At 44.7% G+C, this 57671-nt stretch carries 59 protein-coding genes and 1 pseudogene (1 of these 60 running past the window's edge); 16 read left to right on the forward strand and 44 right to left on the reverse strand.

The window, feature by feature from the left end:
* The first annotated feature begins 204 nt into the window (after positions 1-204).
* Both B5F08_RS08295 and trpS read left to right on the forward strand, forming a co-directional pair.
* Positions 205-1392 (forward strand): aminotransferase-like domain-containing protein, encoded by a 1188-nt coding sequence (locus B5F08_RS08295; protein ID WP_087378238.1) that lies wholly within the window; start codon positions 205-207, stop codon positions 1390-1392.
* Positions 1393-1651: 259 nt separating this feature from the next.
* Complete coding sequence (gene trpS, locus B5F08_RS08300) at positions 1652-2650, forward strand: tryptophan--tRNA ligase (protein WP_087378240.1); 999 nt, start codon at positions 1652-1654, stop codon at positions 2648-2650.
* Between the two features lie 248 nt (positions 2651-2898).
* Here trpS and B5F08_RS08305 read toward each other — a convergent pair whose 3' ends face one another.
* From B5F08_RS08305 to spoVAE, 6 genes are all read right to left on the reverse strand, one after another.
* Positions 2899-3735 (reverse strand): metal ABC transporter permease, encoded by an 837-nt coding sequence (locus B5F08_RS08305; RefSeq protein WP_087378241.1) that lies wholly within the window; start codon positions 3733-3735, stop codon positions 2899-2901.
* Positions 3728-4441, reverse strand: coding sequence for a metal ABC transporter ATP-binding protein (locus tag B5F08_RS08310; RefSeq protein WP_087378243.1), 714 nt, complete (start codon positions 4439-4441; stop codon positions 3728-3730). The genes B5F08_RS08305 and B5F08_RS08310 overlap by 8 nt, the downstream gene beginning before the upstream one ends.
* Positions 4441-5397, reverse strand: a complete 957-nt coding sequence (locus B5F08_RS08315; RefSeq protein WP_087378245.1) for a metal ABC transporter substrate-binding protein — start codon at positions 5395-5397, stop codon at positions 4441-4443. The genes B5F08_RS08310 and B5F08_RS08315 overlap by 1 nt, the downstream gene beginning before the upstream one ends.
* Positions 5398-5407: 10 nt before the next feature.
* On the reverse strand, positions 5408-5845 hold the full coding sequence (locus tag B5F08_RS08320) for a Fur family transcriptional regulator (protein ID WP_275532169.1): 438 nt from the start codon (positions 5843-5845) through the stop codon (positions 5408-5410).
* Between the two features lie 165 nt (positions 5846-6010).
* Positions 6011-7735, reverse strand: coding sequence for an ammonium transporter (locus B5F08_RS08325; RefSeq protein WP_087378248.1), 1725 nt, complete (start codon positions 7733-7735; stop codon positions 6011-6013).
* Between the two features lie 276 nt (positions 7736-8011).
* Positions 8012-8374, reverse strand: coding sequence for a stage V sporulation protein AE (gene spoVAE / locus B5F08_RS08330; RefSeq protein WP_087378250.1), 363 nt, complete (start codon positions 8372-8374; stop codon positions 8012-8014).
* A 249-nt stretch (positions 8375-8623) separates the two neighbouring features.
* On the opposite strand from spoVAE, the gene B5F08_RS08335 reads away from it, so the two are divergent.
* From B5F08_RS08335 to B5F08_RS08345, 3 genes are all read left to right on the forward strand, one after another.
* Complete coding sequence (locus tag B5F08_RS08335) at positions 8624-9316, forward strand: iron-sulfur cluster assembly scaffold protein (RefSeq protein ID WP_087378252.1); 693 nt, start codon at positions 8624-8626, stop codon at positions 9314-9316.
* Positions 9317-9337: 21 nt separating this feature from the next.
* Entirely contained in the window at positions 9338-10348 is a 1011-nt protein-coding gene (locus B5F08_RS08340; RefSeq protein ID WP_087378254.1) for a GGGtGRT protein, read from the forward strand.
* Between the two features lie 235 nt (positions 10349-10583).
* The gene (locus tag B5F08_RS08345; RefSeq protein WP_087378256.1) at positions 10584-10961 is read left to right on the forward strand and encodes a LytTR family DNA-binding domain-containing protein; all 378 of its coding nucleotides are present in this window, start codon (positions 10584-10586) and stop codon (positions 10959-10961) included.
* 288 nt (positions 10962-11249) lie between these two features.
* On the opposite strand, the gene B5F08_RS08350 is transcribed toward B5F08_RS08345, so the two are convergent.
* The 20 genes from B5F08_RS08350 to mobQ form a co-directional block, all read right to left on the reverse strand.
* Positions 11250-12821 carry a transglutaminase domain-containing protein gene (locus B5F08_RS08350; RefSeq protein ID WP_158096265.1) on the reverse strand — a complete coding sequence of 524 codons (1572 nt, stop codon included), beginning with the start codon at positions 12819-12821 and terminating at the stop codon, positions 11250-11252.
* Between the two features lie 220 nt (positions 12822-13041).
* Complete coding sequence (locus B5F08_RS08355) at positions 13042-14640, reverse strand: recombinase family protein (protein ID WP_330395812.1); 1599 nt, start codon at positions 14638-14640, stop codon at positions 13042-13044.
* 429 nt (positions 14641-15069) lie between these two features.
* Positions 15070-15273: a hypothetical protein gene (locus B5F08_RS13280; RefSeq protein WP_087378262.1), complete on the reverse strand. Its 204-nt coding sequence runs from the start codon at positions 15271-15273 to the stop codon at positions 15070-15072.
* A gap of 299 nt (positions 15274-15572) precedes the next feature.
* Entirely contained in the window at positions 15573-16061 is a 489-nt protein-coding gene (locus B5F08_RS08370) for an arsenate reductase/protein-tyrosine-phosphatase family protein (RefSeq protein ID WP_087378264.1), read from the reverse strand.
* Positions 16058-16750: a hypothetical protein gene (locus B5F08_RS08375; RefSeq protein ID WP_087378266.1), complete on the reverse strand. Its 693-nt coding sequence runs from the start codon at positions 16748-16750 to the stop codon at positions 16058-16060. Before B5F08_RS08375 ends, B5F08_RS08370 begins: the two co-directional genes overlap by 4 nt.
* Before the next feature lie 4 nt (positions 16751-16754).
* Complete coding sequence (locus B5F08_RS08380; RefSeq protein ID WP_087378268.1) at positions 16755-17186, reverse strand: DUF1810 domain-containing protein; 432 nt, start codon at positions 17184-17186, stop codon at positions 16755-16757.
* Between the two features lies 1 nt (position 17187).
* Complete coding sequence (locus B5F08_RS08385) at positions 17188-17496, reverse strand: hypothetical protein (protein ID WP_087378270.1); 309 nt, start codon at positions 17494-17496, stop codon at positions 17188-17190.
* Between the two features lie 20 nt (positions 17497-17516).
* Positions 17517-18335 (reverse strand): tetratricopeptide repeat protein, encoded by an 819-nt coding sequence (locus B5F08_RS08390; protein WP_087378272.1) that lies wholly within the window; start codon positions 18333-18335, stop codon positions 17517-17519.
* 15 nt (positions 18336-18350) lie between these two features.
* Positions 18351-18902: an HD domain-containing protein gene (locus B5F08_RS08395; protein WP_158096267.1), complete on the reverse strand. Its 552-nt coding sequence runs from the start codon at positions 18900-18902 to the stop codon at positions 18351-18353.
* A gap of 95 nt (positions 18903-18997) precedes the next feature.
* On the reverse strand, positions 18998-19774 hold the full coding sequence (locus tag B5F08_RS08400; protein ID WP_087378276.1) for an EcsC family protein: 777 nt from the start codon (positions 19772-19774) through the stop codon (positions 18998-19000).
* Positions 19775-19848: 74 nt separating this feature from the next.
* A complete protein-coding gene (locus tag B5F08_RS08405; RefSeq protein WP_087378278.1) occupies positions 19849-20247 on the reverse strand; it encodes a hypothetical protein in 399 nt (132 codons plus the stop codon).
* Position 20248: 1 nt separating this feature from the next.
* Positions 20249-20938, reverse strand: a complete 690-nt coding sequence (locus B5F08_RS08410; protein ID WP_087378279.1) for a hypothetical protein — start codon at positions 20936-20938, stop codon at positions 20249-20251.
* Entirely contained in the window at positions 20925-22889 is a 1965-nt protein-coding gene (locus B5F08_RS08415) for an AAA family ATPase (RefSeq protein WP_087378282.1), read from the reverse strand. The genes B5F08_RS08410 and B5F08_RS08415 overlap by 14 nt, the downstream gene beginning before the upstream one ends.
* Before the next feature lie 4 nt (positions 22890-22893).
* Positions 22894-23655: a hypothetical protein gene (locus B5F08_RS08420; RefSeq protein WP_087378283.1), complete on the reverse strand. Its 762-nt coding sequence runs from the start codon at positions 23653-23655 to the stop codon at positions 22894-22896.
* Positions 23656-23682: 27 nt separating this feature from the next.
* Positions 23683-24504 (reverse strand): hypothetical protein, encoded by an 822-nt coding sequence (locus tag B5F08_RS08425; RefSeq protein WP_087378285.1) that lies wholly within the window; start codon positions 24502-24504, stop codon positions 23683-23685.
* A complete protein-coding gene (locus B5F08_RS08430) occupies positions 24501-24890 on the reverse strand; it encodes a helix-turn-helix domain-containing protein (protein ID WP_087378287.1) in 390 nt (129 codons plus the stop codon). Before B5F08_RS08430 ends, B5F08_RS08425 begins: the two co-directional genes overlap by 4 nt.
* A 121-nt stretch (positions 24891-25011) precedes the next feature.
* A complete protein-coding gene (locus B5F08_RS08435) occupies positions 25012-27084 on the reverse strand; it encodes an Hsp70 family protein (RefSeq protein ID WP_158096268.1) in 2073 nt (690 codons plus the stop codon).
* Between the two features lie 23 nt (positions 27085-27107).
* A complete protein-coding gene (locus tag B5F08_RS08440; protein WP_087378291.1) occupies positions 27108-28217 on the reverse strand; it encodes a hypothetical protein in 1110 nt (369 codons plus the stop codon).
* A 125-nt stretch (positions 28218-28342) separates the two neighbouring features.
* Positions 28343-28576 (reverse strand): helix-turn-helix domain-containing protein, encoded by a 234-nt coding sequence (locus tag B5F08_RS08445; protein ID WP_087378293.1) that lies wholly within the window; start codon positions 28574-28576, stop codon positions 28343-28345.
* A gap of 146 nt (positions 28577-28722) precedes the next feature.
* A complete protein-coding gene (gene mobQ / locus B5F08_RS08450; protein WP_087378294.1) occupies positions 28723-30432 on the reverse strand; it encodes a MobQ family relaxase in 1710 nt (569 codons plus the stop codon).
* Positions 30433-30635: 203 nt separating this feature from the next.
* Here mobQ and B5F08_RS08455 point away from each other — a divergent pair, with 203 nt between their 5' ends.
* On the forward strand, positions 30636-30890 hold the full coding sequence (locus tag B5F08_RS08455) for a hypothetical protein (protein ID WP_087378296.1): 255 nt from the start codon (positions 30636-30638) through the stop codon (positions 30888-30890).
* Between the two features lie 62 nt (positions 30891-30952).
* On the opposite strand, the gene B5F08_RS08460 is transcribed toward B5F08_RS08455, so the two are convergent.
* The 5 genes and pseudogenes from B5F08_RS08460 to B5F08_RS08485 form a co-directional block, all read right to left on the reverse strand.
* Entirely contained in the window at positions 30953-31159 is a 207-nt protein-coding gene (locus tag B5F08_RS08460) for a DUF3847 domain-containing protein (RefSeq protein ID WP_087378298.1), read from the reverse strand.
* 4 nt (positions 31160-31163) lie between these two features.
* Positions 31164-31373 (reverse strand): LLM class flavin-dependent oxidoreductase, encoded by a 210-nt coding sequence (locus B5F08_RS08465; RefSeq protein WP_442856068.1) that lies wholly within the window; start codon positions 31371-31373, stop codon positions 31164-31166.
* 392 nt (positions 31374-31765) lie between these two features.
* A pseudogene (locus tag B5F08_RS08475) lies at positions 31766-32956 on the reverse strand (DNA primase family protein); the annotation flags it as partial.
* Positions 32957-33082: 126 nt separating this feature from the next.
* Positions 33083-35002, reverse strand: coding sequence for a recombinase family protein (locus B5F08_RS08480; protein WP_087378302.1), 1920 nt, complete (start codon positions 35000-35002; stop codon positions 33083-33085).
* A gap of 1 nt (position 35003) precedes the next feature.
* Entirely contained in the window at positions 35004-35207 is a 204-nt protein-coding gene (locus tag B5F08_RS08485) for a transposon-encoded TnpW family protein (protein WP_007885061.1), read from the reverse strand.
* Between the two features lie 202 nt (positions 35208-35409).
* Between B5F08_RS08485 and B5F08_RS08490 the strand changes: the two genes are divergently transcribed.
* From B5F08_RS08490 to B5F08_RS08500, 3 genes are read left to right on the forward strand one after another with little or no spacing between them, the layout of a single operon-like run.
* Complete coding sequence (locus B5F08_RS08490; protein ID WP_442856065.1) at positions 35410-36312, forward strand: sigma-70 family RNA polymerase sigma factor; 903 nt, start codon at positions 35410-35412, stop codon at positions 36310-36312.
* 31 nt (positions 36313-36343) lie between these two features.
* The gene (locus B5F08_RS08495) at positions 36344-37264 is read left to right on the forward strand and encodes a hypothetical protein (protein ID WP_087378304.1); all 921 of its coding nucleotides are present in this window, start codon (positions 36344-36346) and stop codon (positions 37262-37264) included.
* On the forward strand, positions 37261-38298 hold the full coding sequence (locus B5F08_RS08500) for a virulence RhuM family protein (protein ID WP_087378306.1): 1038 nt from the start codon (positions 37261-37263) through the stop codon (positions 38296-38298). Before B5F08_RS08495 ends, B5F08_RS08500 begins: the two co-directional genes overlap by 4 nt.
* A 66-nt stretch (positions 38299-38364) precedes the next feature.
* Here B5F08_RS08500 and B5F08_RS08505 read toward each other — a convergent pair whose 3' ends face one another.
* The 7 genes from B5F08_RS08505 to B5F08_RS08530 all read right to left on the reverse strand — a co-directional run bounded on the left by B5F08_RS08505 (position 38365) and on the right by B5F08_RS08530 (position 41587).
* On the reverse strand, positions 38365-38682 hold the full coding sequence (locus tag B5F08_RS08505) for a DUF6809 family protein (RefSeq protein ID WP_442856066.1): 318 nt from the start codon (positions 38680-38682) through the stop codon (positions 38365-38367).
* Positions 38654-39004 (reverse strand): TnpV protein, encoded by a 351-nt coding sequence (locus B5F08_RS08510; protein ID WP_087378310.1) that lies wholly within the window; start codon positions 39002-39004, stop codon positions 38654-38656. The genes B5F08_RS08505 and B5F08_RS08510 overlap by 29 nt, the downstream gene beginning before the upstream one ends.
* A 103-nt stretch (positions 39005-39107) precedes the next feature.
* Complete coding sequence (locus B5F08_RS13385) at positions 39108-39269, reverse strand: hypothetical protein (RefSeq protein WP_204245177.1); 162 nt, start codon at positions 39267-39269, stop codon at positions 39108-39110.
* Between the two features lie 87 nt (positions 39270-39356).
* A complete protein-coding gene (locus tag B5F08_RS08515; protein WP_087378312.1) occupies positions 39357-39539 on the reverse strand; it encodes a hypothetical protein in 183 nt (60 codons plus the stop codon).
* Complete coding sequence (locus B5F08_RS08520; RefSeq protein WP_087378314.1) at positions 39540-40400, reverse strand: ParB/RepB/Spo0J family partition protein; 861 nt, start codon at positions 40398-40400, stop codon at positions 39540-39542.
* A gap of 108 nt (positions 40401-40508) precedes the next feature.
* Positions 40509-40847 (reverse strand): replication initiator protein A, encoded by a 339-nt coding sequence (locus B5F08_RS08525; RefSeq protein WP_087378316.1) that lies wholly within the window; start codon positions 40845-40847, stop codon positions 40509-40511.
* Positions 40848-41092: 245 nt separating this feature from the next.
* Positions 41093-41587 (reverse strand): cysteine-rich VLP domain-containing protein, encoded by a 495-nt coding sequence (locus tag B5F08_RS08530; protein ID WP_330395811.1) that lies wholly within the window; start codon positions 41585-41587, stop codon positions 41093-41095.
* A gap of 742 nt (positions 41588-42329) precedes the next feature.
* Between B5F08_RS08530 and B5F08_RS08540 the strand changes: the two genes are divergently transcribed.
* The 5 genes from B5F08_RS08540 (at position 42330) to B5F08_RS08560 (ending at position 46800) form a co-directional block, all read left to right on the forward strand.
* Entirely contained in the window at positions 42330-42557 is a 228-nt protein-coding gene (locus tag B5F08_RS08540; protein WP_015517850.1) for a helix-turn-helix domain-containing protein, read from the forward strand.
* A gap of 2 nt (positions 42558-42559) precedes the next feature.
* Positions 42560-44131, forward strand: coding sequence for a type I restriction-modification system subunit M (locus tag B5F08_RS08545; protein WP_087378322.1), 1572 nt, complete (start codon positions 42560-42562; stop codon positions 44129-44131).
* Positions 44115-45167 carry a restriction endonuclease subunit S gene (locus B5F08_RS08550; protein ID WP_087378324.1) on the forward strand — a complete coding sequence of 351 codons (1053 nt, stop codon included), beginning with the start codon at positions 44115-44117 and terminating at the stop codon, positions 45165-45167. Before B5F08_RS08545 ends, B5F08_RS08550 begins: the two co-directional genes overlap by 17 nt.
* Positions 45168-45281: 114 nt before the next feature.
* Positions 45282-46265, forward strand: coding sequence for a site-specific tyrosine recombinase/integron integrase (gene xerA / locus B5F08_RS08555; protein WP_021658166.1), 984 nt, complete (start codon positions 45282-45284; stop codon positions 46263-46265).
* A gap of 7 nt (positions 46266-46272) precedes the next feature.
* Positions 46273-46800 (forward strand): restriction endonuclease subunit S, encoded by a 528-nt coding sequence (locus tag B5F08_RS08560; RefSeq protein WP_442856067.1) that lies wholly within the window; start codon positions 46273-46275, stop codon positions 46798-46800.
* On the opposite strand, the gene B5F08_RS08565 is transcribed toward B5F08_RS08560, so the two are convergent.
* A complete protein-coding gene (locus B5F08_RS08565; protein WP_087378328.1) occupies positions 46789-47370 on the reverse strand; it encodes a restriction endonuclease subunit S in 582 nt (193 codons plus the stop codon). The genes B5F08_RS08560 and B5F08_RS08565 overlap by 12 nt on opposite strands.
* Before the next feature lie 56 nt (positions 47371-47426).
* On the opposite strand from B5F08_RS08565, the gene B5F08_RS08570 reads away from it, so the two are divergent.
* Positions 47427-48530: a DUF3644 domain-containing protein gene (locus B5F08_RS08570; RefSeq protein ID WP_087378330.1), complete on the forward strand. Its 1104-nt coding sequence runs from the start codon at positions 47427-47429 to the stop codon at positions 48528-48530.
* 5 nt (positions 48531-48535) lie between these two features.
* Positions 48536-51682 carry a type I restriction endonuclease subunit R gene (locus tag B5F08_RS08575; RefSeq protein WP_087378332.1) on the forward strand — a complete coding sequence of 1049 codons (3147 nt, stop codon included), beginning with the start codon at positions 48536-48538 and terminating at the stop codon, positions 51680-51682.
* Between the two features lie 87 nt (positions 51683-51769).
* Here the strand turns inward: B5F08_RS08575 and B5F08_RS08580 are convergent, their stop codons facing one another.
* The 5 genes from B5F08_RS08580 to B5F08_RS08600 form a co-directional block, all read right to left on the reverse strand.
* Complete coding sequence (locus tag B5F08_RS08580; RefSeq protein WP_087378334.1) at positions 51770-51994, reverse strand: hypothetical protein; 225 nt, start codon at positions 51992-51994, stop codon at positions 51770-51772.
* Positions 51991-52362: a TnpV protein gene (locus B5F08_RS08585; RefSeq protein ID WP_087378336.1), complete on the reverse strand. Its 372-nt coding sequence runs from the start codon at positions 52360-52362 to the stop codon at positions 51991-51993. Before B5F08_RS08585 ends, B5F08_RS08580 begins: the two co-directional genes overlap by 4 nt.
* Before the next feature lie 236 nt (positions 52363-52598).
* Positions 52599-54596, reverse strand: a complete 1998-nt coding sequence (locus tag B5F08_RS08590) for a prolyl oligopeptidase family serine peptidase (RefSeq protein WP_087378338.1) — start codon at positions 54594-54596, stop codon at positions 52599-52601.
* Positions 54589-57099 carry a discoidin domain-containing protein gene (locus B5F08_RS08595; RefSeq protein ID WP_087378340.1) on the reverse strand — a complete coding sequence of 837 codons (2511 nt, stop codon included), beginning with the start codon at positions 57097-57099 and terminating at the stop codon, positions 54589-54591. The genes B5F08_RS08590 and B5F08_RS08595 overlap by 8 nt, the downstream gene beginning before the upstream one ends.
* A 264-nt stretch (positions 57100-57363) precedes the next feature.
* Positions 57364-57671, reverse strand: partial view of a hypothetical protein gene (locus tag B5F08_RS08600; RefSeq protein WP_087378342.1) — the 3' portion only. The gene runs 19 nt beyond the window's last position; only the last 308 of its 327 coding nucleotides appear in the window; its start codon lies off the right edge, out of view; its stop codon occupies positions 57364-57366.

Genomic DNA, 57671 nt, shown 5'->3' on the forward strand with positions numbered 1-57671 from the left:
GAAATAAAAATAAGGTCTCGCCCGACCTTGTAACGATATTCATTTCTAAATGAAACCTTTGCAAGACGGAGATAAAAAACAGACCTTACTACAGGCGAGCCATTCCAAAGAATGAAGAAAAAGTCTCGCCCGACCTGTGCAGGCGTGTATTTCCAAAAATAACCCTTGCAGGTCGGAGTTAAAAAAAGAAAGGATAGATATAGTATGAATTATGAATTTTCACAGAGAGTTCAGGCTCTCAAGCCCAGCGCAATAAGAGAAATTTTTAAATATGCCGCAGACCCAACAGTGGTTTCCCTTTCTGCCGGAAACCCGGCTCCGGAAGCTTTTCCATGTAAGGAGCTTGCAGAAATTTCTGAAAAGCTTTTAAGAGAAAACCCTGTTGCCGCTTTCCAGTACAGCTTTACAGAGGGTTATCCTGTTTTAAGAGAACAGCTTAAAAAATATATGGCTGAAAAACACAACTCCTTTAAGGATTTTGACGACCTCATCATCACCTCCGGCGCACAGCAGGTTATGGACTTGACCACAAAGGTGCTTGTAAACGAGGGCGATAAGGTTATCTGCGAAGCTCCAAGCTTTATCGGCTCCCTCAACAGCTTCAGAAGCTATTTAGGACAGCTTGTAGGCGTTCCCGTTGAATCCGACGGTATGAACATGGAAGCTCTTGAGGAAGCTCTTAAAAACAACGAAAACGTGAAGTTTATCTACACAATTCCAAACTTCCAGAATCCATCAGGGGTTACAATGAGCTATGAAAAGAGAAAGAAAATGTATGAGCTTGCCTGCAAGTACAATGTAATTATTCTTGAGGACAACCCATACGGCGACTTGAGATACAGCGGCGAGCATATCCCAACTATCAAGAGCCTCGATACAGAGGGCAGAGTAATCTATGCCGGCACATTCAGCAAGGTTATTTCACCGGGTATGAGAGTTGGCTGGTGCATTGCTCCAAAGGAGATTATTTCAAAAATCGTTGTGTGCAAACAGGGCGAGGACGTTCACACAAATATCTGGTCACAGATGGTTTGCAGTGAGTTTATGGCTAATTACGACTATGAAGCTCACCTTGAAAATCTGAGAAACATCTACAGAAAGAAAGCTCAGTTTGCCATGGACCTTCTTGATAAACACCTTGCTCCTAAGATTACATACGATAAAATCGACGGCGGACTTTTCATCTGGTGCAAGCTTCCCGAAAACGTTGATATGCCTGAGTTCTGCAAAACAGCGGTTCTCAACAAGGTTTGTGTAGTTCCGGGAAATGCTTTTCTCACAGACGAAAACGAAAAGACAAACGCTTTCAGAATAAACTTCTCAACACCTACAGACGAACAGCTTGAAAAGGGAATTAAAATTCTCGGTGAAGTTGCCAACATGCTTTTTTAATTCCGCTTTTTTTATTTCCGACCTGCAAGGGTTATTTTTGGAAATATACACCTGCACAGGTCGGGCGAGACCTTTTCCGCAGTTATTGGAATGGTTCGCCCTTTTGTGACTTTGCAGAAATATATTTTCAGAAAATTTATTTTTCATTTATGCATTGCGGGACTTCAATTTTAAAATTAACGCCATTTCCGCAGTCATCGGAAAATGGTTCGCTTACATATGAGTTTTTATCAACATACATTTTCGGAGGAAAATTATAATGGAAACAGAAAAGAAAAAGATAGTTTTCAGCGCCATTCAGCCCAGCGGTACAATCACTCTGGGAAACTATCTGGGCGCTGTAAGAAACTGGGTAAACATGCAGGATGAGTTCAACTGCATTTATGCTCTTGCTGACCTGCACACAATAACCGTAAGACAGGAGCCTGCGGTTATGAGAAAGAATATTCTTGACGCTTACGCTTCCATAATGGCTTGCGGTATTGACCCTGAAAAAAGTCTTTTCTTTATTCAGAGCCATGTTCACACACACGCAGAGCTTGCATGGATTTTAAACTGCTACACACAGTTCGGCGAGCTTTCAAGAATGACACAGTTTAAGGACAAGTCCGCAAAGCACGCAGACAACATAAACGCAGGACTTTTCACCTATCCATGCCTTATGGCTGCGGATATTCTCCTTTATCAGGCTGATATGGTTCCGGTTGGCGCTGACCAGAAGCAGCACCTTGAGCTTTCCCGTGACATCGCCGTAAGATTTAACGGACTTTACGGCAACGTGTTTAAAGTTCCGGAGGGATTTATTCCAAAGAACGGCGCAAGAGTTATGAGCCTTCAGGACCCAACAAGAAAGATGAGCAAGTCAGACGAGAACGTAAACGGCTGTGTACATCTTCTCGATACACCTGAGGTTATAATGAAGAAATTCAAGCGTGCCGTTACCGACAGCGAAGCTGTTGTAAGATACGGCGAGGGCAAAGAGGGAATTAACAACCTTATGTCCATTTACTCAGCTGTTACCGGCAAAACCCTTGAGGAAATCGAAAAGGAATTTGAGGGCAAGGGCTACGGCGACTTTAAGACAACAGTAGGCGAAGCTGTTGTTGAGGCTTTAAGACCTATCAAAACCCGTTACGAACAGCTTATCAGGGACAAGGCATACCTTGAAGAGTGCTACAGAAAAGCCGACGAAACCGCACTCCGCTTCAGCCGGAGAACCCTTTCCAAAGCAATGAAGAAGATAGGATTTATTCTTTAATTTTTTTATATCCGACCTGTAAGGGGAGGATATAAAAATCAACATCATTACAGGTCGGGCGAGACGTTTTTCTTAGTCTTTAGAGTGGCTCGCTCTTGGTTAAGTTTGATTTTTAATATTATAATTTGACAACCGTGGTTAAAAAATAACCACGGTTGTTTTTATTTTTCTTTTATGCAATTATCAATCAAATAACAACAGCCACAATTTTTTAACCGTGGCTGTTATCTTTAAAAATTTATTTATTTTTACGTCTTATCCTTTAAAAAGCGACATCGGAAAACTGCGATGAGTTTGAATATTATAAGAGCTATAATATTTACCACAACAACTGTTGCGCCCGTTGGAGTGTTTAATCCGTATGAGGCGGTTATTCCGATAAGGAAGCACACAAGGGACAAGATTACGGAACAAATTGTCACGCTTCTGAATGACTTGCAAAGGCTCATTGAGGTGAGGGCAGGGAAAATTATAAGTGCTGAAATAAGCAGTGCGCCCATCATTCTCATGCCCAGCACAACTGTCACCGCTGTCAGAAGTGCAATAAGGGAATTATAAAGTCCGGTTCTTGTTCCTGTTGCCTTGGCAAAGGATTCGTCAAATGTTACGGCGAATATTTTAGTATAGAAAAATACAAACATAAACAAAACGCAGATACACAGTATCACGCTTAAAACCACATCGTCATCGGTCATTGAAAGTATGCTTCCGAACATGTAGCTGGAAACGTCCGTGTTCATGCCGGTGGTAAGGGACACTGTTATTACACCAACCGCCAAAGCTCCTGTGGAGATTATGGCAATAGCTGAGTCGCCCTTTATTTTACTGCTTTCGCTTATTCTCAGGAGGAGAAAGGCGGCGGCTATTACCACAGGAATGGAAAAAACAAGGGGCGCAAAGTTAAAGGCGGTGGCAACTGCCATTGCGCCGAAGCCCACATGTGAAAGACCATCACCAATCATTGAATATCTTTTAAGCACAAGGCTTACGCCCAGCAATGCGGCACAAAGGGACACAAGAACGCCAACCACTACGGCTCTCACCATAAAGGGGTAGGACATCATCTCTCCAATCATCTCAATCATGGTCACAGCAACCTCCTAAAAATCTTTTTGCCTGACTGCTTTTCTTATACTCGGCAACAGTTCCGAAGAATGTTCCCTCGTCCTGAAGGTGCAGTACATGGGTGGAATGTCCTATAGAACACTTTATATCGTGGGAAACCATAATAACGGTTATCTTTTCCTTTTTGTTCAAGTCCTCTATAACATGGTAAAGCTCGTCGGTTGCCACAGGGTCAAGGGCGGCAACAGGCTCGTCCAAAAGCAAAATGGTCTTTGTGGCGCACAGGGCACGGGCAAGCAAAACCCTCTGCTGCTGTCCTCCGGAAAGCTCGTGATAACAGCGGTTTTTAAGATTTTCAATGCCAAGCTTTTTTATATTTTCCAGTGCGGCGGTCTTTTCCTTTTTGCCGTAAAAGGGCTTTAATCCCCTTGAGGCAAGACAGCCGGAAAGTACGATTTCAAAAACCGAAGCGGGGAAATCCTTCTGCGCCATTGTCTGCTGGGGCATGTAGCCTATTTCTTTTTGTCTTAATCCGTCGCCCATAACAATTTTTCCCTTAACAGGGGAGATAAGTCCCAAAAGTCCCTTTATAAGGGTGGTTTTTCCGGAACCGTTTTCGCCGACTATGCACAGCATATCCCCACGGTTTACCTGAAAGGAAAGGTCTGAAATAACCTCTTTGTCGTCATAGGCAAGGCAGATATTTTCACAGGAAATAAGTGCCATCAGTTTAAAGCCTCCTTAATATTTGCAAGGTTGTTTTCCATAAGCCGGAGATATGTTACGCCGTTTTCAAAGTCCTCTTTGGAAACATTGTGGCAGGAGTGAAGCAAAAGCTTTTTAGCTCCTGTAGCTTCGCAGATTGTGTCGGCGGTTTTGCCGCTGCTCAGCTCTATATAGAACACAACCGGAATATCGTTTTCATTTACATAGTCTATAATTTCTGCGATATCTGCGGCGGAAGCCTCGGTATCTGTTGAGCATCCGGGAAATGCTGAAATATAGTCAAGTCCATAGGCGTGAACAAGATATCCGAACGGAAATCTGTCGCCGAAAACAAGTGTCTTTCTCTTTGAATTTTCAATAGTTTGTGAATATTCTTTATCAAGAGCTTTAAGCTTTTCAATATATGCGTCTGCGTTTTCATTATAATAATCTGCGTTTTCCGGGTCGGCGTCGCTGAGAGTTTCAGCAAGCTTCTCCACAATCAAAACAGCGTTGCCCGGGTCTGTCCACACGTGCTCGTCCTTTGGCTCTTCGCCCTCATGTTCGTGGTCGTGACCCTCTTCCTCAGGCTCGTCCAAAAGCTCCACACAGTCCATCATCTTTACAACTTCCATGTCCTGGTTGTCGCCTGAGCTTATAAGGCTTCCAACCCACCGGTCGGAGTTTCCTCCCACGTATACAAACACGTCACAGCTGTTTACGTTTGCAATGTCCTGAGGTGTAGGCTCGTAGGAATGGCTCTCGGCACCGGGAGATATAAGCATTTTAAGGTTGATTTTGTCGCCGCCTATTTCCCTCAAAAAGTCATATGGGGGAAAGTTTGAGGTTATAACATTTAATTTTCCGTTGTCCTCTGTTTCCTGTTTCTGAGAATTTGAACAGCCTGCAAAAACCGAAGCGGCAAGGGCAATCACCAGAACCGCCGAAATAAATTTTAAAAATCCTGATTTCTTCATTTTTTTCTCCTTATGATTTTTCTCTGCATTCCTTACAAAGTCCGTAAAGAACTGTTTTAGAAAGGTCCAAAACAAAGTCGTGCTTTTCCTTTATATGCTTAGCAAGGTTTTCAGCGTCCGCACACTCCAGGTGGACAAGTCGTCCGCAGGCGGTGCATTTAAGATGAAAATGGTTGCAGCAGTCGCCGCCGTGCTCCATATACTGGTAGACAACGGTTTTTCCCTCTTTTCGGAAACGCCTTAAAAGCCCAGAACGGCAAAGCTCCTTTACCTGACGGTAGATTGTGCTTTTTCCTATTTTTCCGCCGCTTATTTCTCCCAGCTCAAGGGCGAGGGCGTCTATGGAAAATTCACGGTCGCTGTTTTCTTTAAGATAATTAAGCAGCATTTTCCTTTGCTCCGTATTGTATTCCTTTCTACAGACTTTTTTATCAGTCAAATAGCACATCTCCTTTACAGCGTCAACAAAGGTCAACGAATATGAGAATTACTCTCATATTATAGTATGGTGATTTTAAGTTGTCAAGCTTGGGATAAATTACAGCAAAAGAAAACCGCAGACAAGGGATTTCCCTTAATCTGCGGTTTTGTATATCAATAACCGATAGCTATATTATAACGGTGTATCCTGCAAGGCGTCGAAGCCCTCCTCGCCGGTTCTCACCTTTACCACGTTTTCAATATCGTAAACGAACATCTTGCCGTCGCCGATTTTTCCTGTGTAGAGTGCCTTTCTGGCTGTATCCAGCACAAGCTGTACCGGAACCTTGCTTACAACAATCTCCACCTTGATTTTCGGAAGCAGGCTCATATCCATTTCAACACCTCGGTAGAAGTGTGATGCACCCTTCTGCGTTCCGCATCCCAGCACGTTTGTCACTGTTATACCGGTAATTCCTATAGAGTTTAAAGCGTGCATAAGCTCGTTTAACTTATTCTGACGTGTGATTATGCTTATCTTTGTAAGCTTATAATCCGCTCCCGGGTCGGCGGAATCCACCAATTCAGCGGGAGCCTGTTCTGCGCCCATAGAGGAAACAGTAACCTTAGGAAGAGTCTGAGGAACATCACCTGTGTTGTCAAAGGTGATAAAGTCTGCGTAACTGCTTTCAATGCCGTGTTCTCTTATATCAAGTCCGGCAATCTCTTCATCCTCGGAAACTCTAAGTCCCATTGTGTGCTTGATAACCCGGAAAACAACTGTCATTGTAACGGCAACCCAAGCGATAACCGCAGCCATTCCAAGAAGCTGAACTCCCAAAAGGTGGAAGCCGCCCCCTGTGAAAAGTCCAAGACCCTCTGTTCCTGTTCCGTCTGAGAAAAGACCTACGCAAATTGTACCCAATGCGCCGTTAAGTCCGTGAACACCTACAGCACCTACAGGGTCATCTATTTTCAAAACCTTGTCGATAAATTCAATGCCGAAAACAACCACAAAGCCTGCGATAATTCCGATTATTGCAGCGGACACAGGTGAAACTGTGTCACAGCTTGCTGTGATAGCCACAAGACCTGCCAAAGTTCCGTTGAGTGTCATGGAAATATCAGGCTTTTTGTAGCGTATCCATGTGATGAGAAGCACGGCGCAGGAAGAAACAGCCGCCGCAAGGTTTGTGTTTACAAAGATTTTTCCGGCTGTAACAACGGCTTCGCCCTCCATTGAAACGGTGGAAGCTCCGTTGAAGCCGAACCAGCAGAACCAAAGAATAAACACGCCCAATGCACCCAATGTAAGGCTGTGTCCCGGAATAGCCTTTGCCTTTCCGTTTTTGTCGTACTTTCCGATACGTGGGCCGAGAATAAGTGCGCCCACAAATGCTGCAACTCCGCCAACCATATGTACAGCTGTTGAGCCGGCGAAATCATGAAATCCCAGCTGTGAAAGCCAGCCGCCGCCCCATATCCAGTGGCCGGAAATAGGATAGATTAAAAGGCTAATAACAAAGCTGTAAACGCAGTATGCGGAAAACTTTGTTCTCTCTGCCATTGCTCCGGAAACGATAGTTGCGGCAGTTGCGCAGAAAACCGTCTGGAATATGAGAAAAGCGTAAAAGGGAACGCCGTCGGGAAGCATTGAGGTTCCGTAGTTAGCCTCTTCGGCAATTCCTCCGATACTTCCGATAAAAGCTCCTGTTCCTCCGAACATAAGCCCAAAACCAACAATCCAAAAAGCGGGAGTACCTATACAGAAATCCATAAGGTTTTTCATGATTATGTTTCCCGCATTCTTGGCTCGGGTAAAACCGGTTTCAACCATAGCAAAACCCGCCTGCATGAAGAACACCAAAGCCGCTCCCACAAGCACCCATATGGTGTTCAATGCTGAAAATTCACCCATAATAATTCCTCCTCTTTATCCGCCGAAACTAAGCGGACTTTTTATAACAAAAAGTATCTTTAATACTCTTTATTTCTAAAATAAAAAAGGTGCGGATTGCCCATGGACAAAAACCGCACCTTTGCGAAAAAAGGGAAATAAGCCGAGCCACGCTGCTCGGATGTAAGGAAGTAAAAATAAAAAAGACGCTTCGGAAACATTTCCAAAGCGCCTTTGCTTTACACACACGATTATACTCAGAATTTTTATTTTGTCAAGTTTTTATTTTAAAAAAATTTATTTGGGACGGGAACGGAAAAATATTGACGCCAAAAGAGAAAAGAAAACTGCGGCGGTAATTCCCGCTGAACCTGCGGTCAAGGCTCCCGTGAAAATCCCGAAAAATCCCTGTTCCTCCACGGCTTTTTTTACCCCTTGAGCTATTACATTTCCAAAGCCCGAAAGGGGAACAGTGGCTCCCGCCCCGGCAAAGTCCACAATATAAGGGTAAATGCCCACGGCGGACAGAATCATTCCGGCTATCAAAAATCCCACCAGTATGCGGGCTGGGGTGAGATTTGTTTTATCTATCAAAATCTGACCCACAACACAGATAAGACCGCCAACCCAAAAGGCGTTTAAAAGATTAAGTATATTCATGAAATCACCTTTCCTTGATTATGTCTTTACTATGTTTTGCATAAAACGGTCAAATATCCGGTGATATTTACTAAAATAATCATCGTTTTGGAAAATAAAGACATCATATTCAAAAATGGCATTTATAAAAGTGATATTTTGTAAAAATACATTAAAAAACTATTGATAAAAAGGAAAAAAAGCTTTATAATTAGATTGTATGAGTGGGTAATTTCAGCTCAAACAATTAAATTGAAAGGAGTAGTACCTATGAATTATTCCCATGAAGTGGAAAAAATGTGTACTGTAACAAAAGGACCTCATCATGGTCCCGCCCCAATTCCTGAAGAGGGCAAATGGGTTAAGTCCTATGAAATCAAAGATATCTCCGGTCTTTCTCACGGTGTGGGCTGGTGCGCACCTCAGCAGGGCGCATGTAAGCTTACCCTTAACGTAAAAGACGGTATTGTTGAGGAAGCTCTTGTTGAAACACTCGGTTGCTCAGGTATGACACACTCCGCAGCTATGGCTGCTGAAATTCTCCCTGGCAAGACATTGCTCGAGTGCCTTAACACAGACCTCGTTTGCGACGCTATCAACACTGCTATGAAGAACATCTTCGAGCAGCTCGCATACGGCAGAAGCCAGACAGCTTTCTCCGAGGGCGGACTTCCTATCGGCGCAGGCCTTGAGGACTTGGGTAAGGGACTTCGTTCACAGGTTGGTACCATGTTCAGCACCAAGGAAAAAGGCGTTCGTTACATGGAAATGGCTGAGGGCTATGTTCTTAAGACAGCTCTCGACGAGAACAACGAGGTTATCGGTTATCAGTTCGTTAAGCTCGGCAAGATGATGGAGGATATCCGTCACGGTGTAGATCCAAAAGAAGCATATGAAAAGAATATCGGTCAGTATGGTCGCTTCGACGGTGCGGCTAAATACATCGACCCACGTGAAGAATAATTGGTAAGGGAGGACTTAATTATGGCTAACAATGTTACTTTTGAAAGTAAGGAAAGAAGAATGCCTAAAATTGAGAAGTGCCTTGCCGAATATGGTATTGCAAGTCTTGAAGAGGCAAGAGAGCTTTGCTTGAACTGCGGCTTTGATCCAGACGCAATCGTAAAGGGCGTTCAGCCTATCGCATTTGAAAACGCATCCTGGGCTTACACACTTGGCTGCGCTGTTGCAATCAAGAAGGGTGTTAAGACTGCTGCTGAGGCTGCTGAGGCTATCGGTATCGGTCTTGAGGCTTTCTGTATCCCTGGTTCTGTTGCAGAGCAGAGAGCTGTTGGTCTTGGCCACGGTAACTTGGGCGCAATGCTCCTTAAGGATGAGACAAAGTGCTTCGCATTCCTCGCAGGTCACGAGAGCTTCGCAGCTGCTGAGGGTGCTATCGGTATCGCAAGAAATGCTAACAAGGCAAGAAAAGAACCTCTCAGAGTTATTCTTAACGGTCTTGGCAAGGATGCCGCTTACATCATCGCCAGAATTAACGGCTTTACATATGTAAAGACAGAATTTGACTACTTCACCAGCGAACTCAAAATCGTAAGCGAGACAGCTTTCTCCAACGGTGAAAGAGCTGCTGTTCGCTGCTACGGCGCAGACGACGTTCGTGAAGGCGTTGCTATCATGCAGCACGAGAACGTTGGCGTTTCCATCACAGGTAACTCAACTAACCCAACAAGATTCCAGCACCTTGTTGCAGGCACATACAAGAAGTGGGCTATCGAAAACGGTAAAGCATACTTCTCAGTTGCCAGCGGCGGCGGCACAGGACGTACACTCCACCCGGATAACATGGGCGCAGGTCCTGCTTCCTATGGTCTTACAGACTCTATGGGCCGTATGCACGGTGACGCTCAGTTTGCAGGTTCTTCTTCTGTTCCTGCTCACGTTGAGATGATGGGTCTTATCGGTATGGGCAACAACCCAATGGTTGGCGCAACAGTTGCATGCGCAGTTGCTGTTTACGAGGGACTTAATAAATAAGCCAAAAATTCGTTTTTTAGCTTTTCAATTTAATTAAACATTCAGGCACATTATTTTGGACTTTTCCTCTATAGTGTGCCTGATTTTTTATTTTTTAATTTTTTTTAAATCCGTCCTCCAAACCGCTCATTAACTGCACTATTTTTAAATATTGAAACAGCGACAGGTTCTTTTAATTTTTTTAAATAGATTATGGTATTATCTCCCTTATAACATTACAAAAAGGTGATTAAAAATGAAATCTATTGAGGAAAACAACGCACCTTACATCTCCATTATGCACCAGCGGTGTCCTCTGCGTGTTTATCTAAGCACAATTCTTTACGCCGAAACCTTTAAAAATGCCGTTTACATACACACGGACGCCGGAGTTTTTAAAACCTACATAACCTTTGAAAAGTTTTGTGAAAGTCTTTGTGACCTGCGTTTTATAGGCTGCTACAAGGGCTGCGTGGTGAACATGGACAGAGTTTCAAAAATCCACGGGGACGACTTTCTTATGGACAACGGGGAAAGGGTTCAGATAAGAAAAAGGGGAGGGACTAAGGTTAAAAAATCCTTTCTTCAATATGTACTGCTTAAACAGGTGTATTTGGAAAATAAAATATCATAGTTTTAAACTTAAAACGACTAAGACTTTTTATAAAAAATTTATCCTAAAAACACAGTAAGACCGCCACGCTTGCGCATGGCGGTCTTACCTTGTTACAAAAATGAGGGGTACAAAGTAGATTGCATTATCTACAATGAGGAGGGGTAGAACATGTAATCAGGATGCTTGCGGCTCATCCTTCTTACAGTTGTTATTATAACACAGAGCAAACAGCTTTGTGTGATTGTTTTGAAAAAAGTACTTGAAATCTTTTTAAAAACAATATTTCCCAGCTTATTTATAATTCAATTATAATGTTATATTTCCGTCCTCATCAACAGACATCATATTTGCAACAACCATCTGGCAAATAGTTGCGTCTGTTATTGTTATCTCGCTGCTTCCGTCTACATCAGCTAAAAGGCTGTCAAAATTTTCAATATTCTGACCGGAAACATGCTGCTGTATAGCGGTTACGTCATCTATAGAAATTGCTCCGCTGTGGTCAATATCTCCCATATTGTATTTAAGGTTTTCATAGGCTGACTCCAAAGCCGCAAAAGCCTCATCCACTGTTTTCTGGTCTGCTTTGTCATCCTTTAAAACGTCTGCGGCATTTCCCAGAGCTGCGGCAAATTCACGGTAGGAATTTACTGTGTAAACATTCTTAACCTGATTCATTTCATCAACAAGAGCGGTAAGCTGATCTTTATTCACAGGCTCCTGTGTTTCTCCGCCTTCAAATTCAGATGTGGGCTTGCAGGCAATTCCGTTTTGCTTTGCAAACTCATAACCGTATGTTCCCTCGTCAGCGTAAATTGTAATTTTTGAATTATCATTAAAAGGTGCTTTGCCTATAGATGTTACAGAAGCAGGAATAAGCACATCTGTGAGATTTGTATTTCTTTCAAACACGCTTTCTCCCAGCTGCTTAATTGTATTAGGAATTGCAAAGCTTGTTTCCTCTTTTCCTGTTGGATATATCAAAAGATTGGAAACAGACTTGTCAAAAAGAACGCCGTCTACAGATGCAAAAGATGTATTGTTTTCTGCAACCTCAATCTTTTTAAGCTTTGAGCAGTAGTTAAGACCTGTGGTTTCAAGATTTTTCACTGTTTCAGGAATATACAGTGTTTCAACTGTTGAATAGGCGTCGAACAGGTAGAAGGAAACTCCGGTAACAGGCATATTTACAGCGCTTGAAGGGATAACCCAGTCTCCGCTCTGGCCTACATACTTGCATGGGGCAACGCCGTTAAAATATGTAAAGATAAAGTCGCCCTCCTGAACCTTAATATCGTCGCAGTAATATGGTCTGTGGTCGTTGGAGAACTTTTCAACATCTTTATCAAACCAATCCATTGCCCATGTGTTATCAATAAATATCCATCTGTTGTCGGCATAAGCCATACTCCATGCATGACCGCCGGCAGAGGAATCGCCGTTTACCATTACGCAGGGAATTCCCACCGCAGCGCACATGGCTTTTGTCACGTTGGAATATCCCTGACAAATTCCAAGTCTTTTTGAGAATACGTTGTAAGCGTCCTGAGAACCGCTTACCAGGTCGTAATCATACTTGATATTGTCGCATACCCACTGGCAAATAGCTTTAAGCTTGTCGTAATCTGTAACAGCTCCGCTGCTCTCAGTAGTTTTCAGGGTTTCCGCTTCAATCTCTGCAAACTGCTCCTTTGTCATTCCAAGCTTTTCATAATCGCTTACAAACTGCTGAGGTTCAAGATTGTTGAGCATGTCCAAAAGCTCCTGATTGCTTCCTTTAACGTTGGGATTTTTCATCTCCGCCGAAACAGCAGGCAAAGCAAAAAAAGCAGAAGCCAGCATGAGCACAGCCAAAACCAAAGAAATAGTCTTTTTCATTATAATCGTCCTTTCTAAAAAATACATTTTCCTGTAATTCAATTATATCAAAATATCTTTCCTTAATTCAATATGCAATAGGTAAAATTAAAGACGGAATTTTTATCAAAAAAGCACTATATAAAACAAAAGACACAGACAAAAAGCCCCGTGCTAATAAGGCAGTAAAAAGTAGCGAAGATGGTGTAACCCGATTTTTGCGGGTTACACCGTTTTCTTTTTATGCGGTGAGCTGTTTTGGGATCTGTGATGTACTTCGTATCTGTTCCATTATCCTCCGGATTTCCTGCTCGTCCGGCAAGCTTACTAAGCCTACCGCCGTGAAATAGATATCCACCTTTACTGACTTATGAGCGTGCTTCTTCTCAGGATTGTGCACCTCAATGCGACGGATCAGCTTGTTGACGATCGTCGGCGTCAGTTCTTTCATGTCGGTAAACTCCCGCAGCCCCTGTAAAAGCAGGTGCATATCCACCGATTTCTGCTCCATTTCGGATAGCTGATTTTCTTCCTCCCTGACCTTTTCCAGCAGCTCTTTCTGCTCGAATTCATATTCCGCCGCCATCCTTGCATAGCGTTCGTCCGACAGCTTTCCGATTACATTGTCCTCGTAAATCCGGCTGAACAGCTTGTCCAGATCGGCGATCCGCTTTCTGCTGCTTTCCATGGAAAGCTTCAATTCCTGTTGCCGTTTTTTCTGGAATTCCCCACATTTCTGCTTCTGCATATAGAGGAATACCGACTCGTAACAGCGCACAAAATCCGCCAAACCCGCAACCGCTTCCTTCACAATCATTTCCAAGACTACATCCCGGATGAAATGGATGGTACAGCTTCCTCTGCCGTCCTTGTAGTTGGCGCAGCGGAAGAATTCCTGGTTGCGTTTGAGCGATTTTGCTGCGCAGAAGTGCAGCTTTGATTTGCAGTCGGCACAGAATACCAACCCAGAAAACAGACTTTTCCGATTTGTCTTTGTCGGTCTGCGTTTGTTCTTCCTGAGTTCCTGCACCCTCAGCCATACATTCTCGTCAATGATTGCCTCCTGCGTGTTGGGAATGATCTGATATTCCTCTTTTGGATTCTCAATCACCTTATGCACCTTGTAGCTGACCGTTGTGGATTTTCCGTTCACCGTGCAGCCCGTGTACTGCTGGTTTTCCAAAATACGCTCCACGGTGCTTTCGTGCCAGCCGTAGATATTTGCCGGAACGGGGTTGCTTGTCTTTCTTCCTACAGAATGAAAGTAGGCGGTAGGGACGAGAATTTTCTCCCGTTCCAACTGCTTTGCAATCTGCGTCGGACCTTTCCCTGCAAGGCAAAGAGTGAATATCTTTCGGACGATTTTCGCCGCAGGCTCGTCGATATACCATTGCTCTTTGTCGCCTTCGATCTTCTTGTATCCGTAGGCGACCGTAGAAGCAACCCGCCTGCCCTGAGAGGCTTTCAGCTCATTGACCGCACGGATTTTCTTGGAAGTCTGCGCCGCATACCACTCGTTGAAGATGCTGTAAAAGGGCAGCATTTCCATTCCTTCTCCGGTTGTGGAATTGATGTTTTCCTGTATGGCGATAAAGGTAATGCCGAGAGACGGATAAACCACCTGCGTCAGCCTGCCCATCTCGACCTGCTCACGGCCGAAGCGGGAAACATCCTTTACGATGATCGTCCCGACCTCTCCGTTCTCCGCCATTCTCTGCATCCGCTGAAAATCCGGCCTTTGAAAAGTCGTCCCGGAAATACCGTCGTCTACAAAGAAAACCGGGTGCAGATAGCCATGTTTTTTAGCGTAGTCCAGTAAAATCTGTTTTTGGAAGGCAATTTGTCAAGGGTATTTTCACTATAAAACACGCATGACATATAAATTTTCAAATTAGCCACTGCTAATTCTTTCCTGCATCCTGATAGAGTATACTGAAAGAAATTCGGCATCCTCGCCCACAAGTGCTTTGGGTGCCGCTTCATATCTTTGGAGCAGCATATATCGGACGAGATAATCTTCAACCGCATTCATGTGTGCCCATACAGAACTTTATTTATTGATATTGGTCTGCACATCTTGATATAGGCTGTTAGTAGACAATTCTCCTCCCATAGCAAACGCTTTCCCGGCTTCTGTGTCACTTTGTAAATAGTATATAAACCATGCTGTCATATAGCCGTCAAACTGTTTGTATGAATCGCCATGGTCAACATTTTTCTTTCTTGCGATCACTTTATCTACTGTTCCAGGGAGCAGACTGTAATTCTCCTACAAGGACCACAGCGGGCAAATTCCCTGTGCTACACCGTTTTTATCGTTGGTAACTTGCTCTTTGCTTGTGGCATTACCCGCATCCCAACTGCCCGTTCCTGCTGCTAAGAATGTTGGAATATTGACTCTTGAAATATCATATTCCCACCCATCCGCCATAACCATTGTGAGGCGCAATTTGTCAAGGGGGGGATTTTTCAAAAATTTGTAAACTCTATGCAAACATACTGATGGAATTCATTCTAAAGTATGTGAAATATATTGCCGCAATCATCACTTTATTAAGCTTAACAATCAGCAGATATATTTAGTAAAAAATTATTCTGGTAAACATTTCTATTTTACATAGTGTAGGAATTTCTTCAGTTCCTTCCTACTATTCGCCATTCAACCCAACAGCAATATTAAAGCCAGAGCCTCCAGCACAAATGTAAGCAACATATGCTGTGCCGGCAATTACTCGGATACCATTCGTAATTAGTTCATATTCTAAAACAGGTTCATTCATTACTCTCGAAGATTCTCTCTTTCAGTTTTGCACAACCTTCGCATATCTCAGAAAATGTCTGTTCATAGTTATTGCTATGATATGGATCGGTAACATTTGTATAAAGCATTGCATCATCGTCTGACATTCCTTTGGTTGTCCTTGAAAACTCCAAGAGTTTGAATATTTTATGCAAGGGGTCATCCATGCATCGGATTTTAAGATTAATTTTATTCCACTCATCCATAAATACAATCAAATCATACTTCAAATAATCTTCAACGCAAAAGACGACAGCCTGCCTATTCTCAAACAGAATGTTGTAAGCAGAACGGCATTTTGGGGCTTCAACCGTCATGTCCTCCCCCTCTTTTTCGCCCGACATCCCTACCGATGCAATTTCCACATTATTATATTGGGACATCATATTCTTGAGAATAAATTCCGCCATAGGACTGCGGCAAATGTTACATTGGCAAACAAACAATTTTTTCGTATTCATAATATAAGCGAATAACTGTCCATGCTACTAAAAGTAGCATAATTCAGTTTATTTAAGTCAAGTCGAAATTTTCGTGGTTCTTTTCTAACAGCATCAAATGAATTTCTAAGCGTCCATAGTGTATTTTCATCATAATTTCCAGGTTTGTAATACGCAATAGTCGTGTGAAGCGTAAGGGGGTAGGAGAGTGGTACAATACTCTGAAATTCCTCGTATAAATTCATTAGAATATTACAATCTTCTTGCGTTGCCGGGTCAAAGCCCATTACAATACTTGTGCCTACCATGCTAAAAACACACCGACTGTTTAGGTTTATTCCATTCCGATAATTTTTCTTGATATATTCGATGAGTTCAACCGCACGATGCTCGTTGCCCTTTACATCGTTGGGCATCGAATAGGGGTTGCTTTTCAAATCGTGCAATGTGATGTGGAAAGTGGCGGGATTAAGTTTGTCCGAAAGAATGTTTCCGCATAGTCGATATGTTTCATTCTGAATTTGGCTCAACCATGTGATAGCATCTTTATCAAGTGAAAAAATAACAGTATCACCATAAAAAGGTTTAAATTTTCCGTCATCAGTTACTTTGTTTCTAAGATTATCATTTGTAAAAAAGCATCCGCTTTGCGGCAAACTATCCCACATAAAAACAGTTCGTTGTTTATAAGCATCTAAGGTTTCAACCATGGTGTTATTCCCTCCCGGCAGTTAAGAAATCGACAGTCATTTTGTCTCGCATACCTCCATAGAACTTATCCAACACCATCCCAAACTCCGGCACATCCGATGCGGCAATTTCAAAAAGTGTCATACATGAACGGAGCTTCAGATCGTCGGGGTATCCTATTACCAAGCTCGGATTATTTTCATCAAGTGCGAGCAGAGCTTTGGTAATGTTGATAAGGTTCTCACGTAAATATGGTTCTGCCATATATGCTTTGGCTTCGTCAATACCAGCGATTCCATAATGCAATGCCGTGCTGCTTCGTCCGAGAACCTTTAACTGTGGGAAGATATACCACATCCAATGAGTCCTCTTTCGTCCGGCTTGGATTTCCGCAAGAGCGTGATTATAAGAAAACTTCTGTGCTTCTATAAAGCGATTCAAATCATAGTCTGGCATTCTATTCCCCTCTATTCAATTTCTTCAATTCATCAATACAGCTTTGCAACTTATCTGTCGAAACCGCTAACTCATAAGGAAGATATTTCCGACGCCTTTTTCTGTCCTTGCCCTTAATCATGCAATACCTACGAGGGTTTAATATTCCTACCTCTAAAAAGAGGTCAATATATCGAGCGACCCGTGCATATCCCATTTCGCAGGATTCTTGAATCGCCCCAATGCCAATGTTGGCATTGGCTTTTGCATATTCTAAAACCCTTATAATATCCGTATTCACATTGGACTGTAATTTTTCAAAATCGATCATTGTCTATGCCTCTGTATTTGCTAAAGAGCAGCGATCATATTCTTCCAATAGACCGCCTTTACCTCATCAATCGGCACAGCTTCTTCCGTGCCGTTTGTACACCAACCAGCCAACAATCGTAGCTGTTCTGCGGTTTCCAGTTTTCCTAAATTATTGATATACGCATTAAGCATACCGTCACGATCAGTTTTGGCTGCATCAACACCTTGTTCAGAGGCTTTATCAAACCAGTACAAAGATGCCAGATCGTTTTTCTCAACGCCTGCACCAGCGTTATACAATACGGCAAGATAATTTTGACACCAACCATCATTTTCATATTCGGCTCCTGCTCGGAACAGCTTTGCTGCCATAGCATAGTCCTTTTTGGTGTTAAAATAATATGTACCAAGCTCCAAAAGATTTTTACGAACGATGACACTGCAATTCTCGGTATTGTAAACACGCTTTGAAAATGCAGATAGACTTTCGTACACTTCCTTTGGGGTCTTGGTTCTCAAAACAACATTCGCATAATCAAGCAAGCATTTTGTTGTCAGCTTGTCAGCGCCTTCTTCACCGTTTTTGTAGGCTCTGTTAAACCAATATGCTGCCTCAATAAACTCTTGTTCTGTACCAAGCCCCTGGGCATACAGACTACCGAGATTGTACTGTGCTTTGGAGTTGTCGGTATTTTCGGCTACCAGCTTAAAGAGATCAAAGGCAGCTCCATAATTCTTTTCCTCATAAAAGCTAAGAGCCATGTTCATATGTACCTCGAAGATTGCAGTTACTCCACTAACGGGATTACTTTGTTGGCTCTGCTTTTTTGCATCTTTGTTTCTTTTGAAAAGTCCCATATCTTTACCCCTTTTCTATGTTTCGATTGCCTGGAGCGTAGCGATAATGGAGTCGACAACGCTCGTAATATGATATTTCAAAATGAATAGTGCATCTGAATCGGCAGGATATTTTTCCTTCGCTTTGCGAAGAATTGGTAGCACATATTCTCTTGTTTCTGAGATATACGATTTCAACTTCTCAATGGAGAAAGTACCGGCCATACTTGAAACATTGTGGCAACGGTCGATCAGCTTACACAAGGTTGCTTCACGGTCTTCAAGCAGCATATTGTAATAGCGATTTTTGGCGATTTCCTGAGTTTCGCCATCCATTATTCGCAAGGTCACCAAGTCCACAGAATGCTTGACTGCATCCGTGACAGGTAACTCATCCGGTGTTACATCACAATCTTCGCATACATCATGCAGCAGGATGGTAGCAATAGCATCATCGTCCCGTATGCCCATACCAAGAGCGTTGCAAGCCATTGTAAGAGGATGAACGAAGTATGGCTCACCGCTTTTTCGGAGTTGACCCGAATACTTCTGTTTTGCAAAGGTGAGTGCCTGCAAAGTCTGTGTCATGTGAAGTCCACTTGCGTAGCCACGAATGTAGGTGTACATTTTGTCTGCATGAAATTTTCCTTTTTTCTATAAGCACCCTCCTAAACGAATTGCCTTTAGTTTTCTATATATTCCATCAAGAAACGATATTGATAGTTTAATTTAGCAAAACGCTGGATACGGTGAAGAAATACGGTGTCGGAAATACCGCCGACAACACCGACAATCGGGATTCCTTGCACAAACTTCAAAAACAGCATTTCATCCGCAAGAGCAGATGCTGACAACTTGATTTGCTCTTTGATGGTTTCCTCTGTCGGAATCACTACCGCTTGTGTATAAGAATCGAGCTGTTCAACACAGCTTTGTAAATCCTCACCGTAAGACATCGCTCCTTGAATAATAAGAAGCTGATAAAGCTGTTCCTCCGGCTTCGAATAATCGTAGCCGTAGTTTGTAGATGTCTCATAAAGACTACGAAGAATAACTGCTGTCAATAAAGGAATGTCTGGAATGCCACATCCGACAAGTCCAAGCCCGATACCTTCAACACCGGAGATTAACAGATTGACAGCATTTGATGTATTAGATTGCTTGGAAAATGCACGAATTGATTTTTTGTTCTGCCTCAGTTCATACGCAAAGCGGTTAATCTGATGTTGTTCTTTGGCATTCTGCTTATTAAAGGTTATATCAATTAGCGGAGTTCCGTTTTTATAAATCAACTCAAAAGCTTTTACGAATGCCGTATTCAAGGTTGAACAAAGCTTATCGGGAACCTTTGCGACAAGCTCAGAAGCAAACGCTTTTTTTGTCGCATATTGTTTACTATATGCGTTTCGCTTTCTTTTTAGCAGATTCAACTCCTTCGTTAAAGCTTTCTGTTCTGTCATATCTGTCCTCCTCGTATTTTACACTTCGGCACTACCAATGCTTGACATTCAATGAAGACAGTTGCATCAGAAAACTACTCATCTTCACTTGGTTCCGGTAAAGCCTCTGGAATATCTTTTACCACATCATGATGCATGAGAAATGAAGCTGCTCCTACAGGATCACGACGATACCATTGGATAAATAACGCAGCAGTAATCGGTGTGAAGCGTTCTGTTTGAAGCAAATCGGTGATGCTTACACATTCACATTGAATTAAGCTTGTCATGTCTTTGGAATGCAAAAAACGCAGAACATATTCTTTCAAATCGCTATCCAATGCTAATACATCCTGTACTGTTGCTTCAAGAGCATGTTCTTCGTAAGCCACTGGCGATTCATTTTCCAAATATCTTCTAACCATTTTTTCATCGTTGCTCATTTTTGTCTTATCGTTTTGCTTGCGCAAAATCTTAAATACAAAGTGACGCATGTTAATCCTCCTTATAGAAACGCTTAATAATTGCCGATTCAAATACATATGCAGACATCTCAACAGGCTGGTACAAGTATCTTTCTGGGTTTTGCTCCGGCGAAATATAATTGGCGAAATTGATTTTCCATATTTTTGCGTCCGCCTTACTTATGCCATATCTGCTTGGATGGACGATAGCTCTGTGTTGAAAAGCATGGTAAGTTTCGTGACAGATCGTACCTAACAGTTCTTTTGCTTCTATCAAAGACATCGGTTGTTTTTGAATATGCAATGCGTTTATCGCTATAGTATCAGCAGAGAAAGAATATAGTCCAGCGCAACCATTCATCATTTCGGAGGATACGAGGCATGGTTCAATTCCCAAAGCAATAGCTATTTCCGTATGTAACTCGGTTAAAGCGAGTTCCCGATCCTGTGGAAACATTGCAAGCAATGCCCCCGCAGGATCTTCGCCCAAACAACTCTTGATTGCATCTACAGTTTGTCTGCGATGAATTTCAGCACTTTCGTTTGGATTTGCAGAGTCAGGTTCGAAAAAGAAAATAATATCTTCAAGGGTTTCACCCGCAAGCTTTACGACCTTTTGCCGAATAGTTTTCCAGGCTTGAGAAATTTTCTCGGATAAAGTAGATAGCTTATTGCGTAGCTTGGTTCCAAATGATTTCCGTTTCGAGTCACTTTGTGTCATAATGTATGCCTCCTGCTCGTTGCACTTGTCTGAAAATCTCTCGCATTAGAGTGAATTGAAGTGCTTTATCGTAATTTCTTTCTGTGGCGAACTTTTCCGCAAGTGTCTTCGTTTGATTTTCGTAATCCTTCGGGGAATTAGTTGACAAGCCCTCAATCCCTGTAAACATTCCTGTTTGCCGATTAAAATTATTGTTAGGGAGAATCAGTTTATCGCCTGCATCACGAAAATCCAATACATTCATTTCAATCCAGTAGCGGGCAACACCTTCAAGATTACTGTCAAAGTACGACCTTGTTGAAATCAGTTCGTTCTTCAATGCCGTTTTAACATCATCCGAGGAGTATAGTTTAGCTCGTGCATTATCAGCTTCTGCCGCCGATATATCTGAATCTTTTAATTCGGCAAACAGAGTACAGAAAGCTGCGTTGATGATTGTTTCTATATCTGCACCATTCATAAAACGGCGATGATGTGCTGCAACAGATAGAAGTTCTTCAGCAATACCATCAATGTCAACACTTCCCACCATAACACTCATTTTTTTCTTCAAATGAATGCGCAATATTGCTTTGCAATCACTTGCAGTAGGTATTCCGGTAAAAAAGGTTTCATCAAATCTACCTTTTCTCTTTAGCTCAGGTGGTAATCTCTCTGTTTTGTTTGCTGTTGCAATTACGAGAATTGGTTTTTCTCGTTCTTTTTGCATCCAATCGAGAAAAGATGAGAAAATATGCATCATTGCATCGCTGGAGCCACCCTCAGTTACGCCACCAAATACTTTTTCTATTTCATCAATTAGCAGCACACAAGGGGCTACACCTTCAACCGCACGCAATGCCATTTCGCAATTTGCTTCAGCTTCTCCCAACCACTTGCCTAACATCGAACTTAGGTCAAGCTGCAAGAGAGGTACAGATGATTCAGAACTGCTTAACAAACGAGAAGTATACTTTGCTAAATGGGTTTTTCCACATCCTGGAAGACCAGCGAGCAAAACGCCTTTGGGGGCAACCGCTTTTTGAAGAAGGGCAGCATGAGGATATAAGAAAGTTTTACTTTTTGTTCGTATCCACCGCTGTAATGATTCTAAACCGCCAACTTCTCCTGCAGAATCGGTATCAATCCATTTTAAGCCTCGAACTCCAGCAATGCGTTGCTTTTTTGCTTTTTTTGCAGCATCGAAAAGACTCTTTGCATGATGTTCTAATGGATTTTCGCTCTGTGCATATGCCAAATGAATTATACTTACAATTTCGTCTTTGTGCATACCTCTCAGAGCTTCCGCCAATTCATTGGCAATAGATGGTTCAAGACCGCTTGCCATGCCGGCGCATTCTCGACAAGTCTGCCGAATTATCTGCAGCAACTCTTCTTTGTCGGGATAGTCAATATCCAAAACATATGTATACTCTCTCAACTCAGAGCATAAAATGCCGTCCATGCATCCTATAACAATTAAAGCATTGCTCAATCCTAATTTTTTTTGGACGCCGATCTCCCGAAGTAAATATAGATATTGTAACTGTATAGCTGTTCTATCCGATCTTTCGGGATTACCAATGATATCATAGAGATATGGTATATACAAAAGACGGTGCTCCATGCGTGAAATGGGATCTACGCATTTAAGCAGATAGTTCATGAGTGCAGGTTCAGCACCATAGTCCAATGCTCCATCATCGCCAGATGATGGAGCGTGTTCCGTCCACACAAAAGGTTTTGAAATTGTCTTAACAGTTCCCATTCCGGTAACTTCTTTTATGTTGGTTGGATGATTGCTCTGCGTGGAAGTTTTTGTTGTAAACTTAGGTTCGTAAGTTTTGGCATGAACATAACCCTCAACAGAGCGACGGATATCAGCTTCGTTATCACAACGAAGAGTTATAATAGCCCACCCCGCAGCATCCAACTCAGTCATGTTATGTATTGTTTTTTCAATAACGCCCATTTTTTTACCTCAAATCTACGCCTGGCAGTCGCCCTTCGTTTCCACACAGAATCATTCCCTGGAGTTGCAGGATAACATCTTGAAAGAACAGGTCATGCAATTCCATATCCAATTTCTGTCCTCGATTTTGACTTCCAAATCGAATTACAGGTTTCCCGCAACCAACGATACGCAAATTCCAATATCTGTTAGGATTGCTTAATTGAAAATGACTTCCGGTATTGCACAAATAAATGGTATACTGTTTAGTGTTATTCTTCTCAGAAAAACGGCACCTATCTGCAAGCATATTAAAACCAGTCATATCTGTGATTACAAACTCTCGATCTACATCATTGAGCAGTTCCTGCATTTGCTTTGATTCTTTATACCAGTGCTGCCTTTTAATTAAGTCAAAGATTTCGTAATCCAAGTCTTCAGTTTCATCCAATACACTATCCAATATTTTTTCCATATCAGAGAGTTCAATCATACAAAGCTCAGCAAGAATTGGAAGGACATCTTGGGTGCCTTTAAGCGGAGTGTCCAGAAGCTCGTGAATGCGAGAAGGCTGAATTCCGCTTGTTTTGTTCTTTGCTTTCAACAATTGCGATGATGGTTGAGCTTCAGCTTGCCGAGCGATCCAGCCGGCAAGAGCTCCTGCTTTATATTTTTTTAATAATTCAGAACAAGCGGATGCCCGATCTGTTTTGTCGCAGTTTTTCAAATAACTGCGCAATAGCGGAATACTGTCTATACGAGTGCCATTAAGCCATAAATAAGTCATATCGGACTCCTTTCGAGAAGCTAAATGTTACGATATTTCGCCTCTTGCCAGAAGCCTACGGCGAGAGTACACTACAGCTCTATTGACTTTGGTATATCCAGTACCAGTTCGAGCATCTTCGTAGTAGTCGCTATCAGGGAGAATCAGCACCCCATGTTCATCAGTTAAGAGTTCATCATAAACAGTAATACCCATTGTACTCAGCTTGGAAATGATTTCTCCTTTCAGAGCGTACAAGGTGTTATTATTTTCATTACGATTAGCATAATTGACAAATTTTTGAATCCATTCGCCAAAAGCCTTATCTTTAGTCACATCAAACCCGATATTTGCATCTTCATCACACGAAGATAAATAGTCAACCAGACTCTGCAACATCTTTTGAGAATCTTCAAGAACCGCCTGAATGCTCGCATCATCAATTTCCAAATGTACGGTTTCTTTTCTTACAGAAGTTGGCGTATTCTTGTGCATATACATTTTGTAAGAAACACCAGTTGATATGGCAGCAACAGCCAGTGTAGATGTACCTACAATCCATGACGGTAAGGAAAAATGAGAACCGATTGTAGCGCAGAGTGCAGGGGGAATCGTTGCAATTAAAGATGCACAGATAGCCGATCCCTTCGAATTATGAGTTTGAGTTTGACATTCTTCGGAATTTGTAATATCGGGAATAGCTTTCACCCCGTTTAACACATTCTCTACGGTCTTTTCGGGCATTTTTCTGATGATACGCCACGCATTTCGGCTTGTGGGCGAGAGTGTTCTCGCAAAATCACTTTTCTCTCCGGTTCGCTCTTCCCACTTTTCGTTATGAAGTTTAATACCATTCTTAATATCCATCATTTTTTCTCTCCTTTAATAAGCGCAAGTGTTCGGTCTATTTCGTTGAGCTTTTTGAGCAAGTCATTTCTCTGTTGTTCGAGCATTTGTTCGACATAGCCATCTCCAGAACTGCTTGCCGCCTGCCCCGAAAACGCATTATATTCGGCGGAAGTAGGTTCGGAAGAAGGATTCAGAGCTTCATCAAGCTCTTTAGTGACATATTTAGGATTCGCTTCCATAAAGGCTCTAACAGCAGCTTCATCAAAGATTAAGGCAGCTCCACGCTGCGAAGCAGATTGTCTTGCTTCCAGCTTAATCCCATTAACTCCTCGGTTTCGCCATCTCCGAATGGTTTCACGATCGACTTTGCATAAAGTCGCCAGTTTTTCCACAGAAAAGAAAATCATAGTTACCTCCTTGTATTGGTGGAAGGGACTGAACAAAAACATCACGCAACTGCGGGATATTGAGGTTCAGTCCCTCGCATATAAATAATTACGCCTGGAGAGGATGGCAGTACGCTTATCCTCAATCATCGTCAACAGGGTCTTCGACGATTAGAGCTCCGAGCATTGTACGCTTCTTGTCTTCCAATGCTTTTTGCATTTCATACAAACACTCTCCCAGGAATGGACGATACACATCGTTGCTGTCGTAGGTACTCTTTAACAAGTTCATTAAGCCCTCGCCCCAATTTTCGTTACGCTCGTCTAATTTCTCAGCAACAGCCTGCATATATTCGGATCGGCTCGTGCCCAAAAATCCTCCGATACGCCCAGGATTTGGGAAAGCAGAGTAGATTTCGTTTTCCTCAGCAATTTGCTCGTCAACAAGTTCAAAAACGGCATCCAAATAACCATTCAAGAAAGAATCGATATAGTCCAAGGACAACTCATCATCTTCGAAAAGCGTGGTGTTATCCATTCCGCTTCCCGCAAGAAAATCACGGAACTTTTCATTCAAGGTAGTAGTAATGAACCGCTTTGCTTCTGTAGCATGTGTAGCACAGTCCTTTTTCAAGTCGTCATAGAACCATTTTTTGAAGTTTGCACGAGCACGAGAAATAACTTGACCAGAATCATATTCGTGATTGCCCCAACGCTTCAACGAGTCAACAACACAATTTATTGCTTTGACTGCGATTGACTGATTAGCTCTTGCACCGAGGAGATCATGAGCATTTGAAATAATAATATTTAGAGTACTATTGCCGTCAGAATCTTCCTCATTCAAAACAGCGTCAAACGCTCTCTCAAAATCAAGCTGTTTAAGTTTATCGGGACCAAAATACCAAAGTCCTTTTGCAATAGTAGACATAGGACTTCTATCTTTATACAGATCAATGTTTGGGAGAACTTCTAAGATGGTGTCTTCAACAAACGGCATCAATCCTGCACCACCAGTCAAAACAACGGTAGCTTTCTCTGTTTGATTTCCCCTTGCCGCTTGAGCAAGCAGCGGGCAAAGCTCAGTAGCCTTTTCGATAAATGTACGCAGGCAACCAGCCCATGTTTTGTTTCCGATTTCGTTCTGCATTTCGATAGGAAGATTGTTAAATTCATCTCCCAATACGGAACGGATCGACAACTCTTTCGTAATGGCATTCATCATCGTATCATTGGTATAGAGTGTAAAGAAATCCCAATCAGAGAACATGGGATCTTGCACATCCAATTCAACGGCATTCGTTATGTCTCTGAGGATGGTTCCGCCTTCCGCACTCGCAGAATAGTAAGTTTCTTTCAATTTCCTTGTTTGCAACAGAATGAAATTGTAGAATATTCGGTCAGACTTGCACCTATTGATTACAGTTTGCAGAAGATCGGGTTCATTATGTGCTTTTTTGCTCTTCCCATAAGCGTTTTTAAGGTTTTGCACAAGCATCATTCGCTCAATCAGAGAAGCACCCGTATATCCACCGTATGAGAAAACACCATCTTTGTTGACGAAAGTTGCATCATTGGAATACGCTCCCAAGTCAATGCACAGCACGCCCTGCTCCGCATTGGCACGAGCGATAGCACTATAGCTATGTTGTGCAGCCGCCATTGCTGCATTGGATTCGGGAACAATAATCGGATTTTTATATCCTGCATCAATAAAAACTTGGCGATAAGCATCTACGATACTTTTCTTACGCCAACCGGTCGGCATTCCGATAATCCAGTATTCTTCATTGCCGGGAAGGAATGCTGTTGGATTCTTTTTCATCATGCGTTCACGCCAAGCCCGTGCGTAAGTCGCCATCAGATCGTGGTTGTCTTTGTTGGGAATTTCCTTGAAATCTATCATAAATGAATCAACATTATGATATGTATCACTCCTCATAACATAAAGCTGATTGCCTAACTGGTAAGAGCCGTCTTTCATTTTGGCGAAACCGGATGGTTCACCACCTTCTGCCATAAGAGGCTTGGGTTCCTGGCTGGCAAGTGCATCTTCCCCCGTAAATGCCGCCATTGTTCCACGACCATTATCTAATGAGTGAATGTAGCGTGCCATATGTTTTTCTTCCTTTCGCTTTATGTAGTGCGAACTTGCATTCGCAAATTGGTTTGTTTTAGAATTATGCGAGGCATCGAGTATATTTGAAACAGCCACAACGATGCCTCGCATATAGATAATTACGCCTGAGTAGGAATGGCAGTACTGACAGTACGCTTTTCCTTAATCATGGATGCGATCTTCTTGCCAACCTTGAAAGGCAGAGCGATAGCACCCTTAACGAGCCATGCCAGAAGATCAATGATTTCCTGTGCGTCTTCCTTGGAGTCGATAGCAGAACCGATGGCAATGATGATGCCCATGCTTACAAGGAAAGAAGCAAATGCACCAGTGAACCCGAACACACCAATGAGGAACAGGATGAATGCAAAGGTGACATAGCCAACAGAAAACTGCATAAACTTGGTCAAAACCCACTTGAGGGCGATCTCAACCTTGGCGAGCAAGTCCATCGCAAATTCCTTGTCGATCTCGCCACGAGCAAGACGCTTCAGAATGGAACCCTTAGAAGCACCGGCAGAAACGAGAGCTGCAACAACATGAGGATCAGCATTCTCAGCAGTAACGCCTTCAATGCGACCGTCAAGAATCTGACCATAGCAAGCACAAGCGAGCATAGCATAGTTGTCAGCCTTAGTAAATGCGTTCTCCATCACATCTGCAACAGCGGAGCCGCAATTCTCGGATACAAACTCCTCGTCGTTCAGAGCTTCGATGACTGCCTCGTTGCCCTCGGCGTAAACAAAAGCATTCATGTTGTTGCCGGAAATTTCAGCAACGAGCTCGTCGATGTGCTCGGCAACACTCTTATCGCCAGAGCATTCGAGCGTCCGTGCGATCTCCGCCTTCAGCTCTTCGGGAGAGGGAACCTGGATGTTCTTGCCAGGAACTGCATTTGCGTTGCAAACCGTCATCATAGCAGAGAGCGTAGCGAGGTAAGCGTATGCCTTGTCTTCATCCATACCGGCGATAGCAGTTTCGAGCTCCTTACGGCAATCAGCCTCGGTAACATGACCTTCTGCGTTGCAGAACTCATAAGAGGTAGATACGATGGATTCGATTACGCTGTCCACGGTAATGTCGGAAGGCAGCTTGTGTACATAGCGATTGATGAAATTGGTCATTGCCTCACGAGGGCTGTTCAGATTGTTTGCATCCTGCTGGATTTCGATCAGATTAGCCTGTACATCTTTGTAAAAGAAACGGGGTGTCTTCATAGTGTTTTTCATTGTAGAATCCTCCTTAATTTTTGTGGATTTCTTGATTACACTCATATTGTATTACAAGTTACGACAAATGTCAATACTTTTCACGAAAAAAGTTGAAATTATTTTTTGGTGTCGTATCTTCGCCGCTATTCTTTGATTTCGCTTGGTTCTGAGATGTCTTCTTGTACAAAGCTTATTATATCTCCTGCATCGCAATCAAGGACATCTGCGATTTTAAGAAGAACGGAGAGTGCGACCCCGTGATTTCGACGAAGCTTTGTGAATATATCTGGAGCGATACCTGCCAGTTTTCGTAATTCCGCTTTGCTCATTTTTCTATGTGCAAATAAAATCCACAATTTTTTATAACTTACGGTCATTCAAGCTCCTCCTCATTAAATGGAATACATAGTTATTGTTATTCGACAAAGCTACAGGAAAAACATATTATTAACATTCAAATAATTTATATCAAAATGCAAAAAAGCGGGAGCGCAATTCGTAATGAACTGCACTCTCGCAAGTTTTATCTTTCCCAATCCTTGTGTTTGGGCTTTTTGATTTGCTGTTGTTTTCGCTTCTGCTTTTGTTGTAGCATCCGCAGTTTTTCTGTGACAGACCGTTCCTCGGCATCCTCGCCCAAGAGAGCAGATACACTCCGCTTGCTGTCGGACATCCTTGTACGGTCATACTTATCGCCGTAGGCTTCCTGTACTCGCTGTGTGGCTCGTAGCTCATACTCGGAACGAATAGCCAGCCGTGCATCGTGAAGCTCCACGGGGTCAAAATCTTCTGCTTCCTTTTGTAGCTCGGCGTACTGCTTCAAAGCATCGTCAAGCTCGGCAGCATACTTGGCTTCGCTTGCTTCAATCTTTTTCAGTCCGTCCTCCAAAGTGTGGATTTGCTTTTTGAATACCTCGGCTGTCGCATCTTCGGGGTATCTGAGCTGTCGGAGCTGCATCGCCTTTTCCGAACGCAGTTCCTCTAAATCCTCGGTCAGCTCGGTAATCCTCTTGGCAAGATCACGGTGCTTTAAGACATGAATGACGGGCGTTGCTTGCTTCTCGTCCAATGCCGCTTTGCGCTCCTTGCTTTTCTTTGAGATTTTGTCTACAAGGGCGGTATATTTCGCCATATCCTCACGGCACTCGTTTAAGGATTTGCGGATCGCCTGCTTGCCGTTTCCGATGTGCAAGAGCTGATACTTGAAGATCAGCATATTGCTTCTCAGCCGTTCCATAGCTTTTGCAATAGCGGGAAGTGTGTTCTTGACCGCCTGCGCCAGCTTTTTGACCCGTCCTCTCAGTTCCCGGAGCAGGGCATTGTCGGCCTTGATCTGCCGGTTCAGCTCGCACCGGTCAGAGATGATACCCTTTTTCTCCATAGCTCTGGCAACCACACCCTCATGGACCGTAGGCCGCTCCAGCAGGCCACGTTCGGCATGGCTGCGATGGTCGATGCGTTCCTCATGTCCGGTGCGCTCCAGATGGCGGTTTGCTACATCCGCCCATGCAGCCCGCCACAGGACAAGCTGCTCGTCGCTGTTCCAGCGTTCCGTGATGGGATTTTGCCTGCCGAACTTGGTGCTTTTGGGGTACTTGGACACCCGTTCATAGCCCTGTGCCTGCGCTGCGGACGGGGCCATATACACCTTCTTTTTGCCTACCTTGTACTGATACTGCTTCTCCCATCCATCAGCCTGTACCTGTTTGAATTCAGCGGCAGTGAAGCCCCGTTCCTCGCCGTCTTTGACGCAGAGATATTCTTTCTCGGTCTTGTACTGCCATTTCCCCTTTTCATCCAGTGGGCGCACCGTCAGCAGGATATGGGCATGGGGATTGTGTCCGGGAGGATACGGGTCATGGATAGCAGCATCGGCGCACATTCCGTCTGCTACAAACTGCTCCTTGATGAAATCTTGCAGGAGCTGGATTTGTTCCTCCCGGCTCAGTTCTATGGGCAGCGCCGCCACAAATTCACGGGCGAGACGGCTGTCCTTTGCGGTTTCGGTTTCCTCCACAGCGTTCCACAGGGTTTCCCGATCCTGCCACTCTGCGGGGGCGGTGGCTGGCAGAAAAACCTGCCGCCACCCAAGGCCCTGTTTGCGGGTGTAGTCGTGCTGCACCCCGTCATACTCATTGAGCATCCGAGAACAGCTCAGATAGGCCGCAGCAGCCACAGCGGAGCGTCCGGCTTTACGGCTGACCATCTTGGCCTCTAAATGATAAATCGCCATTGTCTACCGTCCTTTCCGAAGGGCTACTGTAAAACGCAGCAACCCTTCTTCCGTACTCGATTGCAACAGGTACGTCGTGAAATGCGACGCACCGCTATCAGGGGTGGAACAAATCGTTCCACCCCTGTATCTGTGTCAAGCTGCGGAACATATCCGAAGGATTTGTTCTGGGCAGAGTTGACGCAGGCAGACGGCGGGATGGGGTGGCAATATACCACCCCATGAACAGGGGATTCCAAAGTGGAAACCCCTGCGCCGACTGCATGGGCAAGGCTGGCAGTTTGATAGAAATGCAGCCTTGTCCAGCGGCTCCCGCAGGAGCCGCAATCCCCCTCGGACTGCACCCGCAGGTGCGTTTCGGAGGGCAACCGCCGCAGGCGGCTCTTGGCCCGGAGATGAGCGCACGTGCCCGACCAACGGGAGGGATACCACCGCCTGCTTTAGCAGGTGGTGAGTAAGTGCGCCCTTCGGGATAAAAAAGAGGAAGGCCCCCGGTTTCCCGGAGACCTCCCAGCCGTTTTCAATCGTGTGCAGCCAGCTTTTGCCGCAGGTATTCTTCCAGATTTTCAAGCCCTACCGTCTGTGCTTCCGGCAGCACCTTTTCCAGCACAGCGCCCTCCTGAATGAGCCGCCTTGTCCGGGCTTTTCGCTCCTTCACCCGGTCCCGTGCCTGGGCTTCCTCCAAGCGGTGCTTTGCCTGTAACAGTTTCTTTTCTTCACTTGTCATAGGTTTACCTCCGTTTCTGCCAGATCAGGTCATAGCCCAGCACATCAGCCAGCTCCACGACCTCTTTATAGCGAATAGGTTCTCGCTGGAGCTTGGCGGACAGGTTGGAAACACTGTCCGACCAGTCGTATTCCTCATGGAGCCGGTCAACTACCTCCTGCATGGTGTATCCCGCCCGGACGATCTGTGCCTTAATCTCGTTGCGTACCGTCATCATAAAAATCCTCCTAAATTTACTTGATAAAAAAGCGAAGCCGGTACGCCCACTGACATAACCGCTTCGCTGTGCCGTAAAAATTCCCTTGTCACCAAATCCGTTCAGAATTGCCGGTGTGATGTCCTGCCCATAGGTCGCACCTTCCGACTTTCCCATTCCGTGTGACTTGGCTTGAAACCGTGCATTTTCCCATAATTCCATGCACCCGGTTCGCTGGTTCGAGAAGCACGGTTTCGTAAAATGCTTTCTGCCAATCGTCAAATACTTTTCGATTCTCACTTGCCTTGATTTAGTATGGGGATTTGACCGGTGATTCTGACCTGACATAGCCGCTGAATTGCTATAAAAGGGAGAACAACGGTCAATCAAAGCGTACATACGTACATGGATCAGCGCCGCCATTCCTCCGGCACATCTTCCGGTACGTACGTACGCATCGAATCACCGGAAAACACTGATATGTGATTTCTCACTAATACCTCAATCCCCAGAAAGCCACGCACCCTCCGTCCGGCTGCGTTGGTCACATTATTGCAGTATTCCAGATTGTAGCGGCTCTGGCAGGCAATCAGGGCTTCGCTGAAGCTGCGGGGTTTCAGGGCAGGCAGGTTGTTTTCGGTACAATAAATCTGGTATGCCTCGTACAGCTCTTTGGAGCTGGCAGATAGATCAGCTTTCAGACGAACATACCCGTCAGAATCCAGAAAATCATAGACATTGTTGTTGTCCCGTTTGACTGCCTCCCGGTTTTCTCTGGTGCGGTCACTTTCGGTGAACTTGAAGTTGTTGGCAGCCAGCCGCTGCAATCCCTCAAAAGCCCACAGCAGAATACCCTCCACCTCGGCTTTCATCTTCTCGGCAAGGTCAGGATCATCCACACGGCCAGCCGGTTTTTCTTTCGTGGTTAGCACCAGCTGGCGGCGATAAAATCCGTCGCTCCGGTCAAACAGCGCCTGCAAATCTCCGTTGGAGAAGGGCAGCAGCCGGGCGCACATCCATCCCTGATAGCTCTGCTTGCCCTTGCGCTCCAAATCCATCTTGCCCTGGGCAGTGACGATGGATTTCACATAGTTGGTCTGGCGCAGGGCCTCCATTCGCATATCGTCATCCACGCACAGGAGGATATGTTCCAAATCGGCACGGGCAAACCGGTTCTCGGATATTTTCCCGATGCTGCCATCCTTCATGTTGGAACCGAACAAAGTTCCCAGCACAGCGCCGATTTGCGACTTGCCCTCGCCGCCGCTGCCCTTAATGACCATCATCCTTTGTCCCTTGTTGCTGGGAATCAGGCAGTAGCCGATATATTCCTGCAAGGTGGGGATGTCCTCCGGGTAGAGCAGACCGTCCAGAAATTGCAGCCAAAGAACAGGTTTCGGGGCATTGGGGTTGTAGGCCACGGGGAAGCGGTTGCGGACGATTTTCGGCTTTCCTTTCGCAAAGGTTCCATCCAGAAAAAGCGTCCCGTTGGAAAGATGAATCCGATCCGGCTCCGGGGGAAAATCCTCCACCAGTACTGCCAGTTTCATCAGCTCCACAATGTTGCTGATTTTGCGGGGAATGTTGCTGACCGCACAGCATTAGTGTTCCGCCGCATCCGGCACACAAATATTCTGTTTTACCAGTTCAAAGAGTGTCATAAAAATCCCTCCGTTTCAGGGCATAAAAAAGCGGCCTGCCCGGTTTATTTGGGCAGGCCGCATTCCTTATGCAGTTTGTGATGTTTCCGTTTCTTTAGCTTTCCGCTTTTCCTGCCGGTAGAACTTCTCCCGGCAGGCAGGTTTGCAGAATTTAGCGTTGGGGCGGACAGACTGGAACGGCTCCCCGCAGCACTGGCACACCAGCTGGTACGGTTCACCCGGAACGATCAGCCCCTCGGCAATCTTCTGTTTGCGCTCCTTCTGGCGCAGATACTTTTCATGGTCACGGATGCGCTTCTGGCGGCGCTTTTCCTCCGCAGCCAGTTCTTCCTCGGTGGGTTCGGGCATGGGCACTTCAAACTTCCCGATGAAATTCAGATAAATCTCAATTTCCTGCACCCGCTCCCCGGTGCTTCTGTCCGGGGCATGAACCAGAATTTTCTCCACAAATTCATGGATCATAGGGGCGGTCAGCTCGGTGAAATCCGTATATTTCTGTGCCAGCGCCAGAAAGTGGCTGGCACGGTCGGTGTCCTCGTGAAACTGGTCCAGCTGTGCCTGCTCGGAGGCAAGCAGCTGTTCCAGCTCGGCCTGTTCCTTTTCATACTCGGCACACAGCAGCTCGAACCTTTTTTCCTCCAACTTGCCCATGGCATAGGTTTCGTATAGCTTTTTAATCAGCACATCCAGCTCGGCGCTGCGCTTGCGCTCCTTGGCCACCTTGCGTTTCAGCTCCTTGGCCGCTTCCTGCTGGCGAACCTGTGAAATACTGCGAACTTTCTGAATAAACTCCTCCTTGTTCTGGATGGCATAGCTGGCGGTAGTGCGGATGGTTTCCAGAATCAGGGCATTCAGAGCCTTAGTGCTGACCGTGTGAGAAGAACACATCTGAGTTTCCCGCTCAAAGGTCAGGGTGTAGGTGGAGCAGCTGTAAAAATCCACGGAATATTCCCGCCCGTTCTTTTTGCGCTTGCCCCGGTGGTTATACATCTTGGCTCCGCAGTCGGCGCAGAACACAAGGCCTGTCAGGGGATTGGCGACGCCGGTGGTATCTGTCCGGCGCACCGTCCGCTTCACCTGCTGGGCCAGCTGCCAGGTTTCCGGGTCAACAATGGCCTCGTGGGTATTCTCAAAGATCAGCCAGTCGGACGGGTCATTTTTTACCCGCTTATCCCGGTAGGACTTCTTGGAAGAACGGAAATTGACGGTATGCCCCATATATTCCGGTTTCTCCAGCATGGAGCTGACCGTGAAGCCGTACCAGTCATAGGGGCGGCTGGTGTCCACGGTGTTCTTCCGGCTGCCCCTGCCGTTACGTGCCAGATAATAAGCGGGGCACTCCACCTTTTCCTGTGTGAGTATCTTGGCGATCTCATAGGGGCCGTGCCCCTCCACCGCAAGCCGGAAGATCCGCCGCACCACAGCGGCGGCTTCCTCGTCCACAAGCCAGTGGTCCTTGTCCTCAGGGTCTTTTTTGTAGCCATAGATGGCGTTGTTGGTGGTGGGCTTGCCCGCCTTGCCTTTGACACGGTACGCTGCCGAAACCTTTTTGGACTGGTCACGCAGATACCATTCGTTCATGATATTGAGAAAGGGCGCAAACTCGCCGCTGTCCTGTTCCTCGCTGTCAATGTTATTGGCGACAGCAACAAAATGAACCCCATTCTGCCGGAACATTACCTCGGTGTAAAAGCCGGTTTGCAGGTAGTTTCTGCCGATCCGACTTAGGTCCTTACACAGCAGATGGGCCACCTTTCCCGCCTCGATGTCCGCCACAAGGCGCTTCCATGCGGGACGGTCAAAGTTGCCGCCGGACCACCCATCGTCTGTGTAGTGGACGATATTGGTGTAGCCCCGCTGTGCTGCATAACTTTCGAGATACCGTTTTTGGTTCAGAATGGAGTTCGAGTCACCCGTGAGGTCATCGTCACGGGACAGGCGCTCATAGAGCGCAGTGATTTTTTCTTCCGTCTGTCTGTTTGCCATATTAGGCGCTCCTTTCAGACGGACGGCTCATTTGTGGCAGTTCCATTATACCACATTCCGGCTGGTTTGCCAGCCCGTCATTGCGGATCAGCCGTAAAATTTTATCTTCCATCGTTTCCTCGGCGGTTTCGCTGAGGTAGACACGAACTTTATAGGTGGTGTTGCCAATGTGCCGGGTCAGAAACACGGCATTTTTATCTGCCATAGAACCTCTCTTTCTTGCGCTTTCGGCGCATCCGGTGTATACTGTTGTTATAGTTCCGTTTTTTGTAACCTGCGATTGTGTTACTCATTTTTTGTGTTGAGCCTGTACATGGCGAGTGCCCCCTTTCTCCTGCGTGAACGAGCAAATGTAACCCAAGTAACTTGTTTTCAGATTACTCTTTCACTAATAGGAGAAATCCGGGGTGCAAAACGGAACCATTTTTGAAAAATCGCAAAATATTTTTTTGAAAAGAGGTGGGGTCATGGCGTATCTGTCTGATGACGAGCTTCTGGATACCGAGGGTGGCTTCACCGGATGGGACGATGGGACAGGCGCAGGGGCGGAAGAAACGCTGGAACAGGCGCTTGCGGAAGAACGTCTGGCCGAGCTGGAAAGTGAGCTGGAGCAGGACGAGCATCCCATCGACTATGAAGCGGAGCTGGAGGACGAGGAGGAAGAAGCTGCCCCGGTCAGTGATAAACGGCTCAAACGGGAGATGCGGGCCGAGGCCATACGGCGGCTGGAGGAAGCAGCACGCACGGAGAAGGATTTCCGGGCCGTGGTGGAGGAATGGAACAAGCTGGACCGGAACCGGGAGCGCCGGGAACGGGACCACGAAAACCTCCGTGGGGATGTGCCGCTGGAATATCAGGCGGTGCCGGAACCGAAGCTCATTCCCCGCTGGATGAACAACCCCACATACCGGCAGCTGATGGCCGGGAACTTTCTGGACATTCTGTTTGACTGCCCTTATGAGATGCACAACCTGACCGCTGATCCCTTTATTTCCCGCATGGTGGAGGAACTGAGCGAGGAACACAAGGAAGTTTTGTATTTCCTCTCTTTGCGGCTGTACAGCACCACCCGGCTTGCCGCTATCCGTGGGCAGTCTGACCGCAACATCCGCAAGCTGCGGAAAACTATACACAAGAAATTGCAGCGCCAGATGTATGACCATCTGTGCGGCAAACCGGAACATAGCCTGACCTTGCGGGAACGCCAGTTTTTAGAGGAATACTCGAAAATCGCAAGAAAACAGGGCAAGGATGCCGTGATCCGGCGGGAGAACAAGACCAAGCGCAGAAAAAAGAAAAACCGCCCCTGATAATTGGGACGATTAAGGAGAAAGGGCGTGTATGATGAAAAATATATTTGAACAGTCCCGTTCCCATTGGGTGCGGTACGATCATTACGAGCTGAAAACAGCGGAAGATGGCAAGCGGTATATCACCCCCGGCAAGAGCGCAAAGCCGGATGTCTACAATCCGCTGAAAGAGGTCCCTGGCATTGTGCTGGATGCCCTGAATGTGGGGATGCTGATGATGGGACGCAAGCCGGAAGCAGAAGTGGAAAAGGCGATAATGGAGTTTATCACCCGGTACGGCCTGCTGGGGCTGATGACCGCTCTGCCTACCACACCGTCCTTTATGGACTATGAGGCGGTGTACCTGCCGAAAAACCACTTCATCAAGGAAGAATCCATGGCGACAGACAAATACTTGTCCCTGTTTTATCCTTTTGACCAGCTGGACTTGGTGAAGAAAGGCATAGAATCCACGTGGAATGTGTCCGGTGACCGGACGATGATTGCCCTGACCATGACCTTCATGGACGAGCCGATGGCGAAAAACATGAGTTTCCAGCGGGAATATGCGGAACCCTACGAGTGGGTTGCTCAACAGTTCAAGGACTGGGCTTTTACGCTGACCACCGCCTTTTTCTACTACAATGACTATGATTTCATGGGCGAGGACGAACGGGGGCTGCACCGCAAGGCTATGGCCGCATTTGGCGGGATTGCCCCCAGCTACCACATTGAGCTGCTGGATAAGCCCACCATTTACTGGGATTTTCACTCCCTGCTGTTGGGCATCCAGATGATGTTCAGCTTCATGTTGGTGGACAGTGACCAGCCCCTGCGCCTGTGCAAGCACTGCCAGAAGGTGTTCCTGGGCAGCCGGTCCAACGCCGCCTTTTGCAGTCCACGGTGCAAGAATCAGTACAATGTCTACAAGAGCCGGGGAAAGAACCGGACGGATGGAGGTGACGAAGAATGAGTGAGGAACAGGGACTGACCCCGTATGAAACCAGAGAAATTCTCTTTTACAAGACTGAAAACGGAGAGGTGCGGGTGGAAATCCTGCTCTTTCAGGAAAATCTCTGGCTGACGCAGGCAAAAATGGCAGAGCTGTTCGAGGTGCAGAAAGCGGCCATTTCCAAGCATCTGAAAAAAATCTTTGAATCCGGCGAACTGAGCGAGGATTCAGTTGTTTCCAAAATGGAAACAACTGCGGCGGACGGAAAACGGTATCAGACCAACTATTATAATCTGGACGCCATCATCGCTGTGGGGTATCGTGTGAACTCCAAAAAGGCGACCATGTTCCGCATTTGGGCGAACCGGGTGTTGAAAGAGTTCATCATCAAGGGTTATGTGATGGATGACGCACGGCTGCGGGAGCCGGAGAACTTTTTCGGCAAGGATTATTTCGAGGAACAGCTGGAGCGTATCCGGGACATCCGAGCCAGCGAGAGAAGGTTCTACCAGAAAATCACGGACATCTATTCCCAGTGCAGCGCCGACTACGATGTGGAAAGCCCCATCACAAAGGAGTTTTTTGCCACGGTGCAGAATAAGCTCCACTATGCGGTCACCCATCATACCGCCGCCGAGATCGTATACGGCCGTGCCGACAGTACCAAGCCCAACATGGGGCTGACCACATGGAAAAACGCCCCCAAAGGCCGCATCCGCAAATCGGATGTCACCGTCGCTAAAAACTATCTGAACGAAACGGAAATGCGTAACCTGAACGAGATCGTCACCATGTACCTGGACTATGCGGAACGGCAGGCCCGCCGGGGAAATGTCATGTATATGGCCGATTGGGTCAAGCGGCTTGACGCATTTTTACAGTTCAACGAGGAAGATATTCTGCATGATAAGGGTAAGGTGACTGCTGCCATTGCCAAAGCCTTTGCCGAGAAAGAGTTTGAAAAGTTCCGAGTTTTGCAGGATCGGACCTATCAGAGCGACTTTGACCGGCTGGTTGCGGAAACTTCGGATGATCTGGATGATTTGACAGAATAACCATATACACAGAAAGCCCACGCCTCCGGTTCTCTTTCCGGCTGCGTGGGCTTTTTCGGCCATCGCCTATTTCTTGTTTTGCAGCTGTTCATGGGCTTCCTGCTGGACGATCAGCCCCGCTGAAAAGCCATACTTGAAATGGCTCTCACTTTCCTCGCATTGGGCAATAGCGTTCTGCGCCCGGAGTTCCTCCACCAGAGCATAGTCCTCTTTGCTGAGCCGCTGGGATAACTGATCCATCAGCTCTGCACAGGTTTGGACCGCCTTGCGGTATTCCAGGGACGTGGGCACTACCGTTTCACAGGGATAAAACTCTCCATTATACATGGCTTCTAAAATCATGGTGTTCCCTCCCTCAACAGTAAACCAGCTCCGCCAGGACAATTTCCTCGGCTCTGTTGTGGATGGAGTTCATGGAGCGCACCCATGCCATCTGGTCGGCAGCTTTCAGGGCTTCTGTGACGTCCTCTTGCTGCATCATGGCTTTTTCAATGATTTCCAGCCGCTCCCAGCAGGCGGTGTCGATTTCCTCCAAGTGGGGAAACAGCTTTTCGGTGATAATGAGATCGGCATACAGAATGGGCCAGTGTTCTTTTAAGTAGGCACGGCGCAACCGGCCATATTTCCCGATATGGTACTCTTTGGTGTCCGATAACACAAGATCGGGAATGAGATAGTCGCCGCATTTGGTGTAAGTCAGTTCCATACAAGGCTCCTTTCGTGGGAATGTGGTTGACAGTTACGGTAGGTTTGAGGGCATCCCTCCTTTATCATAACTGTCTTTTCATTCGCCACAAATGAGCCGTCAGTCATGATGTAATGTTTTTTGGTGTAATCCACCCTCTATACATTACATCATGATTGGTAATGGAGTTCGACTCCATATCCTTTTTGTCATCGTCCACCGACAAACGGCAGTAAAGGGCGGTGATCTTTTCTTTTTCATGCCCGTTTTTGTTTTGCGTTGTCATTAATTCTTCAGTCTCCTTTCTGACAACCGGGCATTGCAGGGTAATGCCAGTATACCGTGCAGTGCCCGCATTGTCGAATGTGCAGGGTTAAATATTTTGCAGTTCCAGAAGCAAGTCCCAGAACTGTTTTAGGACGGTTTCTCTGCCCTCTGTATCAAAATGGGTGGTTACCTCATAAGCCGTACCACCGATCTGCATGGAAAAGGAATCGTTGTCCGGCGAGCGAAAATAGGGAACGAAACTTCCCAAAGGAATTATTTTATCGTCCATTTACCGTTCCTCCTTTGCGTTTCGTTCTCTCTGCCGCTGCCATTTTTCCAGCAGTTTGAGGATAGTATTCTGCATATCCTTGCCCGTATAGCTTTTGGGAAAATACTTCTGTATCTCCTCTTTGGGAAAGCGAATCTGCTCCTTTTGGTTGGCTTTCTCCTCGCTCATCACGGCAAAAATAACATCAGCAGTGAGCCTGCCTTGACGGGAAAAGCCACGAAGCCTTTGCGCCTGTGAAAGAGACGGCGTAGCGTCCGCATATTCGATTTCGTTCAGAAGCAAATGCTGTTCTTCATGGGTTAAGTACGACAATTCCACCGCAGGCGTGAGGGCAATCCTGCCCTTGTCCACCATCTCAAGTAGTTCGGGGATCAAGTAAGTCAGGCGGATATACCGGTGCAAAGTATCCTTGCCGATACCGAATTCATTTGCGATTCTTTCATCACTTCGATACTTTGTCGCAACCTGCGACAAAGTTAAATCGGTACGCTGACCTTGTTTCCGGATTGCTTCCCATTTCATTTTGTAGGCGAATGCACGCTCGCTGGGCAAAATATTGTTCCTGTGTAGGTTGGCATCTACCATCATGGAAACCGCCTGCTCGTCGCTTAGATTGCGGACGATAACAGGTATCTTTTCCATACCGAGTTCTTTGCAAATCTCCAAACGCCTGTGTCCCGATATGACCTCGTATTCACTTTCCGAAAGAGGACGGACGATCAGCGGCTCGATTGTACCTTGTGCCTTTATGCTCTTTAAAAGCTGTTCCTTTTCTTCTCCGTTCCGCAGCTTGAACGGGTGATTCCGAAAGGGAACAAGGGATTTTAAATCTAAGTATTCAATCGCTTCTTTTTCTTTCATATGTTATGAAACCTCCGTTGTTTTTCTTTTTCGGGTAGTAAGTATTCTTACTCTATTTGTCTTAATAGCTTCTGATCTTCGGAACTTTAGAAGTCCGAAAACCGGAAATCAGAACTTTTTCAAGTAGATGATGTTCGGCTTTCCCTGTCCCTGCCGCTTGCGGAGGATCAGGTCAGCCTGTTCCAGTTCCGAGAACAGCCTGCATATCTTTTCGTGCCCGAAGCGCAGCTTTTCCTGCGCCTCTTTGACGGTAAAGAACTGGTAGATGCGCCCACGCTTGTCCGTCCAGCCGTTTTTGGCGGAAAGGTGCATACGGTCGAGCAGCAGGCCGTAGAGCATTTTGGCGTCGGTGGAAACCGGTTTGTATTTTTCCTCTGTGAACAAAGCCTTGGGGACTTTGTAAAAGACATAGCTTTCCGCTTCGGATAATTTGAAATACGGATTCAGAAACTCACCTTCTTTCTGTCACGGTTTTAACCCGTGATTTTGTATGTTCGGGTATTACGGTATTCCTTATGGTGTTTTCGCTTGAGAAAAGACTTGATTTCTGCGGCTTTGCGGCTTCAAAAAGCGTGACATAGACACTCTGTTTTCATTCGTTCCAAGCAGCAGAATATTCCTTTCTTAAATTTCCGCCCTATCGGAGCGAGCAGACTGTTTGTACTCCTACCGTCACAAAACAGTATCACTTGTCAGGGCTGCACCCTGAAACCTGCTTGAGACTGCACTGCCCGTTTCCTGCGCTGGCGCTCGGCAGCTTTCTTCCGCTTTTGGACGGCGGCACAGTTTGGGCAGTAGCGCTGGTTTTTTGCCCTTGGTACGAAATACGACTTGCAGATTTGGCATCTCTTTTGACGGCTTGGCTGCATGATCTCGGCAAACAGTTCCCTGTCTGCGGGAAGGACTGCATTTTTGAAATAATTGCAGTAGATTCCATACCGGCTGATGCACTGCACACAGGCGTGTTCTTCGCCATCGTCCAGCAGCAGGCAGCTGCCGTCTACATAGTTGCAGCAAAGTTTTTTGATGAGGGCGTTGATCCGCTTTGACTGCTTTGGAGTGATTTTTATGACCATGATTTTCACCTCCTTTGTGCGTCCCTTGGAATCTAATTGTGCTGTCGCTTCTCCGAATCCAGTTTTTCTGTCCCTGGCCCTGTCAGACGGCGTCGCAAAGTCATATCCCATTCGGATTGTTATTCAATTTTCAAGGTACAATGAAAAGGTCTTTCACTTATTCCCACTGGGTGAACTCAAATTCCAACCCTAAACGGAAAAATATTTGCGAATTAAAAAAACTCTTCACTCATTTAGACAAAGGGTGCCGAAATGCACACCCATTTTCGGGCTTTCTTCAAAAATTTTTTGAGAAAATTTATCTCTTCACTTGTTCCCACTGGGAAGTACCAAATTATCGGGTGTTTCTGAAAAAATTTTTATCTGGTAAAAAGCCCTCTCACTTATTTGGAATTGCAAAGCCAAATGACACCCTATTTCACAGAAAAAATGAGAAAATATTTTTACTCGGTTGGGGGTGGCTTTACTTTCTTGCCGAAAAAGCCCCTTCACTTATTCCCACTGGGGACGGCTGAATGCACACCCTGAATCGCAAAAAATTTTATCCCTTCACTTATTGGAATTGAGAGATCAAAACGCAACCTGTTTTTAAGAAAAAATCAGAGAAAATTTTTTCGATGAAAAAATACCTCTCACTTGTTTCCACTGGGAGAGGACTTTTGGGGACGGTAATTTTGAAAAAAAGCAAAAAAATTTGCCCGCCAATATAGGCGGGCACACTTTCAATACTAAAAATATAATTGGCCTTCTTAAACACAGCGAACGCATACATATCGGTTGAATAATTCGTCAAAAAGTGTTATAATAAAGCACTACATTATGGATTTTGCCGTTTGTCGGGAGGTTATATGCTATGGCAATCAGCTATAAAAAGCTATGGAAACTACTGATAGATAAAGACATGAAGAAAAAAGATCTGGAGCAGGCGGCGGGGATTAGCCATTACACCATTGGGAAATTGAACCGTGGCGACAATGTTACTACTGAGGTGCTGGCAAAAATCTGCATTGCGCTTGGCTGTACGATGGATGATATCATGGAGATCATTCCGGATCATACCGATAAGATAACGGAGGAATAACAATGGCACGGACAGCAAAACCGAAAAAAGAAATATCTATGGAGGAAGCGCTTTGGAAAAGTGCGGACAAGCTGCGTGGCTCGGTAGAGCCTGCGGAGTATAAGCATGTTGTCCTGAGCCTGTTTTTTCTGAAATTCGCCGGTGATAAATTTGATGCTCAGAGAGAAATGATTGCAAAACAGTACGGCGAAAAATTTGTGGACACGGTGGCCTTCTACACAAAGGACAATGTTTTCTATCTGCCCCCGGAAAGCCGCTGGTCTTATATTATGGAAAACGCTAAGCAGGACGACATCGCCCTGAAAATCGACACGGCTCTTTATACGATTGAGAAAAATAATCCGGCGCTGAAGGGCGCTCTGCCGGACAACTATTATTCCCGCTTGCAGCTTGACACGGCAAAGTTGGCTTCCCTGTTGGACGAAATCAACCGCATCAATACCGATGACAAAGAGAATGACATCATCGGGCGCATTTATGAGTATTTTCTCAGCAAATTTGCACTTGCCGAAGGAAAAGGCAAGGGAGAATTCTATACGCCGAAATGTATTGTCAATTTGATTGCCGAAATGCTGGAACCTTACGATGGAATCTTGTACGATCCCTGCTGCGGTTCTGGCGGTATGTTCGTGCAGTCCATGAAATTTGTGGAAGCGCACCACGGCAACAAAAAGCAGGTTTCCATCTACGGGCAGGAATATACCAATACTACCTATAAACTTTGTAAGATGAACCTTGCTATCCGTGGCATTTCCGCAAATCTCGGTGAAACGGCGGCGAACACCTTCACCAACGACCAGCACAAGGATTTGAAAGCCGATTACATTATGGCAAACCCGCCCTTTAATCAAAAAGCATGGAGAGCGGAAAACGAATTGATTGACGATCCCAGATGGGACGGCTATGAAGTGCCGCCTACCAGCAACGCAAACTATGGTTGGATTTTGAATATCGTTTCCAAGCTGTCGCAGAACGGCGTCGCCGGATTTCTGCTTGCAAACGGTGCTCTGTCCGACGACGGAACGGAGCTGAAAATCAGAAAGCAGCTGATCGAAAACAATCTGGTGGAAGCCATTATCATCTTACCGAGGAACCTGTTCTATACAACGGACATCAGCGTCACGCTTTGGATATTGAACAAGAACAAAAAGGCCCGTGTTGTGGAGCAGAACGGGCAGCTTAAGCGTTATCGTGACAGAGAGCGGGAAATTCTCTTTATGGATTTGCGGCAGATGGGTAGCCCCTACGAGAAAAAATACATTGAGCTGACGGAGGAAAATCGGGCGAAGGTCACTTCGGTCTATCACAACTGGCAGCAGGCGGATTATGAGGAAACCTACGAGAATATTCCGGAATTTTGCTATTCCGCTTCTTTTGAGGAAGTCGCAGAAAAAGGCTTTACCCTTGTGCCGAGCCGGTATATTGAATTTGTCAACCGTGATGAGAATATAGACTTTGATACAAAGATGAAAACACTTCAGGCTGAGCTGAAAGAGCTGCTTGTGCAGGAAGAACAGTCAAAAGCTGACCTGCTGGCGGTGTTTAAGGAGTTAGGGTATGAAATCGAACTATGACGCTTTAGGCAATTATATTCGATTGGTTGATACACGCAACACAGACCTTGTCACGGAGCAAGTCTTAGGGATAAATATAGACAAATATTTTATGCCATCGGTTGCGAATGTAATTGGTACGGATTTGAGTAAATACAAACTCATTACCAAAGGTAAGTTTGCCTGTAATCCCATGCATGTCGGTCGTGATGAAAGACTGCCTGTTGCTTTATACACTGAGGATGAGCCTGCAATCGTATCTCCTGCATACTTTATGTTCGAGATTATTGACAGCAGTATTTTGAATGAGGATTACTTAATGATGTGGTTTCGCAGGCCAGAATTTGACAGACTTTGTTGGCTTCGCACTGACGGAAGCGTTCGAGGCGGTATTACTTGGGATGATATTTGCAGAATGAAAGTTCCTGTTCCTCCGCTGAATGAACAAATTGAAATAGTGCAAAGCTATCAAGCAATCACCGACAGAATCGCTTTGAAAAAGCAGATAAATGATAATTTAGAAGCGACGCTTACGGCAGTTTTCACAGAAATATTTTCGGCTGCCGAAGCCACGGAACAAACAAAATTAAGTGAGCTTATGACCTTCGGCAACGGAAAATCTCGTCCTAAAACAGATGGAACTATCCCTGTTTATGGTGGTAACGGCATTTTATCCTATACAGACCAATATAACATTGAAAATGCAATTCTTATTGGTCGTGTTGGAGCGTATTGTGGAAGCGTGTACTTGGAACAAGGCATCTGTTGGGTAAGCGATAATGCAATTTTCGCAAAATCTAAAGTCTCGATAGACGAGTTCTTCGATTACTTCCTTTTGAAAAAGCTAAACCTTTTTAATCACCATGTTGGCACCGGTCAACAACTGCTGACACAAGAAATTTTGAACAATATTGAGGTTGCAAAACCAAACATTGAGCAAATTGAAATATTCAACGCTAAAGCAAAGGCGGTTTTCCAATCAATTTCTGCTAACAGAGATGAGATAATACGCTTGCAAGAGCTTTCAGATTTGCTTCTTTCTCGCTTGGCAGGTTAAGCCACTAAATTATCATTTACCATATATCCCACAACTCTTGTGGGTGGCAGGAGTTAAAGTAGGGGGAACTCCCGCCCCGTAGTTGTTCTCTTAATAAATCAAGGAGATACGACTATGAAACAGAATTTAATCACAGATGTTGTTCAGGGAATGTTGCCTTACCTGAATAACGCTCAAACAGAGAAGCTGCAAGAGGTGCTGCAACACACGCTATTCGGCTATGAGGTAACAACAGTTGCGAACGATACGGAAAACTTAGAGCAGGATTTGGTGGAGCTATTTCTTTCCGCAAAGCGAATAGAAGGGTGCTCTGAAAAGACCTTGAAATACTATAACGCAACGATACAAGCTATGCTGACCCGTGTTGGAAAAGGCGTTAGGCACATCGTAACCGATGATGTTCGCAGTTATTTGACCGAGTATCAGGAGAAAAATCAATCAAGCAAGGTTACGATTGACAACATAAGGCGCATACTTTCCAGCTTCTTTTCGTGGCTGGAAGATGAGGACTATATTCTGAAAAGTCCGGTCAGACGAATCCATAAAGTCAAAACCGGAACGAACATAAAAGAAACCTACACCGATGAAGCTCTCGAACTCATGCGTGATAGCTGTACCGAGCTTCGGGATCTGGCGATCATAGATATGCTTGCCTCAACGGGTATGCGTGTGGGCGAAATGGTTTTACTGAATCGGGCGGATATAAACTTTAACGAAAGAGAATGCGTGGTGTTCGGCAAGGGCGACAAAGAGCGTATCGTGTACTTTGACGCAAGGACGAAGATCCACTTGCAAAATTACTTAAACAGCCGCAGGGACGAAAATCCGGCACTGTTTGTGTCTCTGCAAAAGCCGCATAAACGCTTGCAAATCAGCGGTATTGAGGTGCGGCTTCGTGAGTACGGAAAACGCTTGGGGCTAAGCAAGGTACATCCGCACAAGTTTAGGCGAACTCTTGCGACAATGGCTATCGACAAAGGAATGCCCATAGAGCAGCTTCAGCAGCTTTTAGGGCATAGAAGAATAGATACGACCTTGCAATACGCAATGGTAAAGCAGAGCAATGTCAAGATTGCTCACAGAAAATACATCGGATGAGGTGAAGATGATGAAAAAAGGCTATCGACTTCTTGGGGAGTTTATCCGACAAGTTGATGTTCGTAATACGGAAGGCAAAGAGGAAAATCTTTTAGGCGTTTCCGTTCAGAAACAATTCATCCCTTCTATTGCGAATACTGTTGGTACAGATTTTACCAAGTACAAGGTCGTAAGAAAAGGACAGTTTACATACATTCCAGATACTTCCCGCAGAGGAGATAAAATAGGAATTGCCTTGCTGGAAGATTATGACGAAGGTTTGGTGAGCAATGTTTACACAGTTTTTGAGGTTATTGATGAAAATCAACTTATGCCTGAATATCTCATGCTGTGGTTCAGCAGACCGGAGTTTGACAGGTACGCCCGTTTCAAATCTCATGGAAGCGTCCGAGAAGTTATGGATTGGGATGAAATGTGCAAGGTAGAACTTCCTGTTCCCTCTATCGAGGAGCAGAGAAGTATCGTCAAAGCCTACAAGGCAATCACCGACAGAATCGTTTTGAAGAAACGGATAAATGATAATTTAGCGGCTTGATAACTGAGTCAATAAAGCGTTTTGGAGTTCGCTGAGCTGTTGTATTTCATTAGTATTTGCAAGAACCTGAGCAAAAAGCGGTTCAACACGCTTTTGGAAAAGGATTGCATCATCAGCATTAGGTTCAAACACCTTTTCCATTTCAAAATCTCGTGTTACTAAGGCACTAAAAACAGCTCCTGATGCTTTCTTCTTCATTGTTGCTATTACATACCGTGTAAAAGAATATACAAATAATGGTGGATAGTCGGCTTTGCCCTTCAACGCATAGCAAGATTGGTTCATCGCCATAGATACGCCTGCCATCGACAAGTTGCCAACTGTTCCACGACAAGTAACAAAAGTGGTAAATGGCGGATATAAACGACTTGAACAGTTATTAAGACCTGCAACGGTCAAGTGTTTTTCGGTACTAATGCAAAACGGTGAATGAGAAACATCTTTAGGTGTAAAGAAAAGAATATCACCATTCCAAAAACTATCTTCTTCTGTTTTTGGAGTGCCGCCACCCATCAGTTGCACAATATCGGTAAATGATATAGTTGCATCCGGTTTCCTTTCTAAGAACATCTTGAAGAAAATCGTATCGGTGGTATTTACTAAATTATCATTTATTGGAGGTTATTATGATTACATTAAGACAGGGTAAACCCAAGACAATTTTGGAAAATTCTTTAAATAGTGCCTTAACAGCAGTTGAAACATATAATCGCCCTAAAACAAAATTTCGGATTGAGAATTATGTAGTATTAATGATTATTGCGTGGACAAAGCTTTTTCATGCTTTTTTTCAAGCAACAATAGGAGAAAGATATTTTTATAAAGAAAAGAACGGTCGCTATAAAATTATAGAGGGCGAAAGAAAGGCATGGGAACTAAAAGAATGCATTAAGAATTTCCAGAAAGGCACCCAAAAACAAAAGCTCACAGAAGCGGTTATAGCTAATTTGAATTTTTTTATTGGGATTAGAAATAAGATTGAACATAGATATTGGAATTCTTCTGCATTGGATATTTTACTTTTTGGAGAATGTCAGGCATTACTTTATAATTATGAAAATACGGTAATGGCTTTATTTGGCGATGATTATTCTATAAACACTTGTTTGGCCTATGCATTGCAATTTTCTCACCTTCGTGCAAATGAGCAGTTAGTTGCTCAAAAAGACTTGCTTTCTAAAGATATGCAAGATATAAAAAAGTACATTGATAAATATAGAACAGATCTTTCTCAAGAAATATACGATAGTCAGGAATATAGTATAAAATTACTTCAAATACCAAAAGTCAGTAATACGAATCGATCTGACTTATCAGTAGAGTTCGTTAATTGGAATTCATTAAGTGATGAGGACAAAAATAATTATCAAAAAGTTTCGGCAATTATTAAAGATAAAATAATTAAACAACCCGTGTCTAATGCAAATATGTTAAAACCGGGTGATGTAATAAACATGGTTAGAGAGAAAACTGGTGAGACGTTAAGTTTATATAATCACACTGATTTGTGGAAAGCGTTCGGTATTCGTCCTGGAACAAATTCTGAGTCAAAATTTGAAACCATAACTAAATATTGTATTTACGATGAGCCCCATAATGATTATTTGTATACCACAGAATGGGTTGAATTTATCGTGCGATTGATTACGGACTATGGTTTTAAAAAGGAAAACATACATAATAAATGTAAGGAAAACCTTAAAATGGAAGATTATAATAAAAAGGAGTGACCACAATGGCAAACTTTAACGAACACGCCTTGGAACTATCCATTATGGAGTTGTTCAAGGATGAAGGATATATCTATCTTGCAGGAGAGCAGATCCATCGGGAGCGCACGGAAGTTCTGCTTGCCGATGATCTGCGGCAGTATTTATATAACCGTTACGCCAAGGACGGTATCACTCCCGGCGAAGTAGACGGTATCCTTTTGCGCCTTCACAACATCTCCGGCACGGTGTACGAAGCGAACAAGGCGGTACATAAACTGCTGTGCGACGGCTTTATCCTCAACCGTGAGGACAGAACGCAGAAGGATTTATATATTGAGCTGATCGACTATGATAATCCCGAAAACAACATCTTCAAGGCGGTTAACCAGTTTGAAATTGAGGGCGTGGGTGGTCAGCTCCGCATTCCCGACGGCATTGTGTTTGTCAATGGTATTCCTGTGGTGGTTCTGGAATTCAAGAGTGTCGTCAAGGAAAACACAACGATTATGGACGCTTACACGCAGCTCACCGTCCGCTACCGCAGAGATATTCCGGAACTGCTCAAATACAACGCCTTTGTGGTGATCAGCGACGGTGTGAACAACAAATATGGCTCTCTTTTTAGTCCCTATGACTATTTCTATGCATGGAGGAAAGTTGAGTCTGATGATAAAGAGCTGGACGGAATCAACTCCCTTGTCACCATGATAAAAGGGCTGTTTCGCAAAGATCGGCTGCTTGCGGTTATCAAGGATTTTATCTATTTCCCCGACAACTCGGATAAAGAGCTGAAAATCGTCTGCCGTTATCCGCAGTTTTTTGCCGCTACCAAGCTATTTGAGAATAGCAAGCTGCATATGCGTCCTGACGGTGATGGAAAGGGCGGCACCTATTTCGGCGCCACCGGCTGTGGCAAGAGCTACACTATGCTGTTTTTGACTCGTATGCTGATGAAAAGCAAACTGTTCCACAGCCCGACTATTTTGATTATCACTGACCGTACCGATTTGGATGACCAGCTTTCCCGTCAATTTGTCAATTCCAAAAAATATATTGGCGATGAAACGGTAGTCAGCATTGAATCCCGTGAAAAGCTGCGGGAAGAATTGCAGGGCCGGGAAAGCGGTGGGGTGTATTTAACGACCATCCAGAAATTCACGGAGGATTTGCAGCTGCTCACCGACAGAACCAATGTCATTTGTATTTCTGATGAGGCGCACCGAAGCCAGATCAACCTCGACCAAAAGGTCAAAGTGACCGAAGCGGGTGTGGAACGCAAATACGGCTTTGCCAAGTATCTGCATGATTCCCTGCCGAATGCTACCTATGTCGGCTTTACCGGAACGCCGGTGGACGGGACGATCGAAGTTTTCGGTCCTGTGGTGGATTCCTACACCATGACCGAATCGGTGCGTGACGGCATTACCGTTAACCTTGTTTACGATGGGCGTGCGGCGAGGGTGACGCTGGACAATGCAAAAGTCAAAGAAATCGAACAGTATTACGATCAGTGCGAGGCGCAGGGCGCTAACGAGCACCAAATCGAGGAAAGCCAGAAAGCTGTTGCCCAAATGGAAGCAATTATCGGCGATCCAGACAGGCTGCGTGCAGTCGCCAAGGACTTTATTCACCATTACGAAACCCGTGTGGCAGAGGGCACTACGGTTGCGGGAAAGGCAATGTTTGTCTGCATGAACCGCAATATCGCTTATGATCTTTACAAAATCATTGTAGAGATGCGTTCCCAGTGGGCGGAAAAGAAAATCAGCGAAGATGAAGCAGCGCTTACCGATAAAGAGAAAAAAGAACTGAAGCCTATTGAGAAGATCAAGCTGGTGATGACTCGCAACAAAGATGATGAGCCTGCCCTCTATGAAATGCTTGGAACAAAGGATGACCGCAAGGAATTTGACCGGCAGTTCAAAAATCCGAAATCCAATTTCAAAATCGCTATCGTTGTCGATATGTGGCTGACCGGATTTGATGTTCCGGAGCTGGATACCATCTACATAGATAAACCGATTCAGCAGCATACTCTGATTCAGACGATCTCCCGTGTCAACCGTGTCTGCGAAGGCAAAGACAAGGGCTTGATTGTGGACTATATCGGTATCAAAAAGAATATGAACCTTGCTTTAAAGAAATACACGAATTTTGAATGTGATGAGTTTGAAGGTGTGGAGCAGGCGGTTACCATCGTCAAAGATCAGTTAGAAGTGCTGGCGCAGATGTTCCACGGCTTTAACAGCAAGGATTTCTTTGAAGGTTCTCCGACGGAGCAGCTTGCCTGCCTCAATCGGGCGGTTGAATATGTGCAGCTTTCGGAAGAACTGGAAACACGCTTTATGGCGGCGGTCAAGCGGATGAAGCAGGCTTTCAATCTTTGCAGCTCCAGCGAAAAGATTTCGGACGAGGAAAAAGATTATATCCATTTTTACTGCGCTGTTCGCTCTATCCTTTTCAAACTGACAAAGGGGGACTCCCCTGATATTTCGCAGATGAATGCTCGTGTGCGTGAAATGCTGGAGGGCGCTATCCAGTCGGACGGCATCGAGGAATTGTTTGAAACCGGAAAACATATATCCGTTGACATTTTCAGCAATGAGTACATGGACAAGATAAACGCTATCCAGCTGCCGAACACCAAAATCAAAATCCTGCAAAGACTACTCTCACAGGAAATCGACGAATTCAAAAAGGTCAACAAAATCATGGGTGTCGAATTTGCAGACAGATTAAAGCGGGTGGTTGACGAATACAATAACCGCCGCAGAGATGAATCCTATGCCAATGAGGTGCTTGACGATATTGCCGGGAAGCTTGCCGATCTGCTTGCGGAGCTGAAAACAGAAAAGGACTCCTTCAAAAAATTAGGGATAGACTACGAGGAAAAAGCCTTTTATGATATTTTGAAAGCTGTTGCAAAGAAATACGAGTTCGACAATGAATATCCGGATGAAAAGATGATTGAGCTTTCAAAGAAAATCAAAGTCATTGTTGACGATAAGTCCCGCTATACCGATTGGTCTACCCGTGATGACATCAAAGCAAATTTGCAGGTGGATTTGATTTTGCTGCTGGACGAATACGGCTATCCGCCAGTAACGCTGGATGATGTCTATAAGGAAGTGCTGGAGCAGGCGGAAAACTTTAAGAAGTACGCCGGCTAAATACATATAGAATCAATCGGGTATTAGGGTAGCGCCCTAACGAGAATCACTGTTTGCAGCCGTATGGGGATACAAACAGTCTGCTCGCTAAGATGATACAGAAAAACCGGAGAAGGCAGCAATGCTTTCTCCGGTTCGTTCTATGTTACCCTGTTTTTTCGGCTTTGCTTTTGAAAGCTTGATAACCAAATCATCTACAGTGTCGGTATAGTGCCCTTCCCGCCGAAGCTTGCTCTGAAACCAAATGAGATTTTGGACAAGAAATCTGCACTCATCTTCCGAAAGGTAAAGATGATATTTCTGCTCTCTCATATGTAAATCCACTCGTTGTTTACGATTTCAACGGCTCTGTTTCGGATGCTGTTCGTCTTTTGTACCCACTCCATAGGGCGGTTAACTTTCAGTCTTTCTGTGACATTTTCCTGCTTAGAAAGTACGGATACAAGCAACTGAAATATCCGCTCCGCCTGCTGATCTACCTCTGCCAGATGTCCGTTCAGCGTTCCGGAAGTCAGCAGATTGTAATACCGAATTTTGTGATACTGCTTTAAATACCGCCGGTATCGCTGTCCCCAAACTCCGATTTCAATTTCTTTTTCGGGTGATACTTTTAGATTGGGTAGTTCATAATCGCCTTGCCGGGTATAGGTGCCGCCTGCTTTTTCATAAATGCTTTTCATCGTAAAACCGCCTGCGTTTTTTGGTGCTTTCATTTTACAGAAGATTTTCTGGAAAAACCAATGTGCCGATTGCAGTTTTATCGGAATATACAGAAAAAGAGTACGAACCCTTCGATCCGTACTCTCGTTTCTACCCTGCAATGCCGATTTCTGTGTGTTTTTCGGATACTGCCTTATGCACACTCGGCGAAATGCCTGCGCCTTTTGTTTAAATATTTATGTGGTAGCTGTATATTTTATTTTGCCAATAATATCTGTATCTCTGTTGCATCGAGGATGTTTATTATTCCGTCATTATTCATATCCGCTGAAGCTTCATTTATATCAATTCCCTCAGCACGTACTATGTATTTCATAAGGATTGTAACATCTTCAATATTTATCTGATTATCTCCGTTGACATCTCCCATAACGATATCCGGTTTAACAGTTATTTTTATTTCCGGCTGTACGCCATTACTGTTTTTGTATCCGTTTGGCAAATCAAAAACTCCCTTGAGAACAATCTCTCCTGTGAAATTATCCTCCAGCTCATCGGTATTCCAATCAATAAGTGATGTGACCTTATCTGAATTGGAGAGATAAACTGTTGTGTACTTTGGAAGCATTTCAACAGCTTCCTTAACACTTTTCGCCTTGATTTCCGCCATTTCCTCATAGGATGTAACTTCCGGATAAGCTGTTTCGCCTTCGCCCAATATCTTTATTTCCTGAATTGTGTAATAGATGTCGCTGCCTGCTCCTTCTTTAATAACCACCTGAATATCGGAAACGTTTTCCAGCTTATTATCCAAAACCCAAAGGTCATTTTCAAACTCATAATTTGCGGAGCCTTTCCAGTTCATTGTTCTTTCGCCCAAGGATATATACTCCTGGCTGTCAAAGGTTTTATATCTAAGCTCGTACTTTCTCGGGCCGTATACGGTTCCCATGAATATATGAAAATCTATAGCTGAAACAGTCTGAGGAGTATCCCAGCTGAAAGTGATTTCCGCCAAGTCGTTAGCCGCAAAGGTTGTAAAGTTATTTACGTTGTCAACTATAATTCCATCATTAAGTCCCTTTAATGAGGTATTAAAAGTGGGGTATTTGTTGGCTGTAACCTGTGCAGACAAAGCGACATTTACTTTTTCCTGCTTCATGAGAGCTGTAAGATTTTTGCAGTAATAGGAATTTAATTCGTCTGTAAGACTGCCGCTGTTTATGGTGTTTTCAGCTTCGTTTTTCAAAGCTGTTATCTTTTCCCAGGTTTCGGCTGTGTAGTCATCTTCCTTTAAGCCCTCTGCCGATGATATTATCTGTTCAAGAGGGGCGGTATCGGTTTTTCCGTCAAGAGTTCCGTTTTTGCTTTGATTAAACATCCAGTCTATTAAATCCTGAACATTATCCTTTCCGTAAGCCACGTTCCAGCTTTCATGCATTTCATCAGGATATTCTGTATAGGTGATATTTCCGTACTCTGCCAAAGCATTGTACATGCTTCTTGTAGCGTTTACGGGAACAATATCGTCCAAGGTTCCGTGGAAGGTTCTTATAGGCATATCGCTTAAAATCGCCGCTTTTTTGTAATCGCCTACACCGCATACAGGAGCAATGGCAGCAAACTTATCCGGATTTCTTGTGCCCAAATCCCATGTTGCCATTCCGCCCATAGAAAGGCCTGTAACATAAAGTCTGTCGGAGTCAACATTATAATTGTCCTCTACATACTCTATAATATTGTAAGCGGTGGTCAAATTTTTTGTTCTCGGGTTTGTATCCATATCTCTGTAATCGTGATACCAGGAATCTCCAAGATTTACCCACTTGCTTTCATCGCCTACTCCGCCTGCCTGAGGAGTCTGTGGTGCAACGATTATACATGGATTATTTTCAAGATTATATTCTGTTAAAAGCTGATATATAATTCCGACGTTATTTTCAATGTTTCCCATTTTATTTCCGCCGCCTCCGTGGCCGTGGAAATAAACAAGCATTGGATATGATTTTTCCATGTAATCTTCCGGAACATGAATCCAGTAATTCATATTTATACCGGTGGTTTCATCGCTGTAGCTCATATACTGCAATGTTCCGTTGTCAATGAGTTCGTTTAAGTCTATACCAAACTGGTCAGGAAAAATCTGAGGAGTTACCGCCGAAGCCTTAAAAGATGCAAAGCATGTTAAAGCAATACAAATCGACATAAATAATGCCGTTATTTTTCTTTTTGGTATACTTACAGATTTATTCATAACTGTTTAAACCTCCTCGCTTTAATATAGCAGCGGCTACGTGGTTTCCGTCGCCGTCAAGTTTATAAATTCCAACTACCACTTTCTGTACGCTTGTTGCGTCGTCGATGTCCACTTTTCCGCTGTTGTCAACGTCCGCTGTGACAATGTCAATTTCATCTATACCTTTTATAATGTAAATCTGAATCATTGTAGCGTCGCTGATTGTAAGCTTTCCGTCGTGGTTTACGTCGCCCTTGTTATATTTTAGGGAAGCAAAGGCTTCATTGAGCTTTGCAAGTGCTCCGTCGATTTCTGTCTGTGTGGGATGCTCAGAAGTGTTCAAAGCTGTTGCTTCATTCAAAGCATCCTTTGCAGCCTTTGCGGAATTTGCAGTATAAACTGTAAGGTCAATGTCCTTTACCTCTTCAATCTTTGCAGAAAGCTTGGTTCTGTCAACTGAAATTATATTGTTTTCCAGCTCAAGGAACTTTCTGTAAAGGGCGGTCATTGCTTCTTCCGTTGTGTCGCTAGTGAGATTTCCGGAATTTGCAAGCTCTGTTGTGTCCTCTATAAGCTTCTGGAATGACTCATAGTAATCGGAATTGAGCTGACCGTCGCCCATGCCCGGCTCGTACTGACCGAGAGTCTGGTTTATCTCGTCGATATAGTCAAGAAGTTCATCGCTCATTGACTTGTAAACCTCAAACTCGTAAATACTTCCGCTGTACCACTGGCCGTTGCCCGGATGCTTCCATCTTTCTTTCTGAACATACTTCACATATCTGGCTTCCTGAGGCTCAAAGTGGATTTCATCTATTGCAGGTGTTGCTACGTTTACTGTATCTTCGTTCTTTGTGTAAACTGTTGTGTAGCTTTCGCCGTCGGCGGAAATCTGAACCTCGTATTTTCCTACTGTTGACTCGAAGTTTATAACAACGTCCTCTATTGTGTAAAGGTCACCCAAGTCAACCAAGAGCCACTGCTCGTCCTGTGTCTTTCCGAAAGAAACTCTGGAATCCTTGCTTACAATTCCGTCAACAGCCATATCCGCTGTAAATCTTCCGTCGGAAACCTCCAAAGAGGAAGCCGTTACGTCTTTGCCCAAGGCTATGTTTTCACGTCCCTTAAATGGAACTGCGTCGTTAATTTCCTGGTCGCTTAAAGTTCTGTTGTAGATTTTAAGGCTGGAAACTGTTCCCTTTACATTCTCCATAATTTTTTTTGTAGGGAGAACAAAGGTTGAGCTTTGCTGAGCTTTTCCGGCGATTGTCTCATTGGTAAGCTTTCCGCTTCCAACCTTGCCGCCGTTTACATAAAGTGTAAGGTTTTTATTGTCGCAGACAAGGGCTATATTGTAATCCTTGTTAGGCTCAAGTGTATAATCGAATGTATAGCTGTATGCCTCACGGCTGTAGCCAACCTTGCCGTCAAGGGTAAGGAAGAATTTTCCGTCCTTGCCGCTGAACAGAGTCATCTGATCGTTTATCTCATCAAAGTTAACGTCCATCATAACTGTGTAAGGATAACCAACGCTGTCAAATGGCAGTGAGATATATCCTGTTCCGTCGAATTTGATTTCCTGATTTTCAACTGTTCCGTTTACAATCTCTCCGTCATAACCGTTGCCGCCCTTGTCTGTCAAAGTGGCTGAACCGTTGTTGAAGCTGTAGTCGGCGGTAACGTCTGTTTCGGACTCTACAAATCTTCCCGGATTTGTGTTTGGAGCTTTGTTTTGCAGGGCGTCGATTCTGTCACGGAACTGCTCGTAGGTCTGACCCTCTTCGTCCTCGCCGAACCATGTTTTCTCGGAAACAAGGGAAACAGCGTCTTTCATTCTGTCGTAAATATCGAACATTGAGAAGCCTGTTCTAAAGGATGTCATGTCGTTCCAGATACAGAATTCTGCGCCCTTTGTCTGAGGATGGGCAACAGGCATTATAGCTTCGCCGGACGGATTTCTTCCGGACTTGAAGTTGTTAACCTCAAATTCATTGTAAAGGCGAGGCATATTAAATCTGTCAGGATATCCCGCATTGGCGGCAGGAACAATGTAGAGCCATCCGCCGTATGTGTTGATAACGTCATAGCCTGCGTCATAGGTTTCGTGAACGTCTGCCCAGTAAGGAGCCCAGAGGTTTACTGTTGCCTCGTTGGTAACAGGAGTTGTTCCGTTAAATCCGTTTTTACCCAATGAAGCCCAAAGTCTTGTGTTGTAACCCTTTGCATTTATATACTTTATAAAGTGGTCTGTCCAGGCTCTCATCTGCTCGCTGTATCTCTTGTCGTACTCGTCTGTACCCATGTGGAATTTATCGCTCTGGATAACAGGGTCTTCTCCGTCAAGATACTCGTCGATAAGGTTATCAATAATCTCTCTGTTGGCGTTGAAATTTTCCTCTGTGGTTATATCAAGCTGACCTGCGCCAAGCATAACAACACCCGGAACATCTCTAAAGCACTCTGCATGATAAGGTGTGTCGATTTCAGTTATTACATCGATAATGAAGGAATTTTTTATCAATCATCCGATTATGTTCATATTATATCATAAAATAACATAATTTCAATAAATATTTTTTAAAAAATATATCTTTATAACATAATACCACCCGAAATCATCCGTCAAATTCAGCCATATTATCAATGGTTTTTACAACAATTCTAATAAAGTAATTTTAAGGTTAAATCATTTTTCCTAAAAAACAAAAGTGCGGAGAGAAATCCGCACTTTTGATAGAAAAGGATTATAAGAAAATGAAACTAAAAAACTTTTGGCTTATTTATATTACACAAATCCATAAACATAGGCGGGACTTGTAAGCTCTATGGTAACAACGGTGTTGCCTGAGCCTGACCATTCAGCCTCCCACTTGGTATTTACATTGCCGTCAATCATCATTGATGGGGAGGTGGAGTCTCCCGGTTGTGAAGTGTCTGCCCATGCCAGCAAATTTGATTTTGGAAAGTCAATAAACTTTCCGTCGTCCAAAATTGTGTAGCCTTCCGGTGCAAAGCTTATGCTTCCGTCGTCTGCGTAGGTCTGAACCGCATTGGTTTTGGGACCTGCTTCCTCTGCCGATACAGCCGCCAAAG

It is taken from the genome of Anaeromassilibacillus sp. An172, assembly GCF_002160515.1.
Taxonomy (GTDB): Bacteria; Bacillota; Clostridia; order Oscillospirales; family Acutalibacteraceae; genus Limousia; species Limousia pullorum.

Coding starts and splice junctions, on each gene's coding strand:
- B5F08_RS08295 (WP_087378238.1), top strand. CDS start 205: ATGAATTATGAATTTTCACAGAGAGTTCAGGCTCTCAAGCCCAGCGCA.
- trpS (WP_087378240.1), top strand. CDS start 1,652: ATGGAAACAGAAAAGAAAAAGATAGTTTTCAGCGCCATTCAGCCCAGC.
- B5F08_RS08305 (WP_087378241.1), bottom strand. CDS start 3,735: ATGATTGAGATGATTGGAGAGATGATGTCCTACCCCTTTATGGTGAGA.
- B5F08_RS08310 (WP_087378243.1), bottom strand. CDS start 4,441: ATGGCACTTATTTCCTGTGAAAATATCTGCCTTGCCTATGACGACAAA.
- B5F08_RS08315 (WP_087378245.1), bottom strand. CDS start 5,397: ATGAAGAAATCAGGATTTTTAAAATTTATTTCGGCGGTTCTGGTGATT.
- B5F08_RS08320 (WP_275532169.1), bottom strand. CDS start 5,845: ATGTGCTATTTGACTGATAAAAAAGTCTGTAGAAAGGAATACAATACG.
- B5F08_RS08325 (WP_087378248.1), bottom strand. CDS start 7,735: ATGGGTGAATTTTCAGCATTGAACACCATATGGGTGCTTGTGGGAGCG.
- spoVAE (WP_087378250.1), bottom strand. CDS start 8,374: ATGAATATACTTAATCTTTTAAACGCCTTTTGGGTTGGCGGTCTTATC.
- B5F08_RS08335 (WP_087378252.1), top strand. CDS start 8,624: ATGAATTATTCCCATGAAGTGGAAAAAATGTGTACTGTAACAAAAGGA.
- B5F08_RS08340 (WP_087378254.1), top strand. CDS start 9,338: ATGGCTAACAATGTTACTTTTGAAAGTAAGGAAAGAAGAATGCCTAAA.
- B5F08_RS08345 (WP_087378256.1), top strand. CDS start 10,584: ATGAAATCTATTGAGGAAAACAACGCACCTTACATCTCCATTATGCAC.
- B5F08_RS08350 (WP_158096265.1), bottom strand. CDS start 12,821: ATGAAAAAGACTATTTCTTTGGTTTTGGCTGTGCTCATGCTGGCTTCT.
- B5F08_RS08370 (WP_087378264.1), bottom strand. CDS start 16,061: ATGAATACGAAAAAATTGTTTGTTTGCCAATGTAACATTTGCCGCAGT.
- B5F08_RS08375 (WP_087378266.1), bottom strand. CDS start 16,750: ATGGTTGAAACCTTAGATGCTTATAAACAACGAACTGTTTTTATGTGG.
- B5F08_RS08380 (WP_087378268.1), bottom strand. CDS start 17,186: ATGCCAGACTATGATTTGAATCGCTTTATAGAAGCACAGAAGTTTTCT.
- B5F08_RS08385 (WP_087378270.1), bottom strand. CDS start 17,496: ATGATCGATTTTGAAAAATTACAGTCCAATGTGAATACGGATATTATA.
- B5F08_RS08390 (WP_087378272.1), bottom strand. CDS start 18,335: ATGGGACTTTTCAAAAGAAACAAAGATGCAAAAAAGCAGAGCCAACAA.
- B5F08_RS08395 (WP_158096267.1), bottom strand. CDS start 18,902: ATGACACAGACTTTGCAGGCACTCACCTTTGCAAAACAGAAGTATTCG.
- B5F08_RS08400 (WP_087378276.1), bottom strand. CDS start 19,774: ATGACAGAACAGAAAGCTTTAACGAAGGAGTTGAATCTGCTAAAAAGA.
- B5F08_RS08405 (WP_087378278.1), bottom strand. CDS start 20,247: ATGCGTCACTTTGTATTTAAGATTTTGCGCAAGCAAAACGATAAGACA.
- B5F08_RS08410 (WP_087378279.1), bottom strand. CDS start 20,938: ATGACACAAAGTGACTCGAAACGGAAATCATTTGGAACCAAGCTACGC.
- B5F08_RS08415 (WP_087378282.1), bottom strand. CDS start 22,889: ATGGGCGTTATTGAAAAAACAATACATAACATGACTGAGTTGGATGCT.
- B5F08_RS08420 (WP_087378283.1), bottom strand. CDS start 23,655: ATGACTTATTTATGGCTTAATGGCACTCGTATAGACAGTATTCCGCTA.
- B5F08_RS08425 (WP_087378285.1), bottom strand. CDS start 24,504: ATGATGGATATTAAGAATGGTATTAAACTTCATAACGAAAAGTGGGAA.
- B5F08_RS08430 (WP_087378287.1), bottom strand. CDS start 24,890: ATGATTTTCTTTTCTGTGGAAAAACTGGCGACTTTATGCAAAGTCGAT.
- B5F08_RS08440 (WP_087378291.1), bottom strand. CDS start 28,217: ATGAAAAACACTATGAAGACACCCCGTTTCTTTTACAAAGATGTACAG.
- B5F08_RS08445 (WP_087378293.1), bottom strand. CDS start 28,576: ATGACCGTAAGTTATAAAAAATTGTGGATTTTATTTGCACATAGAAAA.
- mobQ (WP_087378294.1), bottom strand. CDS start 30,432: ATGGCGATTTATCATTTAGAGGCCAAGATGGTCAGCCGTAAAGCCGGA.
- B5F08_RS08460 (WP_087378298.1), bottom strand. CDS start 31,159: ATGACAAGTGAAGAAAAGAAACTGTTACAGGCAAAGCACCGCTTGGAG.
- B5F08_RS08465 (WP_442856068.1), bottom strand. CDS start 31,373: ATGACGGTACGCAACGAGATTAAGGCACAGATCGTCCGGGCGGGATAC.
- B5F08_RS08480 (WP_087378302.1), bottom strand. CDS start 35,002: ATGGCAAACAGACAGACGGAAGAAAAAATCACTGCGCTCTATGAGCGC.
- B5F08_RS08485 (WP_007885061.1), bottom strand. CDS start 35,207: ATGGCAGATAAAAATGCCGTGTTTCTGACCCGGCACATTGGCAACACC.
- B5F08_RS08495 (WP_087378304.1), top strand. CDS start 36,344: ATGATGAAAAATATATTTGAACAGTCCCGTTCCCATTGGGTGCGGTAC.
- B5F08_RS08500 (WP_087378306.1), top strand. CDS start 37,261: ATGAGTGAGGAACAGGGACTGACCCCGTATGAAACCAGAGAAATTCTC.
- B5F08_RS08510 (WP_087378310.1), bottom strand. CDS start 39,004: ATGGAACTGACTTACACCAAATGCGGCGACTATCTCATTCCCGATCTT.
- B5F08_RS13385 (WP_204245177.1), bottom strand. CDS start 39,269: ATGACAACGCAAAACAAAAACGGGCATGAAAAAGAAAAGATCACCGCC.
- B5F08_RS08515 (WP_087378312.1), bottom strand. CDS start 39,539: ATGGACGATAAAATAATTCCTTTGGGAAGTTTCGTTCCCTATTTTCGC.
- B5F08_RS08520 (WP_087378314.1), bottom strand. CDS start 40,400: ATGAAAGAAAAAGAAGCGATTGAATACTTAGATTTAAAATCCCTTGTT.
- B5F08_RS08530 (WP_330395811.1), bottom strand. CDS start 41,587: ATGGGATATGACTTTGCGACGCCGTCTGACAGGGCCAGGGACAGAAAA.
- B5F08_RS08540 (WP_015517850.1), top strand. CDS start 42,330: ATGGCAATCAGCTATAAAAAGCTATGGAAACTACTGATAGATAAAGAC.
- B5F08_RS08545 (WP_087378322.1), top strand. CDS start 42,560: ATGGCACGGACAGCAAAACCGAAAAAAGAAATATCTATGGAGGAAGCG.
- B5F08_RS08550 (WP_087378324.1), top strand. CDS start 44,115: ATGAAATCGAACTATGACGCTTTAGGCAATTATATTCGATTGGTTGAT.
- xerA (WP_021658166.1), top strand. CDS start 45,282: ATGAAACAGAATTTAATCACAGATGTTGTTCAGGGAATGTTGCCTTAC.
- B5F08_RS08560 (WP_442856067.1), top strand. CDS start 46,273: ATGATGAAAAAAGGCTATCGACTTCTTGGGGAGTTTATCCGACAAGTT.
- B5F08_RS08565 (WP_087378328.1), bottom strand. CDS start 47,370: ATGTTCTTAGAAAGGAAACCGGATGCAACTATATCATTTACCGATATT.
- B5F08_RS08570 (WP_087378330.1), top strand. CDS start 47,427: ATGATTACATTAAGACAGGGTAAACCCAAGACAATTTTGGAAAATTCT.
- B5F08_RS08575 (WP_087378332.1), top strand. CDS start 48,536: ATGGCAAACTTTAACGAACACGCCTTGGAACTATCCATTATGGAGTTG.
- B5F08_RS08580 (WP_087378334.1), bottom strand. CDS start 51,994: ATGAGAGAGCAGAAATATCATCTTTACCTTTCGGAAGATGAGTGCAGA.
- B5F08_RS08585 (WP_087378336.1), bottom strand. CDS start 52,362: ATGAAAAGCATTTATGAAAAAGCAGGCGGCACCTATACCCGGCAAGGC.
- B5F08_RS08590 (WP_087378338.1), bottom strand. CDS start 54,596: ATGAATAAATCTGTAAGTATACCAAAAAGAAAAATAACGGCATTATTT.